This window comes from Gammaproteobacteria bacterium, from assembly GCA_013214945.1.
GTDB lineage: Bacteria > Pseudomonadota > Gammaproteobacteria > Enterobacterales > Psychrobiaceae > Psychrobium.
This window is the reverse complement of record JABSRT010000017.1, coordinates 57,672-113,518: the sequence shown is the minus strand read 5'-3', so window position 1 is coordinate 113,518 and position 55,847 is coordinate 57,672. Positions and strand designations below refer to the sequence as shown.

General features: G+C 42.4%; 48 protein-coding genes (1 of these 48 only partly in view). 32 read left to right on the top strand and 16 right to left on the bottom strand.

What is annotated here, in order from left to right; translation table 11 throughout:
- Positions 1-1,091 precede the first annotated feature (1,091 nt).
- Complete coding sequence (locus HRU23_13940) at positions 1,092-1,676, top strand: HupE/UreJ family protein (GenBank protein ID NRA55240.1); 585 nt, start codon at positions 1,092-1,094, stop codon at positions 1,674-1,676.
- 343 nt (positions 1,677-2,019) lie between these two features.
- A complete protein-coding gene (locus HRU23_13935) occupies positions 2,020-2,268 on the top strand; it encodes a DUF3297 family protein (GenBank protein NRA55239.1) in 249 nt (82 codons plus the stop codon).
- 146 nt (positions 2,269-2,414) lie between these two features.
- Here HRU23_13935 and HRU23_13930 read toward each other — a convergent pair whose 3' ends face one another.
- Positions 2,415-3,518, bottom strand: coding sequence for a hypothetical protein (locus tag HRU23_13930; GenBank protein NRA55238.1), 1,104 nt, complete (start codon positions 3,516-3,518; stop codon positions 2,415-2,417).
- 231 nt (positions 3,519-3,749) lie between these two features.
- Here HRU23_13930 and HRU23_13925 point away from each other — a divergent pair, with 231 nt between their 5' ends.
- Positions 3,750-4,406, top strand: coding sequence for a response regulator transcription factor (locus tag HRU23_13925; GenBank protein ID NRA55237.1), 657 nt, complete (start codon positions 3,750-3,752; stop codon positions 4,404-4,406).
- A 124-nt stretch (positions 4,407-4,530) separates the two neighbouring features.
- Here HRU23_13925 and HRU23_13920 read toward each other — a convergent pair whose 3' ends face one another.
- Entirely contained in the window at positions 4,531-8,049 is a 3,519-nt protein-coding gene (locus tag HRU23_13920) for a PAS-domain containing protein (protein NRA55236.1), read from the bottom strand.
- A 425-nt stretch (positions 8,050-8,474) separates the two neighbouring features.
- Between HRU23_13920 and HRU23_13915 the strand changes: the two genes are divergently transcribed.
- The 11 genes from HRU23_13915 to HRU23_13865 all read left to right on the top strand — a co-directional run bounded on the left by HRU23_13915 (position 8,475) and on the right by HRU23_13865 (position 20,625).
- On the top strand, positions 8,475-9,275 hold the full coding sequence (locus HRU23_13915; protein NRA55235.1) for an ABC transporter ATP-binding protein: 801 nt from the start codon (positions 8,475-8,477) through the stop codon (positions 9,273-9,275).
- The gene (locus tag HRU23_13910) at positions 9,275-11,236 is read left to right on the top strand and encodes a long-chain fatty acid--CoA ligase (protein NRA55234.1); all 1,962 of its coding nucleotides are present in this window, start codon (positions 9,275-9,277) and stop codon (positions 11,234-11,236) included. The genes HRU23_13915 and HRU23_13910 overlap by 1 nt, the downstream gene beginning before the upstream one ends.
- Positions 11,233-12,126 carry a branched-chain amino acid ABC transporter permease gene (locus HRU23_13905; protein ID NRA55233.1) on the top strand — a complete coding sequence of 298 codons (894 nt, stop codon included), beginning with the start codon at positions 11,233-11,235 and terminating at the stop codon, positions 12,124-12,126. Before HRU23_13910 ends, HRU23_13905 begins: the two co-directional genes overlap by 4 nt.
- Before the next feature lie 138 nt (positions 12,127-12,264).
- Positions 12,265-13,338, top strand: coding sequence for a branched-chain amino acid ABC transporter permease (locus HRU23_13900; GenBank protein ID NRA55232.1), 1,074 nt, complete (start codon positions 12,265-12,267; stop codon positions 13,336-13,338).
- Positions 13,339-13,525: 187 nt separating this feature from the next.
- A complete protein-coding gene (locus HRU23_13895; protein NRA55231.1) occupies positions 13,526-14,731 on the top strand; it encodes an ABC transporter substrate-binding protein in 1,206 nt (401 codons plus the stop codon).
- A gap of 84 nt (positions 14,732-14,815) precedes the next feature.
- Positions 14,816-15,634: an ABC transporter ATP-binding protein gene (locus HRU23_13890; protein NRA55230.1), complete on the top strand. Its 819-nt coding sequence runs from the start codon at positions 14,816-14,818 to the stop codon at positions 15,632-15,634.
- Positions 15,635-15,644: 10 nt separating this feature from the next.
- Complete coding sequence (locus tag HRU23_13885; protein NRA55229.1) at positions 15,645-16,865, top strand: AMP-binding protein; 1,221 nt, start codon at positions 15,645-15,647, stop codon at positions 16,863-16,865.
- A gap of 239 nt (positions 16,866-17,104) precedes the next feature.
- Positions 17,105-18,037 carry a metal ABC transporter substrate-binding protein gene (locus HRU23_13880; protein ID NRA55228.1) on the top strand — a complete coding sequence of 311 codons (933 nt, stop codon included), beginning with the start codon at positions 17,105-17,107 and terminating at the stop codon, positions 18,035-18,037.
- Complete coding sequence (locus tag HRU23_13875) at positions 18,037-18,891, top strand: manganese/iron ABC transporter ATP-binding protein (protein NRA55227.1); 855 nt, start codon at positions 18,037-18,039, stop codon at positions 18,889-18,891. The genes HRU23_13880 and HRU23_13875 overlap by 1 nt, the downstream gene beginning before the upstream one ends.
- Entirely contained in the window at positions 18,888-19,763 is an 876-nt protein-coding gene (locus tag HRU23_13870; GenBank protein NRA55226.1) for a metal ABC transporter permease, read from the top strand. The genes HRU23_13875 and HRU23_13870 overlap by 4 nt, the downstream gene beginning before the upstream one ends.
- Positions 19,756-20,625, top strand: coding sequence for a metal ABC transporter permease (locus tag HRU23_13865; GenBank protein NRA55225.1), 870 nt, complete (start codon positions 19,756-19,758; stop codon positions 20,623-20,625). The genes HRU23_13870 and HRU23_13865 overlap by 8 nt, the downstream gene beginning before the upstream one ends.
- Positions 20,626-20,682: 57 nt before the next feature.
- Here the strand turns inward: HRU23_13865 and HRU23_13860 are convergent, their stop codons facing one another.
- A complete protein-coding gene (locus HRU23_13860; GenBank protein NRA55224.1) occupies positions 20,683-22,473 on the bottom strand; it encodes a diguanylate cyclase in 1,791 nt (596 codons plus the stop codon).
- A gap of 478 nt (positions 22,474-22,951) precedes the next feature.
- On the opposite strand from HRU23_13860, the gene aroA reads away from it, so the two are divergent.
- The 8 genes from aroA to HRU23_13820 all read left to right on the top strand — a co-directional run bounded on the left by aroA (position 22,952) and on the right by HRU23_13820 (position 31,799).
- Positions 22,952-24,235, top strand: coding sequence for a 3-phosphoshikimate 1-carboxyvinyltransferase (gene aroA / locus HRU23_13855; GenBank protein ID NRA55223.1), 1,284 nt, complete (start codon positions 22,952-22,954; stop codon positions 24,233-24,235).
- A 168-nt stretch (positions 24,236-24,403) separates the two neighbouring features.
- The gene (gene cmk, locus HRU23_13850) at positions 24,404-25,096 is read left to right on the top strand and encodes a (d)CMP kinase (GenBank protein ID NRA55222.1); all 693 of its coding nucleotides are present in this window, start codon (positions 24,404-24,406) and stop codon (positions 25,094-25,096) included.
- 96 nt (positions 25,097-25,192) lie between these two features.
- On the top strand, positions 25,193-26,863 hold the full coding sequence (rpsA, locus tag HRU23_13845) for a 30S ribosomal protein S1 (protein NRA55221.1): 1,671 nt from the start codon (positions 25,193-25,195) through the stop codon (positions 26,861-26,863).
- A gap of 81 nt (positions 26,864-26,944) precedes the next feature.
- Positions 26,945-27,235, top strand: a complete 291-nt coding sequence (locus HRU23_13840) for an integration host factor subunit beta (protein NRA55220.1) — start codon at positions 26,945-26,947, stop codon at positions 27,233-27,235.
- 374 nt (positions 27,236-27,609) lie between these two features.
- A complete protein-coding gene (locus tag HRU23_13835; GenBank protein NRA55219.1) occupies positions 27,610-27,900 on the top strand; it encodes a LapA family protein in 291 nt (96 codons plus the stop codon).
- Positions 27,893-29,053 carry a lipopolysaccharide assembly protein LapB gene (lapB, locus tag HRU23_13830; protein NRA55218.1) on the top strand — a complete coding sequence of 387 codons (1,161 nt, stop codon included), beginning with the start codon at positions 27,893-27,895 and terminating at the stop codon, positions 29,051-29,053. The genes HRU23_13835 and lapB overlap by 8 nt, the downstream gene beginning before the upstream one ends.
- A 70-nt stretch (positions 29,054-29,123) precedes the next feature.
- A complete protein-coding gene (gene pyrF, locus HRU23_13825; protein ID NRA55217.1) occupies positions 29,124-29,822 on the top strand; it encodes an orotidine-5'-phosphate decarboxylase in 699 nt (232 codons plus the stop codon).
- A 177-nt stretch (positions 29,823-29,999) separates the two neighbouring features.
- Positions 30,000-31,799, top strand: coding sequence for an acyl-CoA dehydrogenase C-terminal domain-containing protein (locus tag HRU23_13820; protein ID NRA55216.1), 1,800 nt, complete (start codon positions 30,000-30,002; stop codon positions 31,797-31,799).
- A gap of 395 nt (positions 31,800-32,194) precedes the next feature.
- Here HRU23_13820 and HRU23_13815 read toward each other — a convergent pair whose 3' ends face one another.
- From HRU23_13815 to HRU23_13805, 3 genes are all read right to left on the bottom strand, one after another.
- Positions 32,195-33,580: a TRAP transporter large permease subunit gene (locus HRU23_13815; GenBank protein ID NRA55215.1), complete on the bottom strand. Its 1,386-nt coding sequence runs from the start codon at positions 33,578-33,580 to the stop codon at positions 32,195-32,197.
- Complete coding sequence (locus HRU23_13810; protein ID NRA55214.1) at positions 33,580-34,092, bottom strand: TRAP transporter small permease subunit; 513 nt, start codon at positions 34,090-34,092, stop codon at positions 33,580-33,582. Before HRU23_13810 ends, HRU23_13815 begins: the two co-directional genes overlap by 1 nt.
- Positions 34,093-34,218: 126 nt before the next feature.
- Positions 34,219-35,280 (bottom strand): TRAP transporter substrate-binding protein, encoded by a 1,062-nt coding sequence (locus HRU23_13805; GenBank protein NRA55213.1) that lies wholly within the window; start codon positions 35,278-35,280, stop codon positions 34,219-34,221.
- Between the two features lie 271 nt (positions 35,281-35,551).
- On the opposite strand from HRU23_13805, the gene HRU23_13800 reads away from it, so the two are divergent.
- Positions 35,552-35,890, top strand: coding sequence for a hypothetical protein (locus HRU23_13800; protein NRA55212.1), 339 nt, complete (start codon positions 35,552-35,554; stop codon positions 35,888-35,890).
- Positions 35,891-35,903: 13 nt separating this feature from the next.
- Positions 35,904-38,270 (top strand): immune inhibitor A, encoded by a 2,367-nt coding sequence (locus tag HRU23_13795; GenBank protein NRA55211.1) that lies wholly within the window; start codon positions 35,904-35,906, stop codon positions 38,268-38,270.
- Here the strand turns inward: HRU23_13795 and HRU23_13790 are convergent.
- From HRU23_13790 to HRU23_13780, 3 genes are all read right to left on the bottom strand, one after another.
- Positions 38,234-39,166, bottom strand: coding sequence for an alpha/beta hydrolase (locus HRU23_13790; GenBank protein ID NRA55210.1), 933 nt, complete (start codon positions 39,164-39,166; stop codon positions 38,234-38,236). The genes HRU23_13795 and HRU23_13790 overlap by 37 nt on opposite strands.
- A 158-nt stretch (positions 39,167-39,324) precedes the next feature.
- Entirely contained in the window at positions 39,325-39,423 is a 99-nt protein-coding gene (locus HRU23_13785; protein NRA55209.1) for a MetS family NSS transporter small subunit, read from the bottom strand.
- 10 nt (positions 39,424-39,433) lie between these two features.
- On the bottom strand, positions 39,434-40,912 hold the full coding sequence (locus HRU23_13780; GenBank protein NRA55208.1) for a sodium-dependent transporter: 1,479 nt from the start codon (positions 40,910-40,912) through the stop codon (positions 39,434-39,436).
- Positions 40,913-41,380: 468 nt separating this feature from the next.
- On the opposite strand from HRU23_13780, the gene HRU23_13775 reads away from it, so the two are divergent.
- Positions 41,381-42,136 (top strand): 3-hydroxybutyrate dehydrogenase, encoded by a 756-nt coding sequence (locus HRU23_13775; GenBank protein NRA55207.1) that lies wholly within the window; start codon positions 41,381-41,383, stop codon positions 42,134-42,136.
- A 39-nt stretch (positions 42,137-42,175) separates the two neighbouring features.
- On the opposite strand, the gene HRU23_13770 is transcribed toward HRU23_13775, so the two are convergent.
- The 4 genes from HRU23_13770 to sstT form a co-directional block, all read right to left on the bottom strand.
- A complete protein-coding gene (locus HRU23_13770) occupies positions 42,176-43,090 on the bottom strand; it encodes a DMT family transporter (protein ID NRA55206.1) in 915 nt (304 codons plus the stop codon).
- 79 nt (positions 43,091-43,169) lie between these two features.
- Positions 43,170-43,892 (bottom strand): YebC/PmpR family DNA-binding transcriptional regulator, encoded by a 723-nt coding sequence (locus HRU23_13765; GenBank protein ID NRA55205.1) that lies wholly within the window; start codon positions 43,890-43,892, stop codon positions 43,170-43,172.
- A 180-nt stretch (positions 43,893-44,072) separates the two neighbouring features.
- A complete protein-coding gene (locus tag HRU23_13760) occupies positions 44,073-44,402 on the bottom strand; it encodes a DUF440 family protein (GenBank protein ID NRA55204.1) in 330 nt (109 codons plus the stop codon).
- An 8-nt stretch (positions 44,403-44,410) separates the two neighbouring features.
- Entirely contained in the window at positions 44,411-45,661 is a 1,251-nt protein-coding gene (gene sstT / locus HRU23_13755) for a serine/threonine transporter SstT (GenBank protein NRA55203.1), read from the bottom strand.
- 267 nt (positions 45,662-45,928) lie between these two features.
- Between sstT and pyrC the strand changes: the two genes are divergently transcribed.
- Positions 45,929-46,960 carry a dihydroorotase gene (pyrC, locus tag HRU23_13750; protein NRA55202.1) on the top strand — a complete coding sequence of 344 codons (1,032 nt, stop codon included), beginning with the start codon at positions 45,929-45,931 and terminating at the stop codon, positions 46,958-46,960.
- Positions 46,961-47,030: 70 nt separating this feature from the next.
- Here pyrC and HRU23_13745 read toward each other — a convergent pair whose 3' ends face one another.
- Positions 47,031-48,314 carry a DUF945 family protein gene (locus tag HRU23_13745; GenBank protein NRA55201.1) on the bottom strand — a complete coding sequence of 428 codons (1,284 nt, stop codon included), beginning with the start codon at positions 48,312-48,314 and terminating at the stop codon, positions 47,031-47,033.
- A 131-nt stretch (positions 48,315-48,445) separates the two neighbouring features.
- On the opposite strand from HRU23_13745, the gene HRU23_13740 reads away from it, so the two are divergent.
- The 5 genes from HRU23_13740 (at position 48,446) to HRU23_13720 (ending at position 53,036) form a co-directional block, all read left to right on the top strand.
- Complete coding sequence (locus tag HRU23_13740; GenBank protein ID NRA55200.1) at positions 48,446-49,081, top strand: single-stranded DNA-binding protein; 636 nt, start codon at positions 48,446-48,448, stop codon at positions 49,079-49,081.
- A gap of 105 nt (positions 49,082-49,186) precedes the next feature.
- Positions 49,187-50,227 (top strand): thiamine ABC transporter substrate binding subunit, encoded by a 1,041-nt coding sequence (locus tag HRU23_13735; protein ID NRA55199.1) that lies wholly within the window; start codon positions 49,187-49,189, stop codon positions 50,225-50,227.
- A 14-nt stretch (positions 50,228-50,241) separates the two neighbouring features.
- The gene (gene thiP, locus HRU23_13730) at positions 50,242-51,870 is read left to right on the top strand and encodes a thiamine/thiamine pyrophosphate ABC transporter permease ThiP (GenBank protein ID NRA55198.1); all 1,629 of its coding nucleotides are present in this window, start codon (positions 50,242-50,244) and stop codon (positions 51,868-51,870) included.
- On the top strand, positions 51,863-52,567 hold the full coding sequence (thiQ, locus tag HRU23_13725) for a thiamine ABC transporter ATP-binding protein (protein NRA55197.1): 705 nt from the start codon (positions 51,863-51,865) through the stop codon (positions 52,565-52,567). Before thiP ends, thiQ begins: the two co-directional genes overlap by 8 nt.
- A gap of 40 nt (positions 52,568-52,607) precedes the next feature.
- On the top strand, positions 52,608-53,036 hold the full coding sequence (locus tag HRU23_13720) for a GNAT family N-acetyltransferase (GenBank protein NRA55196.1): 429 nt from the start codon (positions 52,608-52,610) through the stop codon (positions 53,034-53,036).
- A 59-nt stretch (positions 53,037-53,095) separates the two neighbouring features.
- Here HRU23_13720 and HRU23_13715 read toward each other — a convergent pair whose 3' ends face one another.
- A complete protein-coding gene (locus HRU23_13715; protein NRA55195.1) occupies positions 53,096-54,118 on the bottom strand; it encodes a GGDEF domain-containing protein in 1,023 nt (340 codons plus the stop codon).
- A 303-nt stretch (positions 54,119-54,421) separates the two neighbouring features.
- Positions 54,422-54,595 (bottom strand): SEC-C domain-containing protein, encoded by a 174-nt coding sequence (locus HRU23_13710; GenBank protein NRA55194.1) that lies wholly within the window; start codon positions 54,593-54,595, stop codon positions 54,422-54,424.
- Positions 54,596-54,973: 378 nt separating this feature from the next.
- On the opposite strand from HRU23_13710, the gene HRU23_13705 reads away from it, so the two are divergent.
- Positions 54,974-55,847, top strand: partial view of a Na+/H+ antiporter NhaC family protein gene (locus tag HRU23_13705; protein ID NRA55193.1) — the 5' portion only. It continues 689 nt past the right edge of the window; the window shows 874 of its 1,563 coding nt (coding positions 1-874); the start codon lies at positions 54,974-54,976; its stop codon lies off the right edge, out of view.

The following is a 55,847-nucleotide window of genomic DNA, read 5'->3' as shown; positions in this document are numbered from 1 at the left end:
TTTAGAGCAGACACCAATAGAGTGCTATCTTTATGCAAAAGAGACTGGGCATCGGTGACCAGATAATTAACGGAATTGGTATTACAAGATAAAACGCAGCTCGCCGATCTCGTTGTGTTGGTAGAGCAGTGGACTTTTAATCCATTGGTTGTAGGTTCGAATCCCACATGAGCCCCCACTCATCCTTTAGCCTCTGATGGCTTTTAAGTTGAGTATTCACTGAACTCCGTTCGGCCTTTCTAAGCGATACACTTCAAAATACCAAAAATACATAAGCAATCTTTAGTCCGTCTAATTACGTTTTATAATCTAGTAATCTCATACAGAACCAATCAATTGAAACTGTTGATAATATCAATCCCATTAATTAAGTGATCACCTGTGCTTGATAAAACCTATTTAGGCCGCGTTGTTCTCATTCCTAATAGCTAGCTATTACTCGGCAATAAGTTCCCTAATGTCGACTTCCATGTCGAAATCAATCGATCGCCTTGTCTAAATGCGTTTTATCCACGGGCAATAAGATCATAAATTTAATGTAATTGCTATAAGACAAGCTCAGAAGCATGTTCTTAGAGCTATATGATGTATTAGGGTCATTAGCTAGATTCCGCTTCTAAGCCACTACGGTTGAACGTACGGCGTCTTGCGGTTCAAGTTAGTACTACTTTAGTACAGTAGAGACTTTCAAAATAGCTTCTCGTCAAAACATGATTGTTTTTATATTGCTTGATTATCTCTAACTGGCTGCTTGAATCATTAGGTCTTAGCGAAGATGAGTTGCTTAAATTTTTACTCTGAACCTGCTTTTTTTACAAAATTACTTCATGGTCTTTCCAATTTATTTAAAATTTATAAGCACAGCTATTGAAATTTAATATATTTCTTTTAAATAGAGTGTATTACAGCCATATTATCGAATTTCTATGCGACAATGCTAGGGTCGCTAGCCCTGATGGGATTGGTAAAATATGCAAATTAGATCCGCTAGATTATTGAGGTAATAGACGTTTATTCTTTATATACAATAGGTAACTCATTTATGCGCTTACACAAGCGTTATAGCAATCATCATCGTCATAGGACACCCAATGAATAAAAAATTATTAACACTTATAGGCATGATGCTGATGCTGCCAAAGTTAGCCTATGCACATGAGGCTCCTGGAGGGGCAGGGTTTATGGCTGGATTTTCTCACCCAGTGCTTGGATTTGATCATCTATTGGCTATGTTAAGTGTGGGTATATTAAGTGCTCAAATGGGAGGTAAGGCGATATGGAAAATTCCTGCAACATTTATCGTTATTATGTTAGTAGGGGGAGTCCTTGGCATTAATGGCGTTCATATAGTATCTGTCGAATTAGGTATTGTTTGTTCAGTGTTAGTATTAGGGGTTGCGATCGCTACCGAAAAGAAAATTCCCGCTTTTGTTGCCATGATTTTTGTTGGTTTTTTTGCAATATTTCACGGGCATGCCCACGGGGCAGAAATGCCTTATTTAGCTGAGCCTATGCTTTATGCGTGCGGCTTTGTTGCTGGAACGGCCATCATCCATATTACAGGTGTATTGATCGGAGTTATTACTCATAAATTACAGCATGGGCAACAGCTATTAAGGTATTTTGGTGCCGGCATTGCCGGTGTTGGGTTTCATATGGCTACCCTTTTAAATTAAATAAAAACTGAAACCATTAGCGATTTACACAATTGGCCGTTACTCGTGTTTACTAATTTTAGCGAGTCGGTTGATTGTTCCAAGTTGTCTAGTGATTATCGGATATTAAAAGTTGTCTTTGCGCCGTACTATTTTACCAATATGAATAGGCTGGAGATAGTTGAAGTCGATTTTAAGCTTACAGAGTAAGAACCTGAGAGTTATTGTTAGCGATCATAAAAAATGACTGTGAAATTTTCTACTATTTCTCACTACTTTTTTATTTTCTTTAGTAGCAGCCCTTGAGCGTTAGACCTATATTGTCTACAATAGCGCAGTTTTTTATACACTACAGGTCACTAACATGAACGATACTAAATCGCTACCACCTTTACCTGATCGCCTTTCGGGTAATCCCCGTAGCCCGCATCATGTGGCAGAAGTTTTCGAACACAACATTGGTATTAAGCTTAACGGCAAAGAGCGTTTCGATGTTGAAGAATATTGCATCAGTGAAGGTTGGGTAAAAGTCCCATCTATCAAAGCGTTAGACCGTCGTGGTCAACCGCTTATGATGACAATTAAAGGAACTGTTGAAGCATTTTATAGTTAAGACCTATCAACACTACCTTTCACACTCGGCATTATCAGTTTGCCGAGTGTCGCTGTTTTTAATTCACCCAATTCAGATATACGTTGTTTCTAATAAACCAGGGAACCTGGCTTTTTCTCGGTGCTTAGGCAACAACTAAAAGAAGTTTATATTCTTACATCGACTTGATGAACGCCATAAGCAGTGCCTTTATCGGTAATCGCAACGCTAGACTGCGTTAGTTTCGCTTGTAATTTATCGTCCTTATCATAGAAATTGAACGGTGTTACCGAGCTATTTAAGCTGATTGCTTCAATGTTAGTATCACTTAATGCCCGCCACTGCTCTTGGCCGCTGCTGTCTATTTGCCATAACATTAATTGTGAAAAATTCTCGTCTTCACGATCGATAAATCCATTGTTATTACTATCAAGTGCACTTAAATCGGTAAAACCATCACCTGACTGTGGCCCAAATAATTCATGACCACCATCGGCTTTACCATTGTTGTTTTTATCAAACACCAAATAGCCGACATCGCCATTAAACATCGGTAAGCGGTCAAGCGTACTGTCGTTGTTAATGTCGATATCACTGTATTGACCGTTGAGTTGACCAATAGCGCTCGAACCAAATTGAACCAGCAAGGGGTCTTTTAAGGCTTGTGCCGATATCGTCGATTGGGTCATCGAAATCCGTTGCTCGGATAACTGCAATTGAAACGTTGAATGAAATACTTGATCGTTAATTTGATAAATACCTGAACTTTTATAATTAAGCGACTGGGTACGAGTCATCGTGTCCATGATTAAAATATCCGAATCTGGGGCAAAGCTTTGCCCTGAAACAGTGATCGATACTGGTCCTTGATTGGTGAGATCTGCGATTGAAAGTTGTCGTTGTCCTGTAATGTTTTCTAACGATGAGCTCGCTTGTGATAGTTGAAGTTGATTGATTCCTCGTGCCAACTTATTATTATCATCGTCAATTTTAATATCGAATATTGCTTCTAATAATATTTTAGTTCGAAGTAATTCGGCTGAAATAGGGCGCTGATAGGTATCGTCCGGATTAGCTGGTACCTTGCTAGATGTTGATGCAAACTGAGACGAAAAATCGACTACCTCAATAGCAATTTTTTGAGTGCCGATTAACGCTTGTCGGCTTGAATGACGGGCATCATCACTTGGTATTTCGAGCAAGGTCTGACTACGAGTTTGTTGACTAGCATAAGCCACTTTAGCCTGATGGCTAGTTTCACTAATAGACATGACCAATCCTTCGATTTTTTTATGATAATAAGTTATCGGCCGCCGCGGCTATTTATTGAGCGATTATTTGTGTTGGTGAGCATGGTTAATAACGGTGTTATTTAAGATGATTAGTCGACTTTTAGGCTTGAAAAGCTTAGATTGTTACAAAGATTGACGCCAAAAACCGTTTGGATTACCAGATCATATTGTTGGTTCAAGCTGATTTTAACGAGCTAATTAAGGTATTAAATGATATCCACCACAAAAATAATAATAGCGGATGATCACCCTTTATTTCGGCAAGCCTTAACGGTGATGCTTGAATCACATTTTGAAGATACGGCGGTTCTTGAAGCCGACTCTATTGCAGACTTAGAGCTTCTATTGCCACAAGACGTTGATTTACTGCTACTCGATCTCGATATTCCCGGCGGTGATGGTTTCAATAATTTAATCAATATTCGGTCGCAGTACCCAGAGCTTGGCGTGGTCATTATTTCTGGTTTTGAAGGACCAGAAACCATTAAGCGGGCGATGTATCACGGGGCGGCAGGTTTTATCCCTAAATCAACGCCGGTATCTGAGATGATTGTTGCTATCGAACAAGTCATTGCTGGCAATTTATGGTTGCCCGACGGTGAGTTTGATCCCCAGGATCCAAACGCGTTTGAAATTGATGATAAAATTGCCTCATTAACTCCGCAACAACATAAAATATTGTTAATGTTTGCTGATGGTTTGTTAAACAAGCAAATAGCGGCTGAGTTAGGCGTTTCAGAATCGACGGTTAAGAGCCATACCAGCACGATATTTTTAAAGCTAGGCGTTCGCAATCGTACTCAAGCGGTGATCGTGTTAAACGAGCTGCAGATAGCTAATGCATCGTTTGGCCAAGCTAAGTTATAGCGGCCTTATACAACAGTTAGCGGCCGTTAATTTAGCGAGTTTAATGAGTGGCGACTGAGCACATCAATGAGTGTTACATAACCTGAGTTCTGGATCCTAGTTTTGTAACACCGTGAAACTCAGGTTATTTATAGTTGGTGTAATTATTTTCGAGATTTTTACTTAATAACGAGCTCATTAAAGCGCGCAATGCTATCGGCTTTATTATCTTACGTAAATAACCAATCTGCGCTTGCTGGGCACGAATTTTAACGTTCTCATCGGTGGTCGCAGTGATTAGAATGGCAGGTAATGGGTAATGACTTAGACGTTTGATCTCGCTAATCAGGCTAATGCCATCATAATCGATTGGTTGGCGTTGGCGTTGGCGTTGGCGTTGATGTTGTGCGTTAGCGATGTCATTGGCCGTGACCAAAGGCTCATTGAGCTGAAAGTCGACCAGCAATATATCAATTTTATCCTCATATTGATTATATGATTCGATTGCCTGCTGCGCGGTGCTGGCGGTAAACACATTACATTGCCACGCCCCGAGCAAGTCAGCCATCGCGGTTAATAATGCGGGCTCGTTATCAATACACAATACCCCAACGCCCTTGAGGCTGTTGGTCGTTACTGTTCTTGGGCTAACGACTTGGCGAGGCGCTACTGTGATTGGCACTGTAATGCTAAACAGGCAGCCACGGCCGGGCACCGATTTTAAATCAATCGGATGCGACAGTAACTCGGCCAAGCTTTGCGCGATATTAAGGCCTAGGCCAAGTCCTTTGGGACCTAGCTGCTCGGTGGCCAACTGAGTAAATTGCTCGAACACCAGTTGCTGCTGCGCTTTGGGGATCCCTGGGCCATTGTCAAATACCTGAATCGAAAGTAAGCCGCCTTGGCGTCGGCAACCCAACAGCACCTTGCCGTGATTCGCATAACGAAATGCATTGCTCAGAAAATTTTGAACAATCCGGGTCAGCAGAGTGATATCACTGGCGATAAATAATTTACTGGATTGGCAATGAAATTCTATTTGGTATTGGGTCGTCAGTGCTGAGAATTCGGCTTGTAGCAATGAAAAAAGTTGCGAAACGGCTATTGGTTTAATGGTTGGGCTAATGTTACCGCTTTCAATCCTGGCTATTTCATTTAAATCGAGCAGCAAGTCGTTGGCTATTTCTAATGAACTGTTTATTTGTTGCAGTTGCCCGCGTTCTTGATTTGTAACGCGTGAACTTAAGCTAATTGCCGACGAAAATAAGCGTGCTGCCGCCAGTGGCTGCAGTAAATCATGACTGCAAGCCTTAAGATACTGACTCTTTTTAAAGTGCGCTTGCTCGGCTTTTTGTCTCGCCTGAGCTAATTGCTGGTTGGCTTGCTCAAGCTCTTTGTTCGCTTGTTCTAGTTCGGTGGTTCGGGCTTTAACGCGACTTTCTAAATCGTATTTTTGCTCTTTTAGCGCGGTCTCTACGGTACGATAAGCGGTGATATCGGAAAATATAGTGACAAAACCACCCCCTGATACTGGGTTACCCTGAATGTGAATAAATTTGCCATTGTTGAGTTTGCGCACCGAGCTAATACGGTTGCCATCTCGCAGATACTGTAAACGCTTAGCGACTTGTCCATCGATGTCGCCAATAAAGTGTTTGCGCTGTTTAAGGTTATAGCTAATTAGCTGACTTATTGGACAGCCGATATAAATGAGATCTTTGGGGTAATTAAACACATCGAGGTATTGTTGATTCCATGCCACTAAATTTAAGTCACGGTCGATAACTGAGATACCATCGGTGACATTTTCAATGGCGCTTTGCAAGACACTACGACTAAATTCGAGCTGTTGATTAGAGTTTTCTTCAACTATTTTAGCGACTTGGTCAAACGCAATTTCATGGCCGCCCAAAGCGAATGAGGTGACTAACTTGGCTGACGCTGAGCCGATAATTCTGGCTAGAGTATCCTCGGCATGAAAAATTAGCGCCTGATTAAATGCTTTATCATGTTTATTCGGGTGTAATACTGCAAATTGTTGCAAGCTGGCCACAGCTTTATCTTGGCCAATAAAGCGTGCTAATAAAAACTCCAATTCCGTCAAATCGACCTTGGGTAAATTCCACTGCGCCTCACGGTCGGTATGATAAAAAAACTTACTTTGAATTTGTTCACGAATGTTTTGCCGAGTTAACAGCGATACAATCGACAAGGCACTGATATTGGCAGCGAGTGCGATTAAGGTTGCGACTGTCGTTGCAGGTAAGTCGGTGCTCGCCAACGGATGTTGGTAAAATCCCAGTTGTGGTAACAAGTTTAAGCCGGTCCAAAGAATAAACCCGGTGCTGATGGCGGTTAATGCCCCCGTTAAAGTCACTCGCCGCCAGAAAAACGCCGCGAATAATGTTGGGCCTATTTGCGCGATGGCACCAAAAGCGACTTCACCTAACGATGACAAAGCGTCGGCCGACGAAGTAAGTAACATGCCATAACTTAAACCAATAACCAAGATCACTAGCAGTTTTCTAATTTGCAATAACTGTGATTGAAAGTGGTTAAAATCATGGTGTTGCTTGCGGGAGTACTTAAATAAAAACGGGAATACTAATTCGTTACTCAACATAGTGCTAAGTGCAATTGTCGACACAATTACCATTGAACTGGCTGCTGATACCGCGCCTAAAAAGGCAAACAACGTTAACCAAAGTTGATCGGCATAAGCGGGTAAAAATAACACATAGGCATCGGCCTGCAGCGAGTCACCAAAGATTAAATTACCCGCCAAACCGATTGGACCTGCAAATATGGCAAAGACCAAAATATACAGTGGTAAAACCCAACGTGCTAACTGACTGGTTTTTTGCTGTTTTATTTCAACAAACATCACTTGAAATTGGCGTGGCAGGCATAAAAATGCCGACATCACAATAAATAGCATACCTATCATACCGATTAGATTTGCTGGCTCAAATTGCGTGGCTAAGGCGATGGTTTCGCTCGACTGTTGCCAGATTTGGACTGGGGAACTATAGACATAAAAACTGACAAATAAGCCAACCAGTAAAAACGCAATCAGTTTAACTAACGATTCAAATGCAATAGCGATCATTACGCCAGGATGGCGTTCAGTAATGTCGATGGTTCTCACGCCAAAAATAATGGTAAAGCCGGCTAAAATCGCGCTGACGACAAGCCCCAACTGCCACGGTGAATCTTGATGATTATTTTGCAATAACACAAAAGATTCGACAATCGCTTTAAGTTGCAGCGTGATATAAGGCAAGGTGCCAATTAAAGCAACAACTGTAATGATAATGGCCAAGTTTTGTGACTTGCCAAAGCGCGCGGAAAGTAGATCGGCTATCGAGGTGGTTTTTAATAATAAGCTGGTGCGAATGATCCGGCCAATAAAGGGCCAAGCAAACACAAACAGTAAAATTGGCGCCAGATAAACGGAAAGGTAGGTAAACGAGCCTTGCGACGCTTGCGCCGAAGTACCTAAAAACCCCCACGAGGTACAATATACGCCCAAAGATAGCGCGTAAATGATCGCATTTTGTTTCGGTACTAATTTATGGCGGTATTTCCCCCCTAAATAAGCAATAAGAAACAGCAGGCTAATATAACCAATGCTGACACTGACCAAGAGCCAATTCGAAAACATAACACCTATTATCCCAATCTATAAGTCACTAGAAACAGTCACTAAAAAATCAATACGCGGTTGAATCTAACACATTTCTTAATGAAATTGCGTTTGATTAATTGATGTCAGCGTTAGACTTTTGACTATACGACCTAGGGACTAATCCGCAGGTGCTAGCCCCTATTGCCGATTGTCGTTTTTTTAGGCTGGCTTATTATCGCTATAACAAATCAATCAACGACCAAAAGGAAGTAATGATGTCGGAGCACAGAATTGCAACATTAACAGGTTTAAATTTCGCCAAAGCAACCGCCGTTTTTACCGGCAGTCAACTGCGCAATCTCTGGGCGTGATTCACTTAATTTAGTGCCTGTTATGGCCCAAGTGCTAAATAACCACAAAATTAGTGATAAATAAGTTCGATTGAATCTAGGAGATTGAGGGTGACCAAATCAATACTTAAAATAGAACAAATCTCATTGGCCTTTGGTGGCGTTAAAGCATTGACCGATGTTAGTTTTGAAGTGCCACAAGGCAGCGTCTTTTCAATTATCGGGCCCAATGGGGCAGGTAAAACGTCAATGCTAAATTGCATTTCGGGGCGTTACCAACCCAATGTCGGTAAAGTAATTTTTAACGATCAAGATGTGACTAATCTGCGGCCCAATGATCGCGCTGATTTAGGCATGGGTCGAACCTTTCAAAATTTAGCCTTGTTTGGCCATATGTCGGTGCTCGACAATATTATGGTCGGTCGCCATCATCAATTGAACAATAACTGGATCACCGGTCCGTTGTATTGGTTTTCAAAAGCTCAGGCTGAAGAGCTAAGCCATCGGCGTGAAGTTGAAGAGATTATCGACTTTCTTGAAATATCACATATTCGAAAGGCAACAGCTGGCACCTTATCGTATGGGTTGCGCAAGCGAGTCGAGCTGGCTCGGGCAATGGCGCTAAAGCCAAAAATGATTTTGCTCGACGAACCGATGGCTGGCATGAACCTGGAAGAAAAAGAAGATATGGCCCGTTATATTCTCGATCTAAATGAAGAGTTCGGTATTACGGTGGTGATGATTGAGCATGATATGGGCGTGGTGATGGATATCTCTCATCAAGTGATGGTGCTTGATTTTGGTAAGAAATTAATTTGTGGTTTACCCGATGAGGTCATGGCAGATCCCCATGTGCGTTCTGCTTACCTAGGACTTGAAGACGATAATACCGCGATAGAGGAGGCAAGCTAATGACCCAATTAACCAGCGATGGCACACGTTTTGAAATGGGTGAGTTAAATACCTTTCCTAAAATATTACGCCATAACGCCGTCAACTATGGCCGTGATATTGCGATGCGCGAAAAAGAGTTTGGTATTTGGAACGAGTTTAGCTGGCAAGACTATCACGACCGGGTCCAATGGTTGGCACTTGGCATGTTAGAACTTGGGGTTAAACCTCAAGACGCCGTAGCACTGCTGGGCGACAATCGCCCAGAATGGATCTGGGGAGAGATCGCAGCGCATGCGATTAAAGCGTACTCCTTAGGTGTTTATCAAGATTCGATGCACGAAGAAGTGGCTTATTTGCTCAATTATTCCCAAGCGACCATAATTATTGCGGAAGACGAAGAGCAATGTGACAAAATTTTAGAACTCGGCGACGAAGTGCCGGGCATTAAGCATATTGTGTATTGCGATCCGCGCGGCATGCGTAAATACGATGATGCCCGGTTGACTTCGATTGAAGACGTTTACCAACTCGGACGTGAAGTTTTAGCCGCTAATCCAACAGCATACGACCAATTAGTTGATGGCACCAACCCCGACGAAACGGCGATTTATTGCACCACGTCCGGTACTACCTCAAAACCAAAAATTGCGTTACTGACTGGCGGTCGTTTTGTCTCGCACAGCAGTGCATATTTACGGGCTGATCCACGTAAACCTGGCGACAACTATGTGTCTGCACTGCCGTTACCTTGGATTATGGAACAAGTTTATGCCGTTGGCATGGCACTTATTTCACGACAAATAGTCAACTTTGTTGAAGAGCAACAAACTATGATGGCTGATTTACGTGAAATTGGCCCTAATTTTGTATTGTTAGCGCCGCGAGTATGGGAAAACATTTTAGCCGACGTGCAAGCGCGCATGATGGACTCGACGCCACTTAAACAAAAAATCTATAACTTTGCGATGAAACTGGCTTATCAAGCACAAGCCAAAGGGCAAAAATCACTGATTGCTGAATGGGTATTATTGCGCGCGCTGCGTGACCGTTTAGGTTTTAGCTTTTTAGACTCGGCTGCTACTGGTGGTGCGGCGATGGGGCCCGACTCCTTTAAGTTTTTCCATGCGATAGGGGTGCCGCTGCGCCAACTTTATGGCCAAACAGAAATGTGTGGCGCTTATACGGTGCATTGCGAAGGTGATATTGATTATGACAGTGTTGGTTTTACCTTTGATAACGCGCAAATAAAAGTGATAAACCCAGATGGTGAAGGCGTTGGTGAAATTATCTCAAAAACAGTTGGCATGTTTACCGGTTATCTTAATAATCAAGCCGCTTACGATGAAGATGTCATCGACGGTTGGATGCACACCGGGGACGCCGGATATATCAAAAAATCGAATGGCCATTTGGTCGTGATCGACCGCATAAAAGACATGGCTACGACATCGGGTGGGGTCAGCTATTCGCCGCAGTATATTGAAAATAAATTGAAGTTTTCATCCTTTATTGGTGAAGCAGTGATCCTTGGTAAAGACCGAGCCAATTTAGCGGCGATTATTTGTATTCGTTTTAGTATTGTCGCCAAATGGGCTGAGCAACAAGGGCTTGGCTTTACTAACTATTCTAATTTGTCATGTCAGCCAGAAGTTTATCAAAAACTGCGCGAAGAAATTGAGCTGGTTAACCTAAGCCTACCGCCAGCGCAGCAGATCCATAAATTCATATTGTTATACAAAGAACTCGACGCCGATGACGGTGAGTTAACCCGCACACGCAAGGTACGCCGTGGTGTAGTCGCCGAAAAATACCATGACATTATCGAATCGATTTATAGCGATAACGCCGAAGTTGAGATTGATACCATGATTACCTTCCAAGACGGTAGTCAAACGCGAATTCAAACCACCTTGAAGGTTGAAACATTAATCGAGTTTAGCGAGCTTGAATCATTACAGCCACGGAGACATGCCTCATGAATTTTGAACTGCTCACGCAATTGGTCGTTAACGGCTTAATTGTTGGATTACTCTACGGGGTGGTCGGAATGTGCTTTGTATTAGTCTACAAATCAACTCAAATAGTCAACTTTGCCCAAGGCGAGTTTTTGTTAATTGGCGCTTGGGTCTGTTGGGCATTTTTGGTCTATTTAGAGTTGCCGTTTGTGATTGGCTTTGTCTTAACCTTAGTGTTCATGGCTGGTTTTGGCATGTTACTGCAAATGATTGTGCTACGACCGATGATTGGTGAACCGACGATATCCGTGATTATGGTGACGATTGGCCTGTCAATTTTCTTTCAAGCGTTGATCAAATGGATTTTTGGGGTGTCAGCCGAAAGTTATCCGCGGGTTTTTAGTCAGCAAACGGTTGAAATATTAGGCCTGCAAGTCGAAACCGCCTATTTAATGAGTACCGGTTTTGCGTTGATTATTATGGCAGCATTTTACGTATTCTTTAAATACTCAAAGCAAGGATTGGCAATGCGAGCCACGGCTTTTGACCAGCAAGTTGCGCAAAGTCTTGGCATATCGGTAAAGCGGGTCTTTGCAATGAGTTGGGCGATTGCAGCGACCGTTTCGGCGACTGCAGGGGTGGTTATTGGCATGGTTAATGGTGTCTCGCATTCGCTGTCAGCGATTGGCATTAAGGTGTTTCCGGCGGTTATTCTCGGTGGCTTAGACTCAATTATTGGCGCGATTGTCGGTGGTTTAATTATTGGCGTGTTAGAAAATGTCGCCGAATTTGTCGATGGTCAGTACCTTCATTGGGGCAACCTTTATGACATCGCACCCTTTTATGTCTTGTTGATTATCCTATGGTTTAAACCGTACGGACTGTTTGGCACCAAAGACATTGAACGGATTTAAGCTCAGATCTGAACTTATTTAACTCAAATGAGTTACTAGAAATTAATCGAATAATTAAGGTATCTATTTACCGTAACCTGTAGCTGTTCATTGCGACAAATGACATGACGCTCAATAGTTACTCATTAGGAATATATTATGTCGACGACATCGATGCGACCGTGCGGGGATTTTCGCACCAGTTATAAGCAAGATAATACAATTTTTGAAACAAAATTTATCTGGGCCAGCGCTTGCGCGTTGATTGTGGCGCTGTGTTTTGCGCCGCTAGTGTTAGACGAATACTACCTCAGTATCTTCATTCAGATAGCTTACTTTGGCGTCGCGGCACTCGGGCTCAATATTTTAGTGGGTTTTACCGGCCAAATTTCATTAGGTCACGGCGCCTTTTTTGGTTTTGGCGCTTTTGCCTCGGCCTGGCTTAATACCGTGCAAGGCATTCCGGTTCTTTTCGCTATTCCACTGGCTGGTTTCATGACCATGGCAGTTGGCATGATGTTTGGATTGCCAGCGGCGCGGATTAAAGGCTTGTATTTAGCGATTGCGACCTTGGCTTCACAATTTATTATTGAAGACTTTTTTGCCCGTGCTAACTGGTTCTCTGGTGGCTCGTCGGGTGCGTTAGCCGAGCCGGTCACAATTTTTGGTTATGTTTTTGATACCGACCAAAGTTTTTTCTACATCGCGTTATTTACCTTAGTAACTATGTACATTTGGGCCAGTAATTTAATGCGAAGCCGTGATGGTCGCGCGTTTGTGGCGGTTCGCGATCATTATCTTTCGGCTGAAATTATGGGCATTAACCTGACTAAATATCGCTTACTGTCCTTTGGTATTTCGGCGTTTTATGCCGGTGTTGGCGGCGCATTATATGGTCACTATTTGGGATATGTGTCGGCAGAAGGCTTTACCATTATGCTGTCAATTCAATTTTTGGCGATGTGTATTATTGGCGGCCTTGGCTCAATAAAAGGCACGCTAATGGGCGTGATATTTATGGTGTTATTGCCGGAAGGGCTTGAAGGCATGGTTGGTCTGATGAAGGAAACAGATTGGGGCAATATTCCTGCGGTCGTCGATGGCATTGCTTATTTAAAAGAGATGGCGGTTGGTGCTGCGATTATTTTGTTTTTAATTTTCGAACCCGAAGGCTTAGCCCATCGCTGGCAGCAGATTAAAAATTATTGGAAATTTTATCCATTTGCTTATTGATTTGAAATGAATTTTTAAAGTCGCATTAAAATCGTTGCAACTAGGGGCGGTTTAAATGCAATAACAACCCACAATAAACTGATAAAAACACAGGAATGTTATTATGTCTCAGGTATTTAATCATAGAAATGTTGGTCAAGTTAACTTTGCTCTATCAAAAATTGCGACCGCAGTTTTTGTAACGACAATGAGTTTAGCCGCGGTCTCAGCCCAGGCTAAAGACTCTGTTTTTGTTGGCCACCTCGCAGATTTGTCGGGGCCAACGGCCTTCGTTGGTAAGTATTATGCCAATGGAGTGCGTGATTCATTGGCGTATATCAATGCTAATGGTGGCATTGATGGCACGACGTTAGAATTTGAAACCATCGATTATGCGTATAAAGTACCGCAAGCGATCGGTGCCTATAAAAAGTGGAAAAGTCGCAAAAAAATGGTTGCGATGCAAGGGTGGGGTACCGCTGATACTGAAGCGTTAATCACCTTTGTTGCAAAAGATAAAATTCCGGTATATTCAGCGTCTTATTCCGGCCACTTAACCGATCCAACCGGTAAAAACCCACACACCAAAAAACCGGCCCCTTATAACTTCTTTTACGGCGCCTCCTATTCCGATTCTTGTCGGGCATTGGTGCAATGGGCTAACGCCGATTGGAAAAAACAAGGCAAGGCTGGCAAACCCAAATTTACCCATATTGGGGCTAATCATCCGTTTCCAAATGCGCCTAAAAAAGCCTGTGCAGAATATGCAACCGAGTTAGGTTTTGAGGTGATGCCGCCGGTGGTAGTCTCAATGAAACCTGGCGACTTTAAAGCCCAGTGTTTAACCCTTAAAAACTCTAAAACAAACTACGGTTATATCGGTAATTTAGGGGGGTCTGTGCTGTCGTTGATTAAATCTTGTAATACGGTTGGCACTAAGTTGCAGTTTATGTCCAATGTTTGGGGTGGCGATAAAAAGACCTTCAGTGCCATTGGCGAAGGGGTTAAAGATTATATTTTTCCCGCGATGACCGCGTTTTGGAATGATAACGTGCAAGGCATGCAATTGGTGCGTGAAATATCAAAGCTATCAGATCCGAGCGGTACCAAAGAGCGTCCTCACCATTATACACGTGGTGTTTGTTCGGTGTTTTTCATGAAAGAAGCGATGCAATGGGCGAAAAATAATGGCGGCATCACTGGTGAAAATATCAAAAAAGGGATGTATGCGGCTAAAAACTGGGAGCCAAAAGGGCTTGAAGGAGTCTGTTTGCCAGCGACTTTGACTGCAGAAGATCACCGTGGTCTTAACACCGTTAATATCTATAAAGGTAATTACAATGGCGGTGATATTAAAATTGAACGCGTTAATCAGATAACGCTTGAACGTCGTGAAGATTGGTTAGGTTACTAGGAATATCGAGTGTTAGCTAAGTGGCATTGTGCCGCTTAGCTCAATTTAACCGATAACTGAGCTTGTTTGTAAGGGAGAGTACTAATGAGTGCTGTGGCAAAAATAGAAACCGCACCGCCAATGCTGGCAATTAATAATATTGAAGTCGTTTACGATGAAGTCATTCAAGTATTACGCGGCGTGACATTAGAAGTGCCCCAAGGGGATATCGTGACGTTGCTTGGACCTAATGGCGCCGGTAAATCAACCACCCTCAAGGCCATTTCTGGGCTGCTACGTAGCGAGTATGGTGAAGTCACTCGCGGTGATATTCATTTCATGGGCGAGCGGCTTGATAAACAGTTGGCAGAAGACATCGTACGCAGTGGTATTTTTCAGGTGATGGAAGGGCGGCGCATTATCGAAGACATGACCAGTTTAGAAAATCTAAAACTGGGTGCTTATACCCGCAGTGATTCTAAAATCGCGCAAGATATCGAAATGGTTTATCACTTTTTTCCACGACTAAAAGAGCGCACTGGTTTAGCCGGTTATTTGTCTGGTGGCGAGCAACAGATGTTGGCGATTGGTCGGGCGCTAATGGCCAGACCCAAAATGATTTTACTCGACGAACCTTCAATGGGCCTATCGCCATTATTGGTTAAAGAGGTATTTAAAATCATTGAACAGATTAATAAAGAGCAGGGCATTACGATTTTACTGGTTGAACAAAATGCTAATTATGCGTTACGTGCCGCCGATTATGGTTACATTATGGAATCGGGGAAAATAGTAATGGATGGCACCGGTGATGAGTTATTAGCGAATGAAGATGTAAAAGAATTCTATCTCGGTGGTGGTAATGAAGAGCGCAAAAGTTTTAAAAATTTAAAATCATATAAACGCCGTAAACGCTGGCTGTAAGGAATAATAAATGAGTGATTTTTTTGACCCCCAAGAATGCCAATCGCCGCCATTACGTGAGGCGAGCTTGCTAGAGCAGCTGCCACAACTTATTGCGAGGGCCACTGCGCATTGTGATTATTATCAGTCGTCACTGGCCGCAATATTACCGGCCCAGATAAATTCACGCGCCAGCCTGGCCACCTTACCTTTATTACGTAAAAGCGATTTAATCGAGCTGCAAGCCAAGCAACGACCTTTTGGTGGCGTTAGTGCTAATAATGCCACCATTGGCCGAATATTTCAGTCGCCAGGGCCAATTTATGATCCGCAAGGTCAAGGTGAAGATTTTTGGCGCACGGGGCGGGCCTTTTATGCCGCGGGATTTCGAGCCGGAGACTTGGTGCAAAATTGCCTGTCATATCATTTAACGCCAGGTGGTTTTATTCTCGATGCTGGGGCTAAAGCTTGCGGCTGTGTGGTGATCCCCGCAGGACCCGGGCAAACCGAACAACAGTTAGCAGTAATTAATGATCTTAAACCTCAAGGTTATTGCGGTACCCCTTCATTTTTAAATATTTTGCGCCAGCAGGGCGATATCAGTTCAATTAAGAAAGCACTGGTAACTGGCGAAGCGCTGCCTGAATCATTACGCATGAGTTTCGAGGAGGACGGTATTAGCGTGTTGCAAGCTTATGCTAGTGCCGATGTGGGATTAATCGCGTATGAGTCCAGTGCCAAAGAAGGTTTGATTGTCAGTGAGGATATTTTACTCGAAATCGTGCGCCCTGGTACTAATCAGCCAGTGGCGCAAGGCGAAGTTGGCGAAGTGGTTATCACCAGCTTTAACCCAGATTACCCGTTAATTCGCTTTGCAACTGGCGACTTGTCGGCGTTGTTGCCAGGCACTAGCCCGTGTGGCCGCACAAATATGCGAATTAAAGGTTGGCTCGGCCGCGCTGATCAAACCACCAAAATAAAAGGCATGTTTGTGCATCCTGCGCAAATTGCAGCGGTTGCTAAGCGACACTGTGACATTGAAAAAGCGCGGCTGGTGGTTACTAATCACAATCACCGTGACCAAATGACCTTGCAAATTTCACTAAGCAGTACTGACTCTGAGCTTGATTTTGGCTTAGTTAGTGCTTCGGTCAAAGCCATTACTAATCTTAACGCGCTAATAGAATTGGTGGCACCTGATGCATGGCTTAACGATGGCAAGGTGATTGACGACCAACGTGATTACACTTAACTAACCAAGTAAGCAACCAAGCAACCAAGCAGTTAAGTACATAACCAAGTAAACAAACTAGTAATTTATCTTTCGTTTACAGTATTTAAATCCTATCTAACCAATCAATAATCAAGTGGCCTTAATAGGTTACTTGGTTACCTTTTTAATTTTCAACTGAAAATCATTCTCATTTGTATTGAAGCGCTGCGTTGTCCTTGCTACCATCAATAAGATTAATAATAAAAAGAGGCAGTCAGATGTTTGGTTTGAGTAAATTGGTAGTAAGTTTAATTTGGGCGTTGTCGATATTTGTATTACTCAGTGGTCCCTCATCGGCCGAACAAGTCAAAAAATTTAAGGTTATTACAACGTTTACTGTGATTGCCGATATGGTGAGAAATGTAGCGGGCGATCGGGCAATCGTATCTTCTATTACCAAACCCGATGCCGAAATACATAATTACCAAACTACACCGGGAGATATCCGCCGCGCTCAAGGCGCAGACTTAATTATTTACAATGGTTTAAACCTTGAGCTGTGGTTTGAAAAATTCTTTAACAATTTAAGCGATGTGCCGCGGGTTGTCGTCACTACTGGCATTGTGCCAATGGGGATTCATCAAGGGCCTTATCGCGGTAAACCCAACCCCCACGCTTGGATGTCGGCCAGCAATGCGCTTATTTATATTGAAAATATTCGTCTTGCTTTGGTTAAGTACGACCCGGACAACCGCGCTGCTTACAATGCTAATGCATCACGTTATGCTAAGCAGGTAAATGCTGCTGTTGCGCCGTTTAAAACAAAACTCGCTGGTTTAACTAAGCATAACAATTGGTTAGTGACCAGTGAGGGGGCTTTTAGTTATTTAGCACGAGATTTTGAGTTACAAGAGCTATTTTTATGGCCAATTAACGCCGATGCACAAGGTACTCCGCAACAAGTACGCCAAGTGATCGACCAAATTCGTCAACATAAAATATCGGTGATCTTTAGTGAAAGTACTGTTTCTGCCAAACCCGCTCAGCAAGTGGCGCGCGAGACGGGTGCAACTTATGCTGGCGTGCTTTATGTTGACTCGCTCAGTACCAGCAATGGGCCAGTGCCAACCTATATTGATTTATTAAAAGTTACCTTGGCAACTATTACTTCGGGTTTGGTGCCTGTGAACGATACTGGGGAGTCTCAATGATGCTTGGATTAGCCGTAAAAGATATTAGTGTCACTTATCGTAATGGTCACAATGCGCTTCATAATACCAGCTTTGACTTGCCTCAGGGCACTATTACCGCGCTGGTGGGCATTAATGGTAGTGGCAAGTCAACCTTGTTTAAATCAATTATGGGTTTTGTCACATTAGCGAAAGGCAGCGTAGAAATATTAGGCATGGCGGTCAATAAAGCGCTTAAGAGTAATTTGGTGGCCTATGTGCCTCAAAGTGAAGAAATAGATTGGAATTTTCCGATCTTGGTTGAAGACGTGGTGATGATGGGGCGTTATGGACACATGAATATGTTTCGTCGCGCCAAGGCTATTGATCATCAATGGGTTAGTACAGCGCTTGAGCGGGTCAATATGAGTGAGTTTCGCCATCGCCAAATTGGCGAGTTGTCGGGCGGGCAAAAAAAGCGGGTGTTTCTAGCGCGAGCACTGGCACAACAAAGTCAGGTTATTTTACTCGATGAACCTTTTACTGGGGTCGATGTTAAAACCGAACAACAGATCATGGCCTTGTTGCGTGAGCTGCGGGCTGAGGGCAAAGTAATTTTGGTCTCGACCCACAATTTAGGCAGTGTGCCTGATTTTTGCGATCGCACGGTGTTAATTAATAAAACGGTATTAGCTTGTGGTCCAACCGAGGAAGTTTTTATACCTGAAAACTTACAACTGGCATTTGGTGGCTCATTGCGGCATTTTGTTCTGGCTGGTAAAGATCTACATACCGATGATGACAAGCGGACCTTAACCGTATTATCGGATCAAGATCGACCGGTGATATTGTATGGTCAAACCAAACAAACACCGGTGTCGAGCAGCTACCAATGATCGAACATCTATTGTTACCATTTCAGTATAACTACATGATAAATGCAATGTTTGTTAGCGCATTAGTTGGTGGGGTGTGTGCTTTTTTATCGGTATATTTAATGCTTAAAGGCTGGTCGCTGATTGGTGATGCTTTGTCTCATTCGATAGTGCCCGGTGTTGCAGGGGCTTATATGCTGGGTTTACCTTTTTCGCTGGGGGCTTTTTTTTCCGGTGGGTTGGCAGCAGCTACTATGCTATTTCTTAGCGAACGCTCGAAGCTAAAAGAAGACGCGATTATAGGGTTAATTTTTAGTTCTTTTTTTGGTTTAGGTTTGTTTATGGTGTCTATCTCACCAACTACGATCAATATTCAAACCATAGTACTGGGTAATATCTTGGCGATTACGCCCAGTGATACAGTGCAATTATTATTGATTGCGGGTATTTCGTTGCTGGTGTTATTGGTTAAATGGCAAGACTTGATGGTGGTTTTTTTTGATGAAAACCATGCACGCAGTATTGGCCTTAACCCCAAGGCATTGAAGATATTATTTTTTACTTTACTGAGCGCCTCAACTGTCGCTGCGTTACAAACGGTTGGAGCTTTTTTAGTGATTGCAATGGTCGTGATCCCCGGAGCAACGGCTTATTTGCTTAGCGACCGTTTTGGCTGGGTGATCATCTTGAGCGTGGCTATCGGTAGTTTAAGCTCACTGCTAGGTGCCTATTTGAGTTTTTATCTTGATGGAGCCACCGGTGGCATCATTGTGGTAACCCAAGCACTACTCTTTTTATTGGCGTTTACCTTTGCGCCAAAGCATGGCTATTTGGCAGCGCGCCGACGAGCACGGCATAGTCTTAAAAAATCACCGGAGTTAACTCATGGATAGTGTAATCACCGAATTACTTGCCCCTTTTAGTTTTGTTTTTATGCAGCAAGCGTTGATTATTGTGGTGCTAGTTGCAGTGCCAACTGCGTTACTTTCTTGTTTTTTGGTTCTTAAAGGCTGGTCATTGATGGGAGACGCTATTTCTCACTCTGTTTTACCGGGCATAGTGATTGCTTATGTGCTAGCGATCCCCTATGCCGTTGGGGCGTTTGTCGCCGGGATTTTTTGCGCGCTGGCGACCGGTTTTATAAAAGATCATTCGCGGCTTAAAGAAGACACGGTAATGGGCATCGTCTTTTCCAGCATGTTTGGCTTGGGATTGGTATTGATGACCAAAATAGAGACGGGGGTTCATCTTGACCATATTTTATTTGGTGATGTGTTAGGCATAAGTTGGCGTGATATCGCAGATGTCAGTGTAATAACCTTGCTGGTATTGGTGTTTATTGTGGTTAAAGGTAAAGATTTACTGGTTTATGTGTTTGACCACCAACATGCCAAAGCGATAGGTTTACCGGTAAAGTGGTTACATTACGGTTTGTTATCAATATTGTCGCTCACCATAGTCGGGGCCCTTAAAGCCGTTGGTATGATTTTAGTGATTGCGTTATTAATTGCGCCAGGCGCAATAGCCTTTTTATTGACCGCTAAATTTAACACCATGATGTGGTTGTCGGTGTTAATTTCGGTAACCTCATCGGTGTTAGGTGTTTATAGTAGTTTTTACCTTGATAGCGCCCCAGCCCCAACGATTATCATGGTGATGTCATTGTGTTTTATCGTGGTGTTTTGTTATACCAGCTATCGAAATAAGCAGATTGCTAATAGAGTAGGGGAAGTGCCTGGCGTGACTCAACCCTAATAATATTAAAACTTAAGCTTATAAAATGAAGCATTAGCTCATAAAATAGGGCTTAGCTTAACTTTGGTCGAGGTGGGCTTGATTGTAGTAATTAAAGCTATTTTTTCCTTGGCCTTTGACCTGATACATCGCACTGTCGGCATGACGCATTAGTTGCGACATGTCGAGACTATCGTCGGGATAAACCGACATGCCAATGCTTAAGGTCAATTTAGTATCATCGCCTGGCACAGGCAGCAATACTTCGATTGAAGCGATAATTTTTTGTGCTATATGGTGACTGTCTTGTAATGTCGTCACTTTGGACAATATGATCAAAAACTCATCGCCGCCAATTCTTGCCACCACATCATCTTGACGGACACAACTGGTTAGCTTGTCTGACACATCAGTTAGTACTTTATCGCCAACATGATGTCCGTAGGTGTCATTAATGAGCTTAAAGTCATCAAGGTCGATAAACATTAACACTACTCGCGTCGCGCTTTGCTGAGCTTGGCTCATTAAGCTTGGTAAAATATCAAGTGCATATTTTCTGGTTTTAAGGCCTGTTAAGCTGTCGTGATCCACTACATGGCGTAATTCTTGGTGTAAATTAGAACGTTCGATCGCATTTTTCTTAAAAATGACTAAGGCATTAGCCATTAATCCAACTTCATCTTTACGGTCGTTGACCGAAATATTGACCGCAAGCTCGTTATTTGACAGCTTATCCATCATTCGGGTCATGGCGACAATCGGTTGCGAAATATCAGTGGCGAGTAAATAACCCAGTAAACAGATAACGGATGCTATCAGCACGCCGCTGATTAATAGAAAGTTGCTTAAGGTATAAACCGGCTGCATAACTTCAGCGTGATCAATTTCAACCAACATTGCCCAACGTGTCCCCAGAAAATCAATCGGAGTATAAGCAGAAAAAACTGAGATATTGCGATAGTCGCTGATAATGTCAATGCCGCTTCTTCCTTGCAGTGCTTGAACCACTGAGCTGGTTTCGACTTTTTTAACCAGAATACTGCGATTGGTTAAAAATCGAGAGTTACTGCGCAGTAATAAATCCTGGCCGACTAAATAAGTTTCCCCGGTTGAGCCCATGCCCGCAGTAACTTGCATAATATTATCGAGTGGTTCAATCGGCATTTGATAAATAACAACGCCCAGATAATTGTGTTGATGATCAAATACCGAGGCCCCAATAAAGCTGGCTGGTTTGTTGCCACTTGGGGCATAAGTGGTAAAATCGGCAAAGATTAATTTGCCAACTTCAGGCTTGGCGTTTATCTGTTTAAATACCGACGCAAGCTCGGTACTGCGCCAAGGACCGGTTAAAAGATTGGTGGCATAATCGGATTCTTTGTTGACGGTGTAAACCAAGTTGCCGTTGGTATCGATTAAAAAGAAATCGTAAAAAGAGCGACTTTCGAGCATATTTTTAAAAATAGGATGATATTGGTAATGTACTTGGCTATACCTGCTGCTATCAGTTGCCGATAACAAGGCACCTTTTTGACCCGCTTTATAAGGGTTACGCTCAATGTACAATTGCTGTAAATAACGTTCTCGTGTTGGCGGCAGTTTGTTCCACGCGATACTGAAATCATTTAAGGCATTAATGACCAGTGGGCTTTGGGCATGAAACTTAGTTTTATGTTCTATATTATAGAAATATTGCTCTAAGGTAGACTTTCTCGATTCTAACAGCGCCACTAATTTTTCTTGAGCCGCTAGTTTCATGCTGTCAGTGGTATTAATAAAAGCAATGACCCCGGTAGCTATAGCCGATAGCAGCGCCAGTGAGATCATAACCATTGGAAACTTTCGGGTGATTTTTACATCTTTTAACATAACATTCCAAGTAAGATAAAGATCCAATACATTTGGCTCTGTTGTACTAAAGTGTTGCCACTTGAACAGCAAGTCGCCGTAAATCCATCCGTGGAGGCTCCGGACCAGCATCCATGCTGCTCAAGCTTGCTTTATCAAACACCAACACTTTCAATTAGTTGTAAAGCTAGCTACATTTAAGGTGAACAGAGCCAATACATTTAACTCTAAGTTATGACAAATAGAGCGTTATTTCAACTAAGTTCCTTGTTAGTCTGCTGGTATTTAGTCGAGCGACTTAGCTGTCTTTTAACCAGCTTAAACCTGGCTAAAGACTAAGCGCGGCATGGCGAGGTTTGTACTTAAGGCTGCTGAGTAAATAGACGAACAATGGGCGATAAGTTAATTAGTATAAGTTAGTTCAATTAAGGGATTGGCACAGCCGCCTTACACTGGCATTATGTTTGGCTTTGTAGTTACTGATAACCCGAGGAAATGTATGGATTCCCTAACGCTTCAACCGATTCAATCTGTCAATGGCACCGTCAATTTACCTGGCTCTAAAAGTCTGTCGAATCGTGCTTTATTATTAGCCGCGCTGGCTACAGGGACAACCCATATTAAGAATTTGCTCGACAGTGACGATATCCGTCACATGTTAGATGCGTTAACGACTCTTAATGTTAAATACCAATTATCTGACGATCGCAGCGAGTGTATTGTCGAAGGTAATGGTGGGCCAATTGATTTTAATGGCGACTGCGAAATGTATCTTGGCAATGCCGGCACGGCCATGCGACCTTTGTGTGCCGCTTTATGTTTAGGCCAAGGCACTTTCACCTTAACGGGTGAACCGCGGATGTCAGAACGGCCAATCGACAGTCTAGTTGAAGCGCTTACTGCAATGGGCGCCGATATTAGCTACCATGATTTCGATGGTTTTCCACCGCTAACCATCAAAGGTACTGGCTTAAAGGGCGGTAAAGTTGCGATTGATGGTACGGTTTCAAGTCAGTTTTTAACCGCTTTCTTAATGGCGGCACCTTTAGCTCAAGGCGATATAGAAATTGAAATTGTCGGTGAACTGGTTTCAAAACCTTATATTGAAATCACTCTTGATCTGATGCAAAAATTTGGCATTGCAGTCAGCCATAAAAACTTGCAAAGCTTTCATATCAAAGGTGGTCAAACTTATATCGCGCCTGGTGAATTACATGTTGAAGGTGATGCTTCATCAGCCAGCTATTTCTTGGCCGCTGCTGCCATTAAAGGCGGTAGCGTTACCGTTACCGGTATTGGCAGTGATTCAGTGCAAGGCGATATAAAATTTGCCGATGTGTTGGAGAAAATGGGCGCAAAAGTATCGTGGCAGCCTAATTCAATTACGGTAACAGCAGGTAAACTTCAGGCTGTTGATATGGACATGAACCATATTCCTGATGCGGCAATGACAATTGCCACCACCGCGCTATTTGCCAGCGGCACTACCACTATCCGTAATATATATAACTGGCGGGTAAAAGAAACGGATCGTTTAGCTGCGATGGCCACCGAATTACGAAAAGTAGGTGCTATAGTTGATGAAGGGCATGACTACATTAGCATTACGCCACCGACTCAACTGACCGAAGCGGCAATTGATACCTATAATGACCATCGAATCGCGATGTGTTTCTCATTAGTGGCGTTAAGTGATACGCCAGTGACCATTAATGATCCCGGTTGCACGTCGAAAACATTTCCGACATATTTTGAATGCTTTAGTGCTGTTTGTGGCAAATAAATAAGTTATATGACTGAAATGTTAGTCACGAAAGTGATTAAATTTTGGTTAATCGTATCCTCAGCGACATTTGTGCTGTAGAATTTGCCGCGAAATTTGCAGCGCAACCTATAACAAAAAAATAACATTGGGTCCTTGCGCTGCTGCAGACAACAAAAGGAGCAAGGTATGGCGGCTGTTTTGCCTATAATAACTATTGACGGTCCTAGTGGCGCTGGCAAAGGAACCATCGCGCGCTTACTAGCGGATAAGCTCGGTTGGCCATTACTCGACAGTGGTGCTATCTATCGCGTACTCGCCTTGGCAGCTATCCATCATAATGTTGAACTTGATAATGAAGAAGCACTGACGCCATTGGCTGGGCATCTTGATGTCCGTTTTGCCAGTGAAAATGGTTCGATCAAAGTGGTGCTCGAAGGTGAAGACGTTTCACGCGAAATTCGCAGTGAAAAAATTGGTAATGCGGCATCGAAAGTAGCGGCGTTTCCCCGAGTTCGTGAAGCGTTATTACGCCGTCAACGAGCGTTTCTAACGGCTGATGGCTTGATTGCAGATGGCCGTGATATGGGAACGGTGGTGTTCCCCACCGCTCCGGTCAAGTTATTTTTAACCGCCAGCGCTCAAGAGCGTGCCGAACGCCGCTTTGCACAGTTGCAAGAAAATGGCTTTGATGCTAATATTCATTCCCTTTTAAGTGAAATTAATGAGCGTGATGAACGTGATCGCAACCGTGTTGTGGCTCCGTTAGTTCCCGCTGATGATGCACTTGTTGTGGATTCGACTGGCTTGACGATTGACGAAGTATTATCTGTTGTGATTAAACACGCAGCTGGTTCTTTCGATTTTAATCGAGCTGGTTAAAAAAACCTAATTACTCATTCAAGGATGAAAGAGTATTAATTAACAACCCCGTTGTCGCCGGATTGCGTCGATGGATTGAAAATGTGAATTTAAAACATGACTGAATCTTTTGCTCAACTATTCGAAGAGTCTCTGTTACAACTAGAAACTCGCACTGGCGCTATTGTTAAAGGTACTGTAATCCGTATCGAACGTGGTACTGTACTTGTAGACGCAGGTCTAAAATCAGAAAGCCCAATCCCAGCTGAACAATTCAAAAACGCTCTTGGCGAACTTGAAGTATCTGTTGGCGACATCGTTGACGTTTGTATCGATGCTATCGAAGATGGCTTCGGCGAAACTCAACTTTCTCGTGAAAAAGCTAAGCGCCATGAGTCTTGGGGTGTTCTTGAGAAGGCTTTCGAAGAGCAAGAAACTATCGTTGGTGTTATCAACGGTAAAGTTAAAGGTGGTTTCACTGTTGAAGTTAACACCATCCGTGCTTTCTTACCTGGTTCATTAGTAGACGTTCGTCCAGTTCGTGATACTTCTCACCTTGAAGGCAAAGAACTAGAATTCAAAGTTATCAAACTTGATCAAAAGCGTAACAACGTTGTTGTTTCTCGTCGCGCAGTTATCGAAACTGAAAACAGTGCAGAACGTGAAGAACTACTTGCAAGCTTGCAAGAAGGTCTTGAAGTTAAAGGTATTGTTAAGAACCTTACTGACTACGGCGCGTTCGTTGACCTTGGCGGTATCGATGGTCTACTACACATTACTGATATGGCTTGGAAACGTGTTAAGCACCCAAGCGAAATCGTTACTGTTGGTGATGAAATCAACGTTCGTGTACTTAAGTACGATCGTGAAAAGACTCGTGTATCTCTTGGTCTTAAGCAAATGGGTGAAGATCCATGGGTTTCAATCGCTGGTCGTTTCCCAGAAGGCACCAAGCTTACTGGTCGCGTAACGAACTTAACTGACTACGGCTGTTTCGTTGAGATTCAAGAAGGCGTTGAAGGTCTAGTACACGTTTCTGAAATGGATTGGACTAACAAAAACATCCACCCAAGCAAAGTTGTTAGCTTGGATGATACTGTTGAAGTTATGGTTCTTGACATCGACGAAGAACGTCGTCGTATCTCTCTAGGTCTTAAGCAATGTATCGCTAACCCTTGGTCAGAGTTCTCTTCTAAGTTCGCTAAAGGCGATCGCGTTTCTGGTAAGATCAAATCAATCACTGATTTCGGTGTATTCATTGGTCTTGACGGCGGCATCGACGGTCTTGTTCACCTTTCTGACATTTCTTGGAATGTTTCTGGTGAAGACGCAGTTCGTGAATTCGCTAAAGGCGACGAAATCGAAGCTGTTGTTCTTGCAGTTGACGCTGAGCGTGAACGCATTAGCCTTGGTATCAAGCAATCTGAAGACGACCCGTTCAATAACTACCTAGCAGACAACAAAAAAGGTGCTATTGTTAATGGTAAGGTAACAGCGGTTGACGCTAAAGGCGCTACAATTGAACTAGCTGAAGGCGTTGAAGGTTACATCCGTGTTGCTGATATTTCACGTGACCGTGTTGAAGATGCTTCTACTGAGCTTAAAGAAGGTCAAGAAGTTGAAGCTAAGTTCGTTGGTGTTGATCGTAAAAACCGCGTTGTTAGCTTGTCAATCCGTGCTAAGGATGAAGCTGAAGAGAAATCTGCAGTTGATAACCTAAATAAAGCCGATGATAGCTTCTCTTCTAACGCAATGGCAGACGCGTTCAAGAAAGCAAACCGTGACTAATACGTGAAGTAACTGTTGCGAAGTACAGCTTTTTAGCTTAACTTCGTAACATCTATCATGGTATAGCGATAAGGAAGGTTTATGACTAAGTCGGAATTAATCGAAAGATTAGCACTGAAACAACTACACAAGTCGGCAAAGGATATCGAATTAGCCGTCAAAGAAATGCTGGATTTGATGGCAAATACGCTATCTGAAGGCGATCGAATTGAAATTCGTGGCTTTGGCAGTTTTTCGTTACATTACCGGGCTCCTCGTGTAGGACGTAATCCAAAATCAGGTGAAACAGTGGATTTAGGATCGAAATACGTTCCTCACTTTAAACCTGGTAAAGAATTACGAGAACGAGTCAATGCCAGTCTTAATGCATAAAATTGTTAAAATTTAATGCATCGTCGTATTAAAAAGCAGCCTTAGGGCTGCTTTTTTATTGCGTCAATTTTAACAACCCGAGTTCTGGACAAATTCGCTTATCCGGTACTCAAGTTTAATAATACCAATCCCATTAATTAAGTGACCACCTGTGCTTGATAAAACCCATTAATCGGGCGTTGCTCTCATTCCTAATAGCTCGCTATTACTCAATCGAGCGCCTTGCCTGAATTAATTTTATCCACGCACAACAAGATCATAAATTTAATGTAATTGGTATAACTTCATAAAGAAATCATATTCTTTGCTAGCGATTTCGGATGTTTTCTTAGATAATGAAAGCTATTAGACGAGGATAGATCACAGGAGAGTTTATGAAAACAATTTTTGCAACCTTGATTGTTGTGATATTTTTTGCTGCGGCAATGATTTTTAGTACCAGCAATACCGCCACTGTACCGATTAATTATTTGATTGCTCAAGGCTCTTTTAACGTTAGTACGGTTATTGGCGTCGCCTTTTTGTCCGGATTCCTATTGTGTTGGTGTATTTTTTATTCGCTGTATCTTGGGGTTAAATTTAAATTAAAATCGACCACCAAAAAGTTAACTAAAGCTGAAAAAGACGTTGCACTACAAAAGGAAAAATTGCTGACTAATGCTTGAACTGCTGTTTCTTTTGCTGCCTGTAGCGGCAGCTTATGGTTGGTACATGGGCCGGCGCAGTGCTGGTCATCAACATCAGCGCGATGTTAAAGACTATTCCAAAAGTTATTCTGCAGGACTAAATTATCTATTGTCTGACCAGCCCGATAAAGCGGTCGATCAATTTATTGCTTTGGTTGAAGTCGACAAAGATACTATTGAAACTCATCTTGCCTTAGGAAAGTTATTTCGCCAACGAGGCGAGATTGACCGTTCTATCCGGGTTCATCAAAATTTATTGGCTCGCCCCTCATTATCACCAGAGCACCATGAAACGGCGCTCTTTGAATTAGCCCATGATTATTTGCAAGCGGGTTTGATTGATCGCTGTCTGGATTTATTTTCTGATCTAGCCAGTAGTGAGACTTATGGTGATAAGTCTTTAGGTCATTTACTGTCAATTTATCAATCGACCAAAGAATGGGATAAGGCCGTTGCTGTGGCCAAGCAATTAATAAATCGTGGCCAGCATGTGGTTAAAGTTTCATTGGCACATTTTTATTGCGAGCTGGCAGACAGCTCTGCAGAGCAAAAAACCTGTTTAAATTATTTAAAACAGGCACTCAAAACTGACGAAAACTGTATTCGAGCACGATTGGCGATTGGGCGAATTTATCTCGACAGCAATCAATTAACAGATTGTCAGCTATTACTCGACCAACTGTTGGGGCAAGACATTGATTATTTTCGAGAAGTACTGCCGCTGTTTATCGAATGTTACCAACGCCGAGATCAACAACAAACCCTGATTCAAAAGCTCGATGACGCCTTGCAAAAAGGTGCGGGCATCGCAACATTATTAGCTAAAATTGAGATTATGCGCCCGACGTTATCGCAGCAACAGGTTGAACAGGAAATTACCGATCATTTGGTTGATAAACCAAGCATTAAAGGTTTTTATGAGCTGATGAATTATCAGCTTAGTGACGCCGAAGATGGCCGTGCTAAAGAGAGTCTGCAACATTTAAATTTGCTCGTTGGTGAGCAGCTAAAAATAAAACCCGCTTATCGCTGTCGTGGTTGTGGCTTTGAAGCAAAAAATATTCATTGGCAATGTCCTTCATGCCTAGCATGGGGCACGATAAAGCCAATTCGCGGGATCGATGGTGACTAACTCCAGCCTTATCACACTTTCCCGCAGTCAATCTTAACGTTAGTAATTAGATAATTTATAGAGGAATACCATGAGTAACCAATCGAAAGTTGTAGTAGCACTTGATTTTGATAATCAGCAACAGGCACTCGACTTTGTCGCAACTATCTCGCCAGACAGCTGCCGCTTAAAAATAGGCAAAGAAATGTTTACCTATTTTGGCCCTGACTTTGTCAAAACATTGGTTGGTATGGGATTCGACGTTTTTCTTGATTTAAAATTTCATGATATTCCTAACACGGTCGCTAAAGCCGTTACTGCAGCTGCGGAACTTGGGGTATGGATGGTTAATGTTCATGCAACTGGCGGCGCTAACATGATGAAGGCGGCAGCTAAAGCTCTGCAACCTTATGGTAACAAAGCACCATTGCTGATTGCTGTCACCGTGCTGACCAGTATGGAAGAGTCGGAACTTGCCTTAATTGGCGTTGAAACTACCTTAGCTGCTCATGTGACCAAGTTAGCGACTTTAGCTAAAGACTGTGGTCTTGATGGCGTAGTGTGCTCGGCACAAGAAGCTACTCGGTTAAAAGCTGAACTTGGTCAGGACTTTTTGTTAGTTACTCCGGGTATTAGACCCGCTGGTAGCGCGGTTGGCGATCAAAAACGTATTATGACTCCCTTGCAAGCAGTGCAGGCTGGCAGTGATTATTTAGTGATTGGTCGACCTATTACGCAAGCAACAACTCCTGCGCAAGTGTTGCAGCAGATTAATAGCTCATTACTCTAAATATTGGAGTATTCGTTTGATAATTGAAGCCTGTTGCAATGCAACGGGCTTTTTTATGGCCAAATGTTAAATAGTTACCAACAGTAGTTAACATTCGTTGCTTATTCTGGTATAAATTAAAACGTATGTTTTAAAAGGGCGTTTAGCCCAACGTCTAATTATTTAAGGAATCACCCAATGACTGAATTTAAGCCACCGCTAACCGACATGAGTTTTTTACTAAATAAGGTGTTTGATGTTTCGACTTTGTGGCAGGGTATCCCAAAGCTAAATGAAACAGTTGATATTGATACGGCCGAAGCTATTTTACAAGAGGCTGGTAAATTAGCTTCCGATCTTATTGCGCCCTTAAACCGTAGTGGTGATGAAGAAGGTGCTCAGTGGAATAATGGGGTGGTAACAACACCAGCAGGCTTTAAAGAAGCGTACAAGACCTTTGCTGAAGGTGGCTGGAGTGGGTTGTGTGGTGATCCTGAGTTTGGTGGCATGGGCATGCCTAAAATGTTGGGTGTCTTGTTTGATGAGATGATGTATGCCGCCAATTGTTCATTCGCGTTATACCCAGCGCTATCTTCTGGTGCATGTTTAGCACTTAATGCCCATGGTAGCGATGAACTCAAAGAAAAATACCTGCCTTCGCTATACAGTGGTCGTTGGGCTGCCTCGATGTGTTTAACCGAACCTCATAGTGGCACTGATTTAGGACTTATTCGAACTAAAGCTGTTCCTAATGGAGATGGAAGTTACCAAGTTAGTGGGACCAAAATTTTCATTACGGGTGGTGATCAAGATTTAAATGAAAATATTATTCATTTAGTACTGGCGAAATTACCGGATGCAGCACCAGGTGCGCGTGGTATTTCGCTATTTTTAGTGCCTAAAATCAATGTTGAAGATGACAAGCTAACTACGGGAAATAATGTCAGTTGTGGTTCTATAGAACATAAAATGGGCATTAAAGGTTCGGCAACTTGTGTGATGAATTTCGATCAGTCACAGGGTTATTTAGTTGGTGATGCTGGCAAAGGCCTCGCCTGCATGTTTACCATGATGAACTATGAACGTCTGTCGATTGGTATTCAAGGCATTGGTTGTGGTGAAATGGCCTATCAAGGTGCGGCTGAATATGCCAAAGAGCGTTTACAAAGCCGCGGTGTTGGCGCGCTAAAAGATCCAACGCTTGCTGCCGACCCAATTGTTGTACATGGTGACGTCCGCCGAATGTTGTTAACAGCGCGGGCGAACAATGAAGCGAGCCGAGCTTTTGCCTTGTATATTGCCAAGCAGCTAGATATTGTAAAATTTAGTGATGATAAATCTGCCGTTGTTAAAGCCAATTCGTTAGTTGCTTTACTGACACCGGTCGCAAAGGCATTTTTCACTGACTTAGGCTTGGAATCTACGGTGTTAGGACAGCAGGTTTATGGTGGACATGGCTATATTCGTGAATGGGGTATGGAACAACTCGTGCGTGACGTGCGCATTGCGCAGATATATGAAGGCACCAACGGCATTCAGGCACTCGATTTAATTGGTCGTAAAGTTGCAATGAATAAAGGCGAAGATTTTGCTGTTTTTGCTCAAGATATTCGCGAAGAAATCGCGCAGTTTGAGCAAAGTGACTTGAGCGATACTAGCCGTTTAAGAGCGATGTTTACTCAATTGAGCAGTTCACTAGAAGAGTTGGAGCAATTAACTAATATTATCTTAGATCGCGCCAGTGATGGTAATGAACTAAATGGTAACGCTGTCGACTACTTAAATGCGTTCGGATATACCGCGTTCGCGTTTATGTGGTGCAAAATCTCAGTTGCTGCGGCTAAAGAGCAGCAAAGTGACGATAATCCGTTTTATGAAGGTAAGCTAGCAGTGGCTGACTTTTTCTTTGCCCGTTTATTACCTCGTCAACAAGCACATATCGGCGCAGTTAAATCTGGTGTTAGCACATTAATGGCACTGCCTAACGACATGTTCTAAATATTTGTTGTGCGATATAAAGCCGGCACTTCGATGCCGGCTTTTTTGATCTTACGGTATTATTTTAAGATGTAATTTTAATGTGTTAGCCCGTGATAATAGGGCCAGCATCGGAGTATCGACACAGATATAAAAGGGTTCAAGACTTGAAACCTTGCGTTAGCAATGCAGCTATTGCTATTGATATTATATTTTCAGATCTTGCTAATTCCAGCGTAAAAATATTGTCAGCTCGCAGCTAAGTTGGATCTAGGCTCATAACAAATCGAACGTTCAGGAGTTTGATAAAATAACAACGCTACTTAATTGTACGTGTGGCTTAACATAACGAAAAACGCCAATCAATATGATTGGCGTAGTTAAAGTCTTAATTATCAGAAGTTAGCAATAAGCTATCAGGAATAAGCGATTGCGGGCAACCACAAGGCTATTTCTGGCCAGAATATTAAGAGGACCAAGGCAAATAATTGCAACCCAATGAACGGCATTACACCTTTGTAGATATCAATCAACTTGATATCTGGCGGACAAACGCCTTTTAAATAAAACAGGGCAAAGCCGACGGGGGGGGTTAAGAAGGAGGTTTGCAGTGTCATGGCAACGAGCATTACAAACCAGACCATTTTAGGGTCGTCGACCACGCCATAACCATTGATAGCAATATCTAACGCGCCAATAACCGGTGCCAACAAAGGTAATACAATTAAGGTGATTTCAATCCAATCAAGGAAGAAGCCAAGGAAAAATACCACTAACAAGATAAAGGCTATGATTCCGTAAGGACCAAAAGGAAGGCCAGTTAGGAAAGACTCAATCACTTCATCGCCGCCTAATTCTCGTAACACTAAAGAGAACAAACTCGCACCGATAAATATGGCAAAGATGTATGAGGTGGTATTCATGGTGTTGTGCATTACATCTTTGAGTACTTTAAAACTGAACCTTTTGTTATACATTGCCAAAAGAGTTGCGCCCAATGCGCCAACGCCTGACGCTTCTGTTGGGGTGGCAATACCGGTAAATATTGAACCTAACACGCTAAAAATTAATAGCAGCGTTGGGATAATAGCTTTGAGCACTCTAACAACGGTTGCGAATGTCACCGGCTTAGCATCTGCAGGAATAGGTGCTGCTTTTGGGTTAACCATACCGACGATTAGAATATACAAAATATATAACAAACCTAACATCAAACCAGGAAAGACCGCGGCCATAAACAGATCGCCAACACTTAACCCAAGTTGGTCAGCCATGATCACCAGCATGATGCTTGGTGGAATTAGAATGCCTAAGGTGCCCGCACTCGCTATCGTGCCCAAAGCCAAGGTTTTAGAATAACCTTGCTTTTGCATTGCCGGCAATGACATCACTGCCAGTAATACGACTGATGCACCGATGATGCCAGTTGAAGCAGCTAAGATAATACCAATCGAGGTTACCGTAATGGCTAAACCGCCATGAACTCGACCAAATAACTCTTGCATTGAGATCATTAAACGCTCGGCCACGCCAGATTTGTCTAACATGATGCCCATGAAAATGAACATCGGCAGCGCGACGAGAATCCAATTGCCCATTATTTGATAGACACGATTAACGATTAAACCCAAGGTTTGGAAATCGAGTCCGGTCATTGAGTCCCAGTGTTCGTCTGAATAACCGGCGACAAAAGTGAACAGCACGCCAACACCCGCCAGAACATAGGCTACGGGAATACCAGTAAACAATAGCAAGATAAAACTGCCGAACATCGACAGTACTAATATTTGATTTATATCCATTATTTATCTCCTCGTAGCAATAACGTCGTGTCTCTAATCAGACGCGAAATGCTCGATAATGCGAAAAATGCCATGCTCAAGGGGATAGCTGATTTAATTAACCATCGAAACGGCAAACCCGAAGGTGACTCAGATGACTCGCCGGTACGCCAAGCATCGGCCACAAAATCTAAACTATGGATAAATACAATGTAGATAAAGGGAAGTACGAAAAATAGCACCCCAATAATGTCAATAATATATTTGGTTCTTTGACTGAAATTTGAATAGAGTAAATCAACCCTGACATGCGCATTATTGACTTGCGCATAAGCCAAACCAAACATTACTCCAATGGCATACAAGTGCCACTGTAACTCTTCGAGCCAGATTTGGCCGTTGGCAAAGCCTTTACGCAAGAAAACTTGGGTAATAATCACAAGAATGAGTAAAACATAAACCCAGGCTACCGAGTGACTAACTTTCTTAATAAAGTTGTCGAGAGCATCAGCGATGGGCACTGGCGGCTGCATCTTGATATTATTCACAATGTTTCTCCAAAAAATATCGCCACTAACAAGTCCTTTAGAAAAATGGCTTACGTTCGTCCTGAACAAAAAAAGGCCTCAAAGATTGAGGCCAGACTATATATCTAACAATTAACGAGTTTTACGAGGTAAGAAAGCGTTTTCTTCCCATAAGTCATAGTTGGCTCTAAATTGAGATAAATCGGTGTAAACCTTATCAAAGAACTTATCTTCTTTTTTCATGTTTGCAGCCACTTCATTCCAGCTATTTTCAAAGTGACCTAACATTTCATCACTCCAGTAACGGATTTCAACACCTTTGTCAGCGTAACCTTTCATGACATCAAATTGTGATGCTTCACCTTCGGCAATTGACTGCGCCATTGACGCTTTACACGTGGTGTTGACAAGTGAACGCTGGGTTTTGTCCATTTTTTTCCAAGTATCACCATTAATCAACAGTTCGAAGATCGTGGCTTGTTGATGCCAACCAGGGAAGTAATTGAATTTAGCTATCTTGTGCAGGCCTAACAATTGATCTATCGCAGGTTGTGAAAATTCAGAAGCATCGATTGCACCTTTTTCAAGTGCGCCGAAGATTTCACCACCAGGTAATTGAACGGTACCAACTCCTAAGTTTTCCATTACTTTAGCACCAAGGCCGAAGAAACGGATGTTAAGACCTTGCAGATCTTCTAGCTTATCAATTGGCTTTTTGAACCAACCAGATGTTTCAGGCGAGATAATGGCACATGGAATAACATGTACGTTGTAACCGGCTTGATCATACATTTCTTGATATAACTTTAGGCCATTACCGTAATACATCCATGCCATGTACTCGCCCGCTTCTGGGCCAAAAGGTACTGCTGAAAATAAAGAAGCTGCAGGAATTTTACCTTGCCAGTAACCCGCCGTAGCATAACCAGAGTTTACTTTGCCCGAAGAAACCGCATCAAGAATTTCTTTGGCACCCACTAGTTTGCCAGGCTCATAAATTTTCATTTTCAGATTGCCACCACTAATCACTTTCAACTCTTCAGAAACCCATTTAATAGGGGTACCTAAGGCTGGTAAGTGTGAGCCAAAAGCAATTGGCGTTTTTAGTAATAATTTGTCGGCAGCTATTGCAGGTGCAGCAATAGTTGTTGCTGCAAGTACTGCAACAACGAGTGCTTTTTTATTAAATTTCATGGTGACGCTCCGTTTATTTATAGTTACATCTAATTGTAAATTTATTGTTATTAATAGGTAGCTAGTTTGCTAGTTGATAGTATCTAATGTTGCGGACAGGTGTTATTGGCATGACTACGTATTTTGACTAAGTAATACTACGTAATATGCTCCAGCAGCTATAATTTGAGCAGTATCTAGGCTGGTTAACAGTAATAAGTCTCAATTACAAAGTGATAGTGCTATATTAGCGCGCGAGACTTTAGGTAAGAAATTGGATAAAGAGTTTATAATGAAATTTAATATGACGGGTTTAATCGCTTGTTTTTTGTTGTCGGCGTGCAGTGCGGTAGAAAATCACTCTCAAGCTGAAGTGACAACACCGCTCAGTAAGGCCCAAGTTAGTCCGAATGTAACCGAATCTGTGGGCAGTTCTTCAGCGATAAAAAAAACTGATAAGCTCAGGCCTGCTTGTGGTTTCTCACCACCGGTCCGTGATATGGACAAAATAAGGACGATGTTAATTAATGCAGACGAGATTGATCCTACACTTAGTCGTGAGCAACAAGAGCGATTAGTCAGAGAATATATTAATAAAAAACAACGTATATTGCATAAAAAATGCCGTTAGTTAAGGATCGTAAATGAATTTTAATTCGATAAAGTCACCGTCACTCTTATTCTGTTTGTTTTTTTTAACCGGTGAGGCTGCTGCCGTATCGCAGTCGATGGCCGCGGATCCAGTATTAATCAATCATGAACGAATTGCTTATTGGCTAAAACAGCGAAACGAGCTTGAACAAGATGCTTCCGACGACGCTATTAATGCCGCAGTAACTCAATACATCAACGACCATAATAAAAATTATCAGTCATCAACGACAACCAAACGATTGCCGCTGCGTGTGGTACCGCCAGTCTCTAAAGTAAAATCAGTTCAGGTTCGTGCGTTAGCTAAAGCACCGGTGACTAATAACGTTAAGGTCAATGTACTGGTGTTATTAATCGACTTTCCCGATTTGCCTTATAACAATAATCGACTGATAGCAGATGATACCGAGATGTTTTATAACACTTATACGCCGGCACATTATAACGAGATGTTATTTTCTTCATCGGGTTACTCCGGACCTGATGATTACATCGGCGATAACTTACTGTCAGTGGCCCAATATTTTGATCAAGAATCTGGTAATAGTTTTAGTTTTGAAGGTAATGTTTTTGGTTGGTATACCGCCAGTCATAATGCCAGTTATTATGGCAGCGGTGATGAAGGAAATGTTGCTGAATTAGTGCTTGAAGCGGTCAATGCTGCAGTCGCTCAAGGGACAGTTAATTTAGCTGATTATGATCTCGAGGATCCTGACGATTTTGATGACGATGGTAATTACTGGGAGCCCGATGGTGTGGTTGACCACATTATGGTGTTTCATTCAAGCATTGGCGAAGAAGCCGGTGGTGGGGTATTAAGAGAAAACGCTATTTGGTCGCAGCGATTTGCGGTGGGCAGCTCTCCACAATCTGTGATCGGCAGTTCGCTTAAAGTTGAGGGGTTTACTATTGTACCGATCGATGCAGCCGCTGGGGTAGTGGCTCACGAGTTTGGACATGATCTTGGTTTGTTAGATGAATACGATACTGATAATAGTACAGTTGGCGCGCCTGTGGCTAATTGGTCGGTGATGGCGGCTGGTACTTGGCTTGGCGAGATAGCGGGTACTGAACCTGTTACTTTTAGTCCGTTAGCACGCGATACTTTGCAAGCTGCCTATGGCGGCAACTGGATTAATCAACAACAAATCAATGCCAGCGATTTAACGCAGGCCGTGACCGAGATTGCGTTGGTGGAAGCGGTAAATCATGGGGCGGGCATCAATCAAATTAAGGTTAATTTGTCACCGCAGTCACAAGCATTTAAAACGCCTTATCAAGGTAGTTATCAGTATTTTTCTAAACATAAAAACTTATCGACCAGCGAGTTATCGTTTACGGTAGCAATCGCGGCTAACTCAAGCAGTAGTTTAAGCATGCAGGCGCAATGGGAGCTTGAACAAAACTATGATTATGTTCAGGTTATGGCTAATGACCAGCCACTAGCCGCCAATCAATACACCGCTAGCGGTACTGGTGATTTAGCAGGGCTGCAACATATTTTAACGGGCACATCTACCAGTAATCAATGGCGGTCTTTAACGTTTGATTTAAGCGCGTACGCTGGCCAGCAGGTAACGATTACAATCAAACATGTCACTGACTTTGCAGTGGGTGGTTTTGGTTTTGTCGTTGACAACATTAATATTGTCAGTGCAAGCAATCAGGAGTTTTTCGCTGGTGCTGAGTCTAGTGATTCGGCCAGCAACGATATTTCACTTAACGGTTTTGATATTATCGGTTCGAGTTATTTACGTGACTCACAAGCCTATTATATTCAATTGCGCAGTCACAATGAGTTGGACAGTTCGTTAGCGCGTGAACATTACTCGCCAGGCATATTAATGTGGCTTAGTGACAGTAACTATTCTGACAATCAAGTCGAAGAACATCCAGGACATGGAATGTTAGCGGTGATTGATGCTGATCAAAATTTTATTACTGGTGGAGATTCATTGAAACAAATTGCTGATGCCGCCTTTGGCAGATATCAGCAGCTGCCGCGATCTAAGGATAATTCAACTGACAATGTCGCGATTTTTTTAGATACTGATGATTATAGTAACTCAAAGCAGCCTGAATCGGGGGTGATTTTAAGCCCGGTCGGCTTTAAAATGGAAGTTTTTGATCAAGCGCCCGATAGCACGACAGCAAAAATTTTGTTGAGCCGAATTGAAATCGAAACTCCAGAGGTTGAAACTCCTGAAGTCGAGACTCCAGCGACAGATACTTCGGATATTAATACCTTGCAGCCGGAAACGTCATCTGGTGGCACTTCATCTGTATGGGGGCTATTAGCACTATTTTTAATCCTAACTACGCGTCAGCTCGGGTTGTTAACAAACCGAGATATCCGCTGATATAATGCCTGGCACTGACTAGGCACTAAGCTATCAAGATTGATAAACGCATGGATCATGTGCTTGAACTGATATATTTCACAGGTGACTTGGGCGCTGGTGAGCTTATCAAAATAGGCATGTGCTTCATCGCGTAAGGGATCAAAACCTGCACTTAAAATTAAAGTCGGTGGCAATCGTTGGTCGATTGGCCTAAATAAAGGTGACACCGCTTTAGGATCTTCATTGTGCTGAAAGTAATGGCTGAAATACCAGCGTATCTTGTCCGTTTCTAATAAATAACCACGACCATTATCTTGATATGATTGGCTACTTAAACTGTAATCTAGGCTGGGGTATATTAATACCTGCATGTCAATTTGCAGCTGTGCATCGGTTTGGCTACGCTGTGCTAACGTGGCTGCCATGGCTCCGCCGGCGCTATCACCGGCAACAATGAGCTTGCCAGAGAGTTGATGTGTACTCAATATACTTTGGTAGTTGCGACAAACTTCAACCCCGTCGTTGATTGCACTAGGGTAGGGATGTTCTGGCGCTAAGCGATATTCGACCGCTACCACAATAACTTGGCTAGTCTGTGCTAAGCGGCGACAAATAGGATCATACAACTCAACGCTGCCAACCATATGACCACCGCCATGAAAATAAATCATCACAGCGAGAGGCTTGGTTAAGTCGGGTACATAGATCCTAAGCTTAATATGGCGATCACTGACGGCGAGCTGACTATCATATACTTGCTCTAACGTTGGTCCTTGCCCTGCAAGTGCTGCCATTACTGAAAAATTGGCACGCATCAAGGCTGGCGTTAAGCTTACCTTGTCTTTTTTAGCTAAGGCGATGCTTTGGTTTACTTGACTTAAAAAGGGTTGTAATAAGGGATCCGGTTCCGACATAGCTATTCCTTTAATGAGATTGCATTAAAATAGCATAAGTGGTTAATTTGAGTGATACAAGTAATAAACTCGTGATAATCAGGGCAAAAAAAAGCGGATATCTCTATCCGCTTTTTATTAACAAGTTACTGTAAAATTAAGAATTGTTAAGCAGCAAGTTACTTGCTACTTTTCATGGCTTTTCGAATACACAAAGCGGCACCGCCCCATGTAATGCCAAGTCCAAAAACCATCATAAAAATTGCGCTGGTAGTCATAATAATACTCCTAGTTTGATTCGTTATTAACACGAGATGATTTGTTGATGACAACTGCAACGATAAACATTGCAGCGATTAAGCCCCAACCTAAAATCACCAATTCAAAAGTTGCGTAACCGCCGTAACCTTCAGTGACCGTTTTGTAGATATTAGTACCAAGAATGATCGCTAGAATTGCTGGGCTAATAAAGCGCAGGCAAATTTCAAACCAAGTTCCAATACTGAAATCAGAAATATCGTTGACATATTTACGGATATCAGACAACTTAAATAACCAAGCGACAATAACTAATTCAATAATACAGCTGGTTAGTAGTGCAATGTTATTGATGAAGTAATCGACTAAATCAAGCAACAATAAACCACCGTTGGTGGCAAACGCCATTGAGATAACAAGACCTGAACCACAAACAATAGCCGCCGCTTTCTTACGTGACCAGTTTAGCTTATCGATAAAGGCTGATGTGACCGCTTCTAAGATTGAGATGTGTGAGCTTAAACCCGCAACGACTAAGGCGAAGAAAAATACTGGACCAAGAATGTAAGGTGCAGGTAATAAGTTAATGGCCGCCGGAATAGTAACAAACGCTAGACCAACACCGGCAGTAACTACCTCAGTTAATGGCTTGCCTTGTTCTTGAGCCATATAACCCAAGATTGAGAAAATCAAAATACCGGCCACAATAGAGAAACCACAGTTAATCAGTACTGTCATGACAGCATTGTTATTGATGTCTGATTTCTCAGGTAAATAACTTGAGTAGGCCATCATGATTGCAAAACCAACACTTAGCGAAAAGAAGATTTGGCCGTAAGCAGCAGACCAAACTTTCGGATCCATTATTTTGCTAAAATCTGGTTGGAACAAATAGTTTAAACCGTCTAATGCGCCAGGTAAGAATACCATGCGGCCAATTAGGGCAATAACCATAATGAACAGTAGCGGCATCATTATTTTGCTAGCACGTTCAATACCGGCTTTAACGCCACCATTGATAGCAGCAAATGAGATAGCCCAAGCTAATACCATTGGCAGAGCAATGTGCCATTGGAAGCTGCCGAGGTTAGTCGGTGAGTTTTCACCTAGCTTAAGGTATTCGCTAAAGAAGAACGCATTGGTATCAGCGCCCCAACTTTGGGTGAATGACATACCCAAATAAGAGATAGCCCAACCGATAACAGCCACATAATAAACGGCAATAATCGCCGCGATCATGACTTGAAACCAACCTAACCACTCATACTTTGCGCCAATGCGCGCTAATGTTTTTGGTGCAGAACCACGGTACTTATGTCCTAAACCAAATTCCATGATCATAAATGGAATACCGGCAGTTAGCATCGCAAACAGGTAAGGAATGAAAAAGGCACCGCCGCCATTTTCATACGCCATATATGGAAAGCGCCAAATATTACCTAAACCGATAGCTGAGCCAACGGCTGCTAATATAAATCCGGCTCTGGAGCCCCATTGTTCTCGTTTCATAAATACTCCTACTACCTATTAATCAAGGCAGTATCTTTGTTGTTTAATAGTGTGACCAACTAATACATCGCAATTATAGTTTAGGTTGCAATGTAAAATAAAAGTTATTGATTGGTTAACTGCCCAAATTAGGCTGTTAAGTGAGATTTTTTACAGTGTTGCGAGTTGATTTTCAATTAGACATTCAGATTTAGGTTGTCATTTTGTGATCCGGGTCACTTATTTTTGTGGTTTGGTTATGGCCAGCTTTTGTTTTGGCTTAAACTAGGGTTATCAGTATGTTGCGAGTTGTGGGTTGTTGTGTTAATTGCTGTTTAGTGAGGTATGTAAGGTTAAATTCTAATGCTTAATCGATAAATAGGGTTTCTAACCGCCAATAATACTGAGGTAGAGTTTCAATCAGCGGTAAATTTAACTATATTAATGCTGCTTGAAACTAAAATAAAATCAATATAATAAGGAATTTTCATGGAAAAAGTGGCGATAATAACTGGCGGTGCTAGCGGTATAGGTTATGCGGTTGCTGAGGCTTTATGCAAAAGTGACTATAAAGTTGTGATTGCAGACTTAAACCAACAGCTAGGAGAAGAGGCTGCTGACACTTTAGGATGTCATTTTATTAGGGTTGATTTATCTCAGCAACAAGATAATAAGCGTTTAATTGATGAAACAGTCGAAAAATTTGGTCGACTCGATATTCTGGTCAATAACGCCGGATTTCAACATGTCTGCCCGATTGAAGACTTTCCTGAGCAGACCTGGAATACCATGATTAGTGTCATGTTAACGTCACCATTTTTATTGACAAAATATAGCTGGCCACACATGAAAGCGAATAACTGGGGCCGCATTATTAACATCGCTTCGGTGCATGCCCAAATTGCCTCACCCTTTAAAGTGGCTTATATAGCGGCCAAACATGGTTTAGTCGGGTTAACTAAAACGACCGCACTCGAAGGTGGTGAGCATGGCATTACGGTCAATACCATTTGTCCGGCTTATGTTCGTACGCCACTCGTTGATAAACAAATTGCTGATCAAGCTCAGGCTCATGGCATTGCACCTGAAAAAGTTGTGTCTGATATTATGCTAAAAAATGCGGCGGTTAAGCGGATGATCGAACCCGAAGAGATTGGTGGCTTGGTGACTTACTTAGTCAGTGACGCAGCTCGGTCATTTACGGGTTCTAATTTAACCATTGACTTGGGATGGACCGCGCAATAGCGGTCACAGCTATTATTTAATCAGCACTCAGATTGATTATTAACGTCGTCGATTGAACTTATCGATGGCGTTAATGACTTTAGGTTTAATCACTTTTAACGATAAGGCACTTAAAATTAGCGCTAAGCCGAGATAAGTTGATAGCAATATTTGTTCTTGTAAAATCCACGCAATAAAGCCAATGGACATCACCGGTGATAAAAAGGCCAGCGTAGTGACATCGGCCGCACGTTGCGCGTGCTTTAATGCCATCAGCCACAAAATAAAAGTAAAGCCCATTTCAAACAGCCCAACATAAATCCCACCAAGTAGCGCTTCAACATCCCAAGCAGGCAAAGTATCGGTTAGCAATAAAGTAGTTAAGATAAAAGGCAAACCCACTAAAAAGCTCAAGAATAAGCTGACCACCGGGTCACCTTTACTTTTGGTATTAACGATCCAATATAACGACCATAGCAGGGTGCTTAACAGCATTAATGCCACACCTAGGCTGCTTTCAAGTTGAAAATCGGTGATACTGCCTTCAGTTGCAATGACATAGACGCCTAAATAGGCCATCAGCGCCGCAATAATATCGGTTTTATAGAGCTTTTGATTAAGTAATGGTACCGCTAATAGCGGCAGCACCAGTGCCCAAGTGTAATTGAGTGCTAAAGCTTGCTGGGCTGGTAATAAATCGTAGCCTTTAAATAGTACAAGGTAATACAAAAAAGGGTTGAGTATGCCAGTGAACAGATAATACCTTGGATTGGCACAGAACTGACTTTTCGTTAAGAAGAGTTTCTTTTGGAGCGCAAGAACAATTGTCAATATGACAACCGAGCTAATAACGGCAACCAAGAGCAATTGAATGGGAGAGTAGTGCGCTAAGGCTAATTTAAACGCGGTAGCAACCGTTGACCATAAAAAAATCGCCGCAAGGGCGCAAATATAAGATAACGTAGATTTTTTCAAGGCTGTACTTCCGCTAGCTGGTGAGCAAAAATAATAGGCGTCAGAGCCACCGATGGTCGCTCTGGCGCTAATGCCGCTATTAGTTGTTCAACTCAGCATTGTGGTAAATCTCTTGGGTATCGTCACAGTCGTTTAGGGCGTCGATAAATTGCTCAAAGATTGCCACGTCATCGCCACTGACTTCTGTCATCGTTTGTGGCACAAAAGTGATTTCTTCCACTTCAAAAGTGATCTCAGGATTAGCCTCAGTTAATGCGGTTTTAATCTTGTAGAACTCTGTAGTTGGCGCGAAAACACTTAACATGCCGTCTTCATTCTCAATGTCGGTAACATCGATATCAGCCATCATCAGTAATTCAAAAACGTCGTCTTCGTTATCACCTTTAAAGGCAAAAACAGCTTGGTGATCGAACATATGCGATACGGCACCAGGACCACCAAGTTTCGCGTTGTTTTTAACAAACGCTTGACGAATTTGGGTATAGGTTCGGTTGCTGTTATCAGTCAAGCAATCGACAATCATCATAATGCCGCCAGGACCAAAGCCTTCATAGCGAGCCGCTGCGTAATCTTCACCGGCACTGCTGTTGGTCTTTTCTAGCGCGCGATCGATAACATGCGTTGGCACCTGATCTTTTTTTGCTTTTTCAATGAGTCGGCGCAGGGACAGGTTATGATCTGGGTCTATACCGCCACTTTTGGCACACATATAGATTTCTTTACCATATTTAGAATAGACCTTAGTTTTTTGGCCTGCTGTTTTAGCCATAGACTCTTTACGGTTCTGGAACGCTCTTCCCATCTGGATCTTCTCTTGTTGAATGTCTAAAAATACAATTGATAAAACTCGTTGCGTGATCCTACCATCATCAGCGGGTAAGGGCTAGGGGGCAAAGTAATGTTGTACAGTGGCAGGGTCTTGATCAATGGGCATAAAAAAGCCGAGCAATTGCTCGGCTTTTGAAGTTTGGCTAACGGTTAATTACCGTTTCCATTTGACGAAATAAGGCTGTTGGGTGCTTGTTTGATCGGCACGCAGCAATACTCGGGCATACACTAAATCGAATTCACCATCTTCAAACAAACCAATTCTTACTTCAATATAATCTTTGTCGAGTTGATCATGGGTCAAATCGGTTTGATCTTGCCAATCATTAAATGCACTAACGACTTCAACAGCCCCTTGGCTTTCACATTGCTCGGCATAATATTCCAAGTCAGGTTGATCAATGTGTTCTATTAAATTTTCGTCAAAAATATCCAAAGCGATATTTACTAACAGATCGGTGTCGATGTCACTGGACTTAGCCATAGCGTACCTTATTTCTCTTTTGTTAAATGTAGATGCGATGCTGCCGCAGAAAACACAACGTCAGTTGAACTATTAAGCGCTGTTTCGGCAGAATCTTGAATGACGCCTATGATAAAGCCAATTGCGACAACTTGCATTGCAATTTCGTTATTAATCCCGAATAAACTACACGCTAATGGAATTAGCAGCAATGAACCACCAGCAACACCCGATGCGCCACAAGCAGAAATTGCCGCAATGACACTTAATAAGATTGCGGTTGCTAGGTCAACTTCAATGCCTAAGGTGTGGGTCGCGGCAAGGGTTAACACCGTGATGGTAATAGCCGCACCAGCCATATTAATCGTTGCGCCTAGTGGGATTGATACCGAGTAAGTATCTTCATGTAAATTTAATTTTTTACACAAAGCCATATTAACCGGAATGTTCGCCGCTGAACTGCGAGTGAAAAATGCAGTAATACCAGACTCACGTAAACAAGTGAACACTAATGGATAAGGGTTTTGACGTGTTACGGCAAACACAATGATTGGATTAACGATTAACGCAATAATCAACATTGAACCAACCAGCACGGCGACCAAGTTACCGAACTGCGCTAGAGAATCAAAACCTGTAGTCGCGATAGTATTAGCAACTAGGCCTAAAATACCGAGAGGTGCAAAGCTAATGACAATTTTTACCATTGATGAAATGGCATTCGAAAGATCATTAACCATGTCTTTAGTGGCGCCGCTTGCTTGCTTAAGCGCAAAACCAAGACCAAGGCCCCAAACTAAAATACCAATAAAGTTGCCGGTGGCAATGGCATTAATTGGGTTGTCGACCATTTTGAAGGCTAAGGTGTTAATGACTTCGCCCAATCCTTGTGGCGGATTGGCGGTCGCCGCCGCTAAATCAAGGCTTAGCATGGTTGGGAAGGCGAAACTCATGGCAACGGCTATTAACGCCGCAGTGAGGGTACCTAACAAATACAGACCGACAATCGGCTTTAAATTGGCATCGCTATTACTTTTTTGATTGGCAATCGAAGAAGCCACTAGCACCAAGACTAAGATTGGTGCTACCGCTTTTAATGCGCTGACAAACAGTTGACCTAACACCGCGAGTGATTTTGCCGTTTCAGGAATAGTTGTGCCTAAAATACTACCAATAATAATGGCGACAATAATCTGGGTCACTAAGCCCACCGATTGAAATATTTCAAATATGCTGGGGGTTTTGGGGACCGTAGAAGTGTTTTCTGTGGAAGATGTCATAACGCGCCTTTGTATTGTTGTTACTCTAATATGCGGCATTTTTTATCATTCCCTGACTGAGCTTGTCCAGTATAAAATGGGATATAAATGAATTAGCTCGAAATAGCTCAAAAACCAAGCGCTGCTTGTTATTTGGCTGTATACGGTGTTAATAAAAGTGACTTAATGTAAAGTAAATGCAGCGCTTTACAAGCGGGTTGTTGACCATTAAAATTAACCGATAATTTGGCATATCCGTTTTTTGGCATAACTATAAATGAGAGCATTATAATGACCCTAACTATTACTCGCCCAGACGACTGGCACCTTCATTTACGCGATGGTGATGTTTTATCTGATACCGTTGCTGATACTGCACGTTACATGGGCCGCGCGATCATTATGCCTAATTTAATTCCACCGATGACTGATACCGAAGTGCTATTGGCTTATCGCGAGCGTATTTTAGATAAAGTACCAGCAAACTCTAGCTTTAAACCATTGATGGCTTTGTATTTAACGAACAATACCAGTGGTCAAGAGATTAAGAAGGCGCATCAGTCGGGTCATGTTTATGCAGCAAAATTATACCCAGCTGGGGCGACAACTAATTCCGATTCTGGGGTTACTGATGTGGCTAATATCTATGGCGCGCTTGAAGTGATGAGTGAACTGGGCATGCCATTGCTGGTGCATGGTGAAGTAACAACCGACGACATTGATATTTTCGACCGTGAAGAGCTATTTATCGAGCAAGTATTAAAACCATTGGTGACAAAGTTTCCACAATTAAAAATTGTGATGGAACATATTACTACCAAGCAAGCAGTTGATTTTGTTAGTACATGTCAAGACAACGTCGCAGCAACTATCACCGCGCACCATTTAATGTACAACCGAAATCATATGTTAGTGGGTGGTATTAAACCGCATTTTTATTGCTTACCAATCTTAAAACGCAACATTCATCAGCAGGCACTTATTAGCGCGGCGACCAGTGGCAATCCAAAATTCTTCTTGGGTACTGACTCTGCGCCACATGCGCAAGACAAAAAGGAAGCAGCTTGTGGCTGTGCCGGACTTTATACCGCGTTTGCTGCAATTGAGTTATATGCACAGGTGTTTGAGCAAGAAGATGCGCTGGACAAACTTGAAGGATTTGCTTCGTTTTACGGTCCTGATTTTTATAATTTACCGCGCAACAGCGATACCATTACCCTAGTGCAAGAGTCTTGGACCGTTGCCCCTAGTTTACCCCTTGGCCCTAATAAGGTCGTCCCAATTAAGGCTGGCGAACAATTACGCTGGCAGGTGAAATAAGCTGTAATTTATTTAACCCGCTAAGGCGAAAGCATTTTAGCGGGTTAAAGTACCTTAGCGGGTCAAGCTATTACATAGCAACGGGTTGGTTATTAGCCGTTAGTTGGTTGTTGGTGTAATGGATTGTTGAACTGACATTGCCTTGTGGGTCTTTGGCGATATAACCTTGTTTGATTAAATGATCAAACATTGGCGCCAGCGGACCGAGTAACTGTGGATAGCCGTTACTTAATTTAAGCGTTAAGTTAACTATCAGCGTGTTAAGCACATGCTGATTTAATTCATTGGGCATTTTTTTACCCGTATAAGGCGGTAACACAAAGTCACCTTGGCTGTTAAAGTTAACATCATTGATATTAAGATTGAGCCGAGTTATTTCACCGTCGGCGCCAGCGGCGATTAATGCCATAAAAGCCGTACTAACGGCTTTAGGGTCCGGCTGACTTTGACGTGAGGCATGCTCAGCAGCCAAATAGGCTTTTTTTGCGATATTATTGATACGCACGGCCAATTGGCTATCCACAATAGAGTAATGGGTGCTGCGATCTTGATAGGTAATTTTTGCTACATCAGTGCCTACTGTTAGCGAGAGCTTCTCTGCACTGGCCATTGAGTAGCTCGAATCAGAGCTAAATTGATCAATCTCTAGGGATAATTGCTCGACACTGTCACTAAAAGATATGTTGTTTACGGCGGCTTTAATTGAAGTAAATAGCGTTAACTTATCAATTGTCTCGAACTTTGTTTGGGTAACTAATTTTGATAACGACAAATGGCGGCGATTTTCACTCGCCACCTCAAACTTGCCAATCTCGGTAACGATACTGCCTTTATTTAAGTCAAAGTCGCTGTTGGCTATCAGGCTAACACCTTGATAACTTACCTCGGTATTGTTTAGTTTATGATTCAATGGCGCCAGCGATAAATTCAACTGATTAGTTTGCAACAACAGATTAGAGTTAAGAGTTATGCGGTGTTCAACGGTTGATAAACCAATTTTATTAAGTTCTGCCGGTAAGCTGCCACGAGAGAAATCAAGCTGAAAGTCACTAATAGTATAGAGCGGGTAAGCAGTATAGTGATGATCTAAATACAAGGTTATATCATCACTGATGGTATTAATTTCTGCTTGCTGACGTAAATATTCGGCTGTTAAGACAATTTTGTAGGTTTGGTTGCGACTGAATAATCCGTCATTACTTTTAATAATCGTAGCATTGATGCCATCAACTGTATTTTGTGCGTTCAGTTGATCTTCGATAGCCGTTGTCATGGCTGAGCCGGTATAGGCTGCTAATCCAGCCAACAATGCCGTTGTAGCGACCACGCTTGAAATTATCACTTTATTTGACATGAAATTACCTTTTATTTGGTGAGATGGATAAAGGATAGGATGTTTTTTTTATTATCTCAATTTAATTTATCCTAAGGTTCTGATAAATAGATTATAATAATTTCAATTATGGACATCGATTTGGAGTCGGTTTGCAAAGTTCAGACAATAATATTGTGTTGCTCGGAAATATTGTCAGTAAAGACAATCAATTGAAGTATTTTGCCGATGGCACCGCTATTCTCGAGCTCGAAATTATCACTAAGCGCAAGTGGCGAAATAGTGCCGGTGAAAAGCAAGAGCTAGCTCATTACTTTGGCATTACCTTGATTGGTGATTTGGCGCAACAGATAGCACTTGACGCCAAAGCCGGCCAAGGCATTTATGTGCGGGCGCTTTATCGTCAACCACGGGCAAAGTCCCCGATTGCTAATGATCGCTTACAAGCCAATTTTGCTAAAATTGTCGACCATGCCACGTCATTGCATTGGAACCAAGCGCACGCGGTTGGTCAAGTAATAGAATGGTCCTCGATGGCACAAACCATTTCAGGCCAAGATTTATTAACGATTAAGCTCGCTTTACCCCAGTCAGCGCAAGAAACTTGCGTGCTCGAAGTCAAACTTAAAGGTGCCGCCGCTAAATTTACCTACCAGCAACTCAATGATAAGAACAAAACAAGCTGCAATGCATTTATCGAAGGCTCATTAGCGAGTCAATCGACCAAGCAAGAGCAAGGTTTTGTCCATCATTACTGGCTTGATGCCAAGAGTTGTATTATTAGTTAAACTCAATTACACCTTGTTAATCTGTTCGGTTATGCCCTACGAGTATGAGCTAAAAATGTCGTTTGGCGCTAAATTCGTGCTGAGGTTCAATTTCTGCTAGCGACAATGGCACTTCCTGATTACAATAGACAAAAAATTACCCTTGCAGATGGAGTTACCGTGAAAAAACAGATTGCATTACTGACATTTAGTTCATTATTATCAACCGTTGTTACCGCCAATACCCTCAATGTTTATACTTATGGTTCATTTGCATCGGACTGGGGCCCTGGACCAAAAATTGAAAAGACCTTTGAAGCGCAGTGCAAATGTGATCTTAAATTTGTGACGCTAGACGACGGAGTCTCGATTTTAAATCGGTTACGCCTTGAAGGTGAAAATAGCCAAGCCGACATTATTTTAGGCCTTGATGATAGCTTGATTACTACGGCGAAAAAAACCGGTTTATTGGCAGAACATCAAGTTGATTTAAGCGTCTTAACGTTACCGACTAAATGGCAAGACAATGTCTTTGTTCCTTTTGATTACGGTTATTTTGCCTTCATTTATAATAATGAAAAACTTAAAAACCCACCGACGAGCTTAAAAGAGCTGGTGGAGCAACGTGACGATTTAACTATTATTTATCAAGATCCGCGCACGTCGACGCCTGGTTTAGGTTTAATGTTGTGGATGAAATCTGTTTACGGTGAACAATCGGGAAAAGCGTGGCAGCAGTTAGCGAAAAAGACAGTCACAGTAACCAAAGGTTGGTCTGAAGCTTATAACATGTTTTTGAAACAAGAAGCTGACATGGTGCTGTCATATACGACTTCACCGGCTTATCACATGATTGCCGAGGGTAAAAACAACTATCAAGCCGCCAAGTTTAGTGAAGGCCATTATATGCAGGTTGAAGTCGCTGCGATGGTTAAAAGCAGTAAAAATAAAGCGCTAGCTCGTCAGTTTATGGACTTTATAGTGAGTGATGGTTTTCAGCGCGAAATCGCCACCGGCAACTGGATGTACCCAGTGATCAACACTAAATTACCAAGTGAATTCAATCAACTAGTACAGCCGGTGCAATCGCTAGCGTTTGATTCTGACAAAGTAGCAAACCAACGTAAAAAATGGACCCGAGAGTGGAGCGGCGCGTTAGCGTTTTAAGTTAATTGGTGTCGATGAAATTTCCTCAAGTTCCCGGCTTAATTATCGCCGGGATTATTTTATTCTTTGTAACCGCGGCGCTGTCGGCGCTGTTTGTACCAACACCTGATGGCCAATTAAGCACCTTAGTTGCACAGCTATGGGCTGATCCTTATTATCGGCACATTACCTATTTTAGTTTTTACCAAGCCTTTTTATCAACGGTAATCAGCGTTGGATTGGCTATTCCTATTGCGCATGCTTTGTCACGGCGTAATTTTTGGGGGAAAGAATTTTTATTAAGAATTTTTGCCACCACCTTAGTATTACCGGTATTAGTTGCAGTCTTTGGTTTGTTGGCTATTTATGGCAACAGTGGCCTAGTGGTGCAGGCACTTGCTGTCGTCGGGATAAAATTACCTTATTCCATCTACGGCTTACCGGGTATTTTACTCGCCCATGTATTTTTTAACTTGCCCTTTGCTACGCGATTATTTTACCAATCCTTAACTGCTATCCCCAGTGAACAACACAAACTCTGTGGCCATTTGGGTTTAAACCAATGGACTAAATTTAAGTTAATAGAATGGCCGAGGTTGCAGCAACAACTGCCGCATGTCGCGGGTTTAGTGTTTATGCTATGTTTTACCAGTTTTGCCTCGGTGATGGCACTAGGCGGTGGGCCTAAGTCAACCACGATTGAATTAGCCATTTATCAAGCGATAAAATTTGATTTTGAGTTACAAGTCGGCGCGCTGTTAGCGCTGTGGCAAATGTTTATTTGTGCCATGTTAGCAACCTTGCTGCAAAAGCGAGCGGCAAGCGATAACGTCAGCGCTACCTATGGCCAAACGGTAAATTGCTATTTTATTGATAGTCGATTGGCTAAAATATGGGATCTTGGTTGGATAAGTGCCGTAATCTTGTTGGTATTACCGCCGTTAGTGATGGTGATAATGGCTGGTGTTAATCCGCATTTACCACAGGTATTAAGCGACCCCAATTTTTGGCTTGCGTTTAAAATCTCATTTAAGGTGGGGTGTTTCTCAGCGTTAATCGCGGTAATAGCCGGCATCTTCATTTTGTGGTGTAGTCGAATTTGGCGTTTAGCCGGGCAACATTTTTACGCCGATAAAATAGAGCTAATCGCGATGATTATTTTGGTCACTCCGGGATTGGTGATTAGTACTGGCTTATTTCTGTTATTACGCGACCTGACAAACGTGTTTGATTACGCATTATATATTGTGATCTTTGTCAATGCCTTAATGGCATTGCCCTTTGTGATAAAGGGCTTAGCACAGCCGATGCTGCAATGTGCTCAAAAATATGATCGCCTGTGTGCCAGTCTTGGTTTAAGCGGCTGGTCGCGTTTTCGTTTGGTTGAGTGGCAATTGCTTAAGCAGCCAATTGGTCATGTATTAGCTATTAGCTTTGTATTGTCGATGGGAGATTTAAGCGCTGTGGCCTTGTTTGGCAGCCAAGACTTTAAAACCTTACCGCTTTATCTGTTTGAATTGTTGGGCAGTTATCAAATGGAAGCTGCTGCAGTTGTCGCGTTATTGCTGTTATTGCTCAGTGTTGGAGTCTTTATTTTGACTGAAAAATTATTACATTTAAAACCACGTACTATGGCGCCATCAAAACGAGAATCTCATGCTTAAGTTATCTCAAGTAATGTATCAATATCAGCAAGAGAATTTTTGTTTCGATCTTGATATTGGCCAAGGAAATGTGGTCGCAATATTAGGGGCCAGTGGCGCAGGAAAAAGTACCTTGCTAAGCTTAATCGCGGGTTTTATTGCACCAATATCCGGTGATATTTTAATTGCTGGGGCCAGTGTCAATGCACAAGCTCCCCACAAGCGCCCGCTAGCGATGTTATTTCAAGAGTTTAATTTATTTGGTCACCTCACGGTCGAGCAAAATATTAGTCTTGGATTACAGCCTAATCTCAAGCTAACTACCGTACAACAAGCGCAAGTGGAACGGGTCAGTCAACAGGTCGAAGTAGACACCTTGCTCAACCGGTTACCAGAGCAGCTTTCTGGTGGTCAAAAACAGCGAGTAGCGTTGGCAAGGTGTTTCATTCAACAGCGGCCCGTATTGTTATTAGATGAACCATTTTCTGCGCTAGATCCTGTGTTACGCATGGCAATGTTAGCTCAGGTAAAAACAATGGCGGCCGCAAAAAATGTCACGGTGTTAATGGTGACACATCATTTAAGTGATGCCCTAAATATTGCATCGCATTTTGTCTTTATCACTGCGGGACAAGCTAAGTCGGTGGAACCTATTGAGCAATTAACCACTGATCATAGCGACCCAATATTACGTAGTTTTGTCAAAGCAGCGTTATAAAATCGATTTAATGTGCACGCCTAACATAGGTTAAATTATCATGGAATTTATACGAGCGACCAATGCTGATATCGAATTTTCCGAACGTCTTATTATTAGCAACATGTCTCGGTATTTTAACCAATACTCAATTAATTGGGATCATCAGCGTTTTATCCAAAACTGGACGAGTTGGCAAAGCTATATATTACGTCACAATAATCAGGCGGTTGGCATAGTTTGCCTGTCATTTTTTCCTGAGCATGTTTATATCAACGACCTGCAAATTAAGCCACAATTCCAAGGGCAGGGCATCGGTAGTTGGGCAATGTCTCAAGTCGAAGTTTTGGCACTAGAGCGGGCAGTTAACAAAATTAGGTTACGAGTTTATCACGCCAATCCGGCAAAAAAATGGTATTTACAGCTTGGATTTAGTGTGGCAATGACTGAGAATCAGACGTCTGGCATGGAAAAGTTATTAACTAACTAATGACTTAAATGACGGGGATTGTTATTTAAGTCATTAGTTTGCACCAACAACAAAGATTATTAAGACATTGGCAATACGCGATTTCGACCCAAACGTTTGGCCTGATAAAGCTGTTCATCGGCTCGGGTGATAAAACTTGTCAGCGTATCTCCCACTTTAAATTCCGAAACCCCAAACGAAGCGGTGATATTGTTAACCGATTTAGCGGTACGTTTATCGCGGATCGACAGTCGTTCAATTAACTTACGCGTTGTTTCAGCAAATTGACGCGCACGTCCTATTGAGCTGCTCGGCAGTAAAATAGCAAATTCTTCACCACCAAAACGATAAGCCTGCGAGCCGTCACGAGCGCTGTCGTTTAAACGACGACCAAAGGCTTTAAGTACCTGATCGCCAAGTAAATGGCCATACTCATCGTTAAACTTCTTAAAATGATCGATATCGGCAAGAATTAAACACAGCCCTCGATTGTTTTTTGCCATTAACGAGCTAAGTTCAGCGTCAAAAGAGTAGCGGTTTAATAAACCAGTGAGTGAATCGTAAAGCGCTAATTTTTGAGTTTCAGCCAGTTGAAGTTTTAGTGACTCGATTTCTTGTTGCGATTTCTGCAGGGTATTATTAAAAAACTTGGTCGCATTAGTTATCGCTTTAGAATTACCGTCAATGTTGCGGATAAGCACCATGATTTCTTCAATTGACCAGCCTTCATCTTCTACTCGGTGTAAGTCAGCAAAGGTTGTGTCTAACACCGATTGAAATTTATTACTGTCGACCTGGGTATCTTTAACTGACTGGCTCAGTTCAGTTAACATAACCTCGACACTTTTTCGTAATTTCCAGGTATCTTGCTCGGTTTTATCGGCAACAAATTGGCGATAAAGGTTCTCAGCCCGCATCGGAGGGCAAATATCAAAATTTTCTAATAAAGAGTCGAGTTCTTGATTTAACTGAGGGATTTCTTCTGAGACGTAGGTATACCACAATGCATAATTAAGAGGAGTGGTGGGAACCTGATACTTCATCATTAACGGCACTGCTTTTTTTAAGTTTGCAGCCGACTTAGCAAATGTATCGCTATTCATATCTCTGTGCCTTTTTGAGTTAGGAATATATATTAGCAACAATTTTTGAGATATGCGCGCAAGTTGTTGCAAATATGGCGATAAATTACTTGAAATAAACGAATTGAATTACAACGATTATTTTATGGTCAGTACTGTCAAAGCTAGTGTATTAGTGACGAAGGGTGTAAATAAATCAGCAGAAAAACATTAATTGATATCACCTAATCGGTCGTATCATGCGTAAGCGACAGTTACTGAGGTTGCCGCCTACGCTTTTTGCTATAAGCAATAGCTATGTTGTTTCTTTAATCGATCTTGAGGTTATTTACCGCAACACTTTTTGAATTTCTTTTCACTACCACATGAGCAAGGATCATTGCGGCCAACTTTGGCGCCGTCTCTGATTACCGGAGTTTGCGGTTCATGATGGTGATGACTGCAGCCGGGTCCGTGAACATGAGGCTCTTGATTAGGTGCTGTTTGTTGCGTGGTCATGACGATATTTTCCTTTATTTATGCAGGTGCTAAAACTTTGCTGCTTGGTCTGCACATTAGTTAACGATATAGCTCGGTAGTTAAGTCACATGATAGCTGATATTATCAAACGTCGATATTTTCTCAGCTATTTGAGAGCGGTGATTGTACTACAAACTCGATTCAAGATAAGCAGGTTTATTGACGTTTTCTGGGGAACTGACTAAATAATTTTCTGAGGGATCCGAGCCAATATGGCGATTTATTGAGTGAATAACCTGGCGGTAAGTTAATTTTTATTTTTAAACTGTGCACCAGATCAACCTCTCTTGTGTTGGGCTTGCTAAAATATGTGCTGGCGTTTATTGTCGCGCGATTATTTCTTTGAATCTGTACAATATGACATTAATTGATTTTGCAACATCGCCTTTATCGGTGCTGCCAGCGTTACTGGCGCTGACCTTAGCAGTGGTAACCCGAAAAGTATTACTCTCTTTAGGTTTTGGCGTTTTATTAGGCGCTTTATTATTGACAGATTTTGGGTTGGTTGACAGCGCAAGTTATGTATTTGATAAGGTGCGTGCGGTTGTCATCACCGAAGATGGCATCAACAGCTGGAATATGAGCATTGTCTCTTTCTTGTTATTATTGGGGATCATTACGGCACTCATTACATTGTCTGGTGGTACGCGCGCTTTTGCTAATTGGGCTTTAACCCGAATAAAAAGCAAGCGTGGCGCTTCTTTATTAGCGGCTGTATTAGGCGTATTTATCTTTATTGATGATTACTTCAATAGTTTAGCCGTTGGCGCAATTGCTCGTCCGGTTACCGATCGCCACAACATTTCTCGTTCAAAGCTGGCCTATATTCTTGACTCAACCGCAGCGCCAATGTGCATCTTAATGCCGTTGTCTAGTTGGGGCGCGTATATTATGACTATCATCAGCGGCATCTTAATTGGCCATGGTGTAACCGAATATTCGGCGTTGGGTGCATATGCAATGCTGATCCCAATGAACTTCTATGCAATATTTACATTGTTGATGGTCTTTGCGGTGATTTGGTTCAAACTTGATATTGGTTTGATGAAGCAACACGAATACCAAGCAGAGCTTAATGGCTTAGATAATACCGGTAAAACGGGTGCTGATTTAATCGATGAATACGGTATTGAAGAAAGTCCTAAAGGCAGCGTTTATAATCTGATCTTACCGATAGTTTCTCTGATCTTTGCGACATTATTTTTTATGTTGTATTCAGGTGGGCAAGCGC

Coding starts and splice junctions, on each gene's coding strand:
- HRU23_13810 (NRA55214.1), bottom strand. CDS start 34,092: ATGCAGCCGCCAGTGCCCATCGCTGATGCTCTCGACAACTTTATTAAG.
- HRU23_13800 (NRA55212.1), top strand. CDS start 35,552: ATGAAATTTAATATGACGGGTTTAATCGCTTGTTTTTTGTTGTCGGCG.
- pyrF (NRA55217.1), top strand. CDS start 29,124: ATGAGTAACCAATCGAAAGTTGTAGTAGCACTTGATTTTGATAATCAG.
- HRU23_13835 (NRA55219.1), top strand. CDS start 27,610: ATGAAAACAATTTTTGCAACCTTGATTGTTGTGATATTTTTTGCTGCG.
- HRU23_13765 (NRA55205.1), bottom strand. CDS start 43,892: ATGGGAAGAGCGTTCCAGAACCGTAAAGAGTCTATGGCTAAAACAGCA.
- HRU23_13805 (NRA55213.1), bottom strand. CDS start 35,280: ATGAAATTTAATAAAAAAGCACTCGTTGTTGCAGTACTTGCAGCAACA.
- HRU23_13910 (NRA55234.1), top strand. CDS start 9,275: ATGACCCAATTAACCAGCGATGGCACACGTTTTGAAATGGGTGAGTTA.
- lapB (NRA55218.1), top strand. CDS start 27,893: ATGCTTGAACTGCTGTTTCTTTTGCTGCCTGTAGCGGCAGCTTATGGT.
- HRU23_13775 (NRA55207.1), top strand. CDS start 41,381: ATGGAAAAAGTGGCGATAATAACTGGCGGTGCTAGCGGTATAGGTTAT.
- sstT (NRA55203.1), bottom strand. CDS start 45,661: ATGACATCTTCCACAGAAAACACTTCTACGGTCCCCAAAACCCCCAGC.
- HRU23_13715 (NRA55195.1), bottom strand. CDS start 54,118: ATGAATAGCGATACATTTGCTAAGTCGGCTGCAAACTTAAAAAAAGCA.
- HRU23_13760 (NRA55204.1), bottom strand. CDS start 44,402: ATGGCTAAGTCCAGTGACATCGACACCGATCTGTTAGTAAATATCGCT.
- HRU23_13900 (NRA55232.1), top strand. CDS start 12,265: ATGTCGACGACATCGATGCGACCGTGCGGGGATTTTCGCACCAGTTAT.
- aroA (NRA55223.1), top strand. CDS start 22,952: ATGGATTCCCTAACGCTTCAACCGATTCAATCTGTCAATGGCACCGTC.
- HRU23_13785 (NRA55209.1), bottom strand. CDS start 39,423: ATGACTACCAGCGCAATTTTTATGATGGTTTTTGGACTTGGCATTACA.
- HRU23_13940 (NRA55240.1), top strand. CDS start 1,092: ATGAATAAAAAATTATTAACACTTATAGGCATGATGCTGATGCTGCCA.
- HRU23_13780 (NRA55208.1), bottom strand. CDS start 40,912: ATGAAACGAGAACAATGGGGCTCCAGAGCCGGATTTATATTAGCAGCC.
- HRU23_13720 (NRA55196.1), top strand. CDS start 52,608: ATGGAATTTATACGAGCGACCAATGCTGATATCGAATTTTCCGAACGT.
- HRU23_13870 (NRA55226.1), top strand. CDS start 18,888: ATGATCGAACATCTATTGTTACCATTTCAGTATAACTACATGATAAAT.
- HRU23_13930 (NRA55238.1), bottom strand. CDS start 3,518: ATGTCTATTAGTGAAACTAGCCATCAGGCTAAAGTGGCTTATGCTAGT.
- HRU23_13710 (NRA55194.1), bottom strand. CDS start 54,595: ATGACCACGCAACAAACAGCACCTAATCAAGAGCCTCATGTTCACGGA.
- HRU23_13795 (NRA55211.1), top strand. CDS start 35,904: ATGAATTTTAATTCGATAAAGTCACCGTCACTCTTATTCTGTTTGTTT.
- HRU23_13890 (NRA55230.1), top strand. CDS start 14,816: ATGAGTGCTGTGGCAAAAATAGAAACCGCACCGCCAATGCTGGCAATT.
- HRU23_13860 (NRA55224.1), bottom strand. CDS start 22,473: ATGTTAAAAGATGTAAAAATCACCCGAAAGTTTCCAATGGTTATGATC.
- HRU23_13815 (NRA55215.1), bottom strand. CDS start 33,580: ATGGATATAAATCAAATATTAGTACTGTCGATGTTCGGCAGTTTTATC.
- HRU23_13745 (NRA55201.1), bottom strand. CDS start 48,314: ATGTCAAATAAAGTGATAATTTCAAGCGTGGTCGCTACAACGGCATTG.
- HRU23_13735 (NRA55199.1), top strand. CDS start 49,187: ATGGCACTTCCTGATTACAATAGACAAAAAATTACCCTTGCAGATGGA.
- HRU23_13880 (NRA55228.1), top strand. CDS start 17,105: ATGTTTGGTTTGAGTAAATTGGTAGTAAGTTTAATTTGGGCGTTGTCG.
- HRU23_13935 (NRA55239.1), top strand. CDS start 2,020: ATGAACGATACTAAATCGCTACCACCTTTACCTGATCGCCTTTCGGGT.
- cmk (NRA55222.1), top strand. CDS start 24,404: ATGGCGGCTGTTTTGCCTATAATAACTATTGACGGTCCTAGTGGCGCT.
- HRU23_13820 (NRA55216.1), top strand. CDS start 30,000: ATGACTGAATTTAAGCCACCGCTAACCGACATGAGTTTTTTACTAAAT.
- thiP (NRA55198.1), top strand. CDS start 50,242: ATGAAATTTCCTCAAGTTCCCGGCTTAATTATCGCCGGGATTATTTTA.
- HRU23_13865 (NRA55225.1), top strand. CDS start 19,756: ATGGATAGTGTAATCACCGAATTACTTGCCCCTTTTAGTTTTGTTTTT.
- HRU23_13885 (NRA55229.1), top strand. CDS start 15,645: ATGAGTGATTTTTTTGACCCCCAAGAATGCCAATCGCCGCCATTACGT.
- HRU23_13895 (NRA55231.1), top strand. CDS start 13,526: ATGAGTTTAGCCGCGGTCTCAGCCCAGGCTAAAGACTCTGTTTTTGTT.
- HRU23_13925 (NRA55237.1), top strand. CDS start 3,750: ATGATATCCACCACAAAAATAATAATAGCGGATGATCACCCTTTATTT.
- HRU23_13790 (NRA55210.1), bottom strand. CDS start 39,166: ATGTCGGAACCGGATCCCTTATTACAACCCTTTTTAAGTCAAGTAAAC.
- thiQ (NRA55197.1), top strand. CDS start 51,863: ATGCTTAAGTTATCTCAAGTAATGTATCAATATCAGCAAGAGAATTTT.
- rpsA (NRA55221.1), top strand. CDS start 25,193: ATGACTGAATCTTTTGCTCAACTATTCGAAGAGTCTCTGTTACAACTA.
- HRU23_13920 (NRA55236.1), bottom strand. CDS start 8,049: ATGTTTTCGAATTGGCTCTTGGTCAGTGTCAGCATTGGTTATATTAGC.
- HRU23_13840 (NRA55220.1), top strand. CDS start 26,945: ATGACTAAGTCGGAATTAATCGAAAGATTAGCACTGAAACAACTACAC.
- HRU23_13875 (NRA55227.1), top strand. CDS start 18,037: ATGCTTGGATTAGCCGTAAAAGATATTAGTGTCACTTATCGTAATGGT.
- HRU23_13905 (NRA55233.1), top strand. CDS start 11,233: ATGAATTTTGAACTGCTCACGCAATTGGTCGTTAACGGCTTAATTGTT.